The organism is Nonomuraea sp. NPDC051298 (assembly GCF_055586305.1).
Genome location: NZ_JBVJIM010000001.1, coordinates 114,069 through 170,111 on the forward strand (window position 1 = coordinate 114,069; position 56,043 = coordinate 170,111).

At 71.5% G+C, this 56,043-nt stretch carries 50 protein-coding genes and 4 tRNA genes (1 of these 54 cut by a window edge); 34 read left to right on the top strand and 20 right to left on the bottom strand.

Annotated features, from left to right (window positions below; translation table 11 throughout):
- Positions 1-31 carry the 5' end (the start) of an acyl-CoA desaturase gene (locus ACZ6S0_RS00485; protein WP_465912388.1) on the bottom strand. The gene continues 926 nt to the left of window position 1, outside the view, so 31 of the gene's 957 nt are visible here — the first part of the coding sequence; it begins with the start codon at positions 29-31; its stop codon lies beyond the left edge, outside the window.
- 189 nt (positions 32-220) lie between these two features.
- Here ACZ6S0_RS00485 and ACZ6S0_RS00490 point away from each other — a divergent pair, with 189 nt between their 5' ends.
- The 5 genes from ACZ6S0_RS00490 (at position 221) to ACZ6S0_RS00510 (ending at position 6,499) form a co-directional block, all read left to right on the top strand.
- Entirely contained in the window at positions 221-1,510 is a 1,290-nt protein-coding gene (locus tag ACZ6S0_RS00490) for a cytochrome P450 (protein ID WP_465912390.1), read from the top strand.
- A gap of 3 nt (positions 1,511-1,513) precedes the next feature.
- Entirely contained in the window at positions 1,514-3,100 is a 1,587-nt protein-coding gene (locus ACZ6S0_RS00495) for a peroxidase family protein (protein ID WP_465912392.1), read from the top strand.
- Positions 3,097-5,232, top strand: a complete 2,136-nt coding sequence (locus tag ACZ6S0_RS00500; protein WP_465912393.1) for a hypothetical protein — start codon at positions 3,097-3,099, stop codon at positions 5,230-5,232. The genes ACZ6S0_RS00495 and ACZ6S0_RS00500 overlap by 4 nt, the downstream gene beginning before the upstream one ends.
- Positions 5,233-5,241: 9 nt before the next feature.
- Positions 5,242-5,484 (top strand): hypothetical protein, encoded by a 243-nt coding sequence (locus tag ACZ6S0_RS00505; RefSeq protein ID WP_465912395.1) that lies wholly within the window; start codon positions 5,242-5,244, stop codon positions 5,482-5,484.
- Between the two features lie 292 nt (positions 5,485-5,776).
- The gene (locus ACZ6S0_RS00510) at positions 5,777-6,499 is read left to right on the top strand and encodes a PIG-L deacetylase family protein (protein ID WP_465912397.1); all 723 of its coding nucleotides are present in this window, start codon (positions 5,777-5,779) and stop codon (positions 6,497-6,499) included.
- Between the two features lie 142 nt (positions 6,500-6,641).
- Here the strand turns inward: ACZ6S0_RS00510 and thrS are convergent, their stop codons facing one another.
- The 3 genes from thrS to ACZ6S0_RS00525 all read right to left on the bottom strand — a co-directional run bounded on the left by thrS (position 6,642) and on the right by ACZ6S0_RS00525 (position 10,207).
- Complete coding sequence (thrS, locus tag ACZ6S0_RS00515; RefSeq protein ID WP_465912399.1) at positions 6,642-8,606, bottom strand: threonine--tRNA ligase; 1,965 nt, start codon at positions 8,604-8,606, stop codon at positions 6,642-6,644.
- Positions 8,607-8,671: 65 nt separating this feature from the next.
- Entirely contained in the window at positions 8,672-9,277 is a 606-nt protein-coding gene (locus tag ACZ6S0_RS00520; protein ID WP_465912401.1) for a glycoside hydrolase family 25 protein, read from the bottom strand.
- 30 nt (positions 9,278-9,307) lie between these two features.
- Complete coding sequence (locus ACZ6S0_RS00525) at positions 9,308-10,207, bottom strand: TIGR03564 family F420-dependent LLM class oxidoreductase (protein ID WP_465912403.1); 900 nt, start codon at positions 10,205-10,207, stop codon at positions 9,308-9,310.
- Positions 10,208-10,305: 98 nt separating this feature from the next.
- Here ACZ6S0_RS00525 and pgm point away from each other — a divergent pair, with 98 nt between their 5' ends.
- Positions 10,306-11,940: a phosphoglucomutase (alpha-D-glucose-1,6-bisphosphate-dependent) gene (gene pgm, locus ACZ6S0_RS00530; RefSeq protein WP_465912405.1), complete on the top strand. Its 1,635-nt coding sequence runs from the start codon at positions 10,306-10,308 to the stop codon at positions 11,938-11,940.
- A gap of 48 nt (positions 11,941-11,988) precedes the next feature.
- Here the strand turns inward: pgm and ACZ6S0_RS00535 are convergent, their stop codons facing one another.
- Entirely contained in the window at positions 11,989-12,681 is a 693-nt protein-coding gene (locus tag ACZ6S0_RS00535) for a DUF2786 domain-containing protein (protein WP_465912407.1), read from the bottom strand.
- Between the two features lie 14 nt (positions 12,682-12,695).
- Positions 12,696-13,937, bottom strand: coding sequence for a hypothetical protein (locus tag ACZ6S0_RS00540; RefSeq protein ID WP_465912409.1), 1,242 nt, complete (start codon positions 13,935-13,937; stop codon positions 12,696-12,698).
- A gap of 624 nt (positions 13,938-14,561) precedes the next feature.
- Between ACZ6S0_RS00540 and ACZ6S0_RS00545 the strand changes: the two genes are divergently transcribed.
- From ACZ6S0_RS00545 to ACZ6S0_RS00555, 3 genes are read left to right on the top strand one after another with little or no spacing between them, the layout of a single operon-like run.
- Positions 14,562-15,743 (top strand): cytochrome P450, encoded by a 1,182-nt coding sequence (locus ACZ6S0_RS00545; protein ID WP_465912411.1) that lies wholly within the window; start codon positions 14,562-14,564, stop codon positions 15,741-15,743.
- Between the two features lie 24 nt (positions 15,744-15,767).
- A complete protein-coding gene (locus tag ACZ6S0_RS00550; protein ID WP_465913356.1) occupies positions 15,768-16,514 on the top strand; it encodes an HAD family hydrolase in 747 nt (248 codons plus the stop codon).
- A complete protein-coding gene (locus ACZ6S0_RS00555; RefSeq protein WP_465912413.1) occupies positions 16,511-16,774 on the top strand; it encodes a DUF4031 domain-containing protein in 264 nt (87 codons plus the stop codon). The genes ACZ6S0_RS00550 and ACZ6S0_RS00555 overlap by 4 nt, the downstream gene beginning before the upstream one ends.
- Here the strand turns inward: ACZ6S0_RS00555 and ACZ6S0_RS00560 are convergent.
- Positions 16,727-17,368: an HD domain-containing protein gene (locus tag ACZ6S0_RS00560; protein WP_465912415.1), complete on the bottom strand. Its 642-nt coding sequence runs from the start codon at positions 17,366-17,368 to the stop codon at positions 16,727-16,729. The two genes, ACZ6S0_RS00555 and ACZ6S0_RS00560, sit on opposite strands and share 48 nt — an antisense overlap.
- Positions 17,369-17,435: 67 nt before the next feature.
- Complete coding sequence (locus ACZ6S0_RS00565; RefSeq protein WP_465912417.1) at positions 17,436-18,626, bottom strand: ROK family transcriptional regulator; 1,191 nt, start codon at positions 18,624-18,626, stop codon at positions 17,436-17,438.
- Positions 18,627-18,847: 221 nt separating this feature from the next.
- Here ACZ6S0_RS00565 and ACZ6S0_RS00570 point away from each other — a divergent pair, with 221 nt between their 5' ends.
- The 6 genes from ACZ6S0_RS00570 to ACZ6S0_RS00595 all read left to right on the top strand — a co-directional run bounded on the left by ACZ6S0_RS00570 (position 18,848) and on the right by ACZ6S0_RS00595 (position 25,819).
- The gene (locus ACZ6S0_RS00570; protein ID WP_465912419.1) at positions 18,848-20,062 is read left to right on the top strand and encodes a sugar ABC transporter substrate-binding protein; all 1,215 of its coding nucleotides are present in this window, start codon (positions 18,848-18,850) and stop codon (positions 20,060-20,062) included.
- 1 nt (position 20,063) lies between these two features.
- Positions 20,064-21,023 carry a carbohydrate ABC transporter permease gene (locus ACZ6S0_RS00575; protein ID WP_465912421.1) on the top strand — a complete coding sequence of 320 codons (960 nt, stop codon included), beginning with the start codon at positions 20,064-20,066 and terminating at the stop codon, positions 21,021-21,023.
- On the top strand, positions 21,020-21,862 hold the full coding sequence (locus tag ACZ6S0_RS00580; protein ID WP_465912423.1) for a carbohydrate ABC transporter permease: 843 nt from the start codon (positions 21,020-21,022) through the stop codon (positions 21,860-21,862). The genes ACZ6S0_RS00575 and ACZ6S0_RS00580 overlap by 4 nt, the downstream gene beginning before the upstream one ends.
- A gap of 11 nt (positions 21,863-21,873) precedes the next feature.
- On the top strand, positions 21,874-23,850 hold the full coding sequence (locus tag ACZ6S0_RS00585) for a beta-galactosidase (protein WP_465912425.1): 1,977 nt from the start codon (positions 21,874-21,876) through the stop codon (positions 23,848-23,850).
- Positions 23,851-23,963: 113 nt separating this feature from the next.
- A complete protein-coding gene (locus ACZ6S0_RS00590) occupies positions 23,964-24,383 on the top strand; it encodes a hypothetical protein (RefSeq protein ID WP_344875379.1) in 420 nt (139 codons plus the stop codon).
- 185 nt (positions 24,384-24,568) lie between these two features.
- Positions 24,569-25,819 (top strand): hypothetical protein, encoded by a 1,251-nt coding sequence (locus ACZ6S0_RS00595; RefSeq protein ID WP_465912428.1) that lies wholly within the window; start codon positions 24,569-24,571, stop codon positions 25,817-25,819.
- Between the two features lie 17 nt (positions 25,820-25,836).
- Here ACZ6S0_RS00595 and ACZ6S0_RS00600 read toward each other — a convergent pair whose 3' ends face one another.
- The gene (locus tag ACZ6S0_RS00600; RefSeq protein ID WP_344875375.1) at positions 25,837-26,409 is read right to left on the bottom strand and encodes an RNA polymerase sigma factor; all 573 of its coding nucleotides are present in this window, start codon (positions 26,407-26,409) and stop codon (positions 25,837-25,839) included.
- Positions 26,410-26,588: 179 nt separating this feature from the next.
- Between ACZ6S0_RS00600 and ACZ6S0_RS00605 the strand changes: the two genes are divergently transcribed.
- From ACZ6S0_RS00605 to ACZ6S0_RS00615, 3 genes are read left to right on the top strand one after another with little or no spacing between them, the layout of a single operon-like run.
- Entirely contained in the window at positions 26,589-27,299 is a 711-nt protein-coding gene (locus ACZ6S0_RS00605; protein ID WP_465912431.1) for a Crp/Fnr family transcriptional regulator, read from the top strand.
- Positions 27,300-27,322: 23 nt separating this feature from the next.
- Complete coding sequence (locus ACZ6S0_RS00610; RefSeq protein WP_465912433.1) at positions 27,323-28,609, top strand: oxygenase MpaB family protein; 1,287 nt, start codon at positions 27,323-27,325, stop codon at positions 28,607-28,609.
- Entirely contained in the window at positions 28,606-31,824 is a 3,219-nt protein-coding gene (locus ACZ6S0_RS00615; RefSeq protein ID WP_465912435.1) for an ATP-binding protein, read from the top strand. The genes ACZ6S0_RS00610 and ACZ6S0_RS00615 overlap by 4 nt, the downstream gene beginning before the upstream one ends.
- Positions 31,825-31,894: 70 nt before the next feature.
- Here the strand turns inward: ACZ6S0_RS00615 and ACZ6S0_RS00620 are convergent, their stop codons facing one another.
- Together ACZ6S0_RS00620 and ACZ6S0_RS00625 are read right to left on the bottom strand one after the other, a co-directional pair.
- Complete coding sequence (locus ACZ6S0_RS00620) at positions 31,895-32,641, bottom strand: SDR family NAD(P)-dependent oxidoreductase (RefSeq protein WP_465912436.1); 747 nt, start codon at positions 32,639-32,641, stop codon at positions 31,895-31,897.
- A 169-nt stretch (positions 32,642-32,810) separates the two neighbouring features.
- Positions 32,811-33,887 (bottom strand): aldo/keto reductase, encoded by a 1,077-nt coding sequence (locus tag ACZ6S0_RS00625; protein ID WP_465912438.1) that lies wholly within the window; start codon positions 33,885-33,887, stop codon positions 32,811-32,813.
- A gap of 186 nt (positions 33,888-34,073) precedes the next feature.
- Between ACZ6S0_RS00625 and ACZ6S0_RS00630 the strand changes: the two genes are divergently transcribed.
- A complete protein-coding gene (locus ACZ6S0_RS00630; RefSeq protein ID WP_465912440.1) occupies positions 34,074-35,015 on the top strand; it encodes a DUF4352 domain-containing protein in 942 nt (313 codons plus the stop codon).
- A gap of 28 nt (positions 35,016-35,043) precedes the next feature.
- Positions 35,044-35,979, top strand: coding sequence for a LysR family transcriptional regulator (locus ACZ6S0_RS00635; protein ID WP_465912443.1), 936 nt, complete (start codon positions 35,044-35,046; stop codon positions 35,977-35,979).
- Between the two features lie 44 nt (positions 35,980-36,023).
- Here ACZ6S0_RS00635 and ACZ6S0_RS00640 read toward each other — a convergent pair whose 3' ends face one another.
- Together ACZ6S0_RS00640 and ACZ6S0_RS00645 are read right to left on the bottom strand one after the other, a co-directional pair.
- Positions 36,024-36,713 carry a sulfotransferase family protein gene (locus ACZ6S0_RS00640; RefSeq protein ID WP_465912445.1) on the bottom strand — a complete coding sequence of 230 codons (690 nt, stop codon included), beginning with the start codon at positions 36,711-36,713 and terminating at the stop codon, positions 36,024-36,026.
- Positions 36,714-37,717: 1,004 nt separating this feature from the next.
- A tRNA-Val gene (locus tag ACZ6S0_RS00645) sits at positions 37,718-37,792 on the bottom strand.
- Positions 37,793-38,240: 448 nt separating this feature from the next.
- Between ACZ6S0_RS00645 and ACZ6S0_RS00650 the strand changes: the two genes are divergently transcribed.
- Complete coding sequence (locus tag ACZ6S0_RS00650) at positions 38,241-38,657, top strand: SsgA family sporulation/cell division regulator (protein WP_103958541.1); 417 nt, start codon at positions 38,241-38,243, stop codon at positions 38,655-38,657.
- A 402-nt stretch (positions 38,658-39,059) separates the two neighbouring features.
- Here the strand turns inward: ACZ6S0_RS00650 and ACZ6S0_RS00655 are convergent, their stop codons facing one another.
- The gene (locus ACZ6S0_RS00655) at positions 39,060-39,680 is read right to left on the bottom strand and encodes a DUF305 domain-containing protein (RefSeq protein WP_465912448.1); all 621 of its coding nucleotides are present in this window, start codon (positions 39,678-39,680) and stop codon (positions 39,060-39,062) included.
- An 80-nt stretch (positions 39,681-39,760) separates the two neighbouring features.
- On the opposite strand from ACZ6S0_RS00655, the gene ACZ6S0_RS00660 reads away from it, so the two are divergent.
- Positions 39,761-41,137 carry an LVIVD repeat-containing protein gene (locus ACZ6S0_RS00660; RefSeq protein ID WP_465912450.1) on the top strand — a complete coding sequence of 459 codons (1,377 nt, stop codon included), beginning with the start codon at positions 39,761-39,763 and terminating at the stop codon, positions 41,135-41,137.
- A 342-nt stretch (positions 41,138-41,479) separates the two neighbouring features.
- Here ACZ6S0_RS00660 and ACZ6S0_RS00665 read toward each other — a convergent pair whose 3' ends face one another.
- Genes ACZ6S0_RS00665 through ACZ6S0_RS00675 form a run of 3 tightly spaced genes read right to left on the bottom strand, consistent with a single transcriptional unit; the run spans position 41,480 to position 44,220 of the window.
- A complete protein-coding gene (locus ACZ6S0_RS00665; protein WP_465912452.1) occupies positions 41,480-42,310 on the bottom strand; it encodes an aminotransferase class IV in 831 nt (276 codons plus the stop codon).
- A complete protein-coding gene (locus ACZ6S0_RS00670) occupies positions 42,311-43,336 on the bottom strand; it encodes a chorismate-binding protein (RefSeq protein ID WP_465912454.1) in 1,026 nt (341 codons plus the stop codon). It abuts the gene before it with no gap.
- Positions 43,303-44,220, bottom strand: a complete 918-nt coding sequence (locus tag ACZ6S0_RS00675; protein ID WP_465912456.1) for a LysR family transcriptional regulator — start codon at positions 44,218-44,220, stop codon at positions 43,303-43,305. Before ACZ6S0_RS00675 ends, ACZ6S0_RS00670 begins: the two co-directional genes overlap by 34 nt.
- A gap of 58 nt (positions 44,221-44,278) precedes the next feature.
- Here ACZ6S0_RS00675 and ACZ6S0_RS00680 point away from each other — a divergent pair, with 58 nt between their 5' ends.
- Complete coding sequence (locus ACZ6S0_RS00680; RefSeq protein WP_465912458.1) at positions 44,279-45,463, top strand: Rid family hydrolase; 1,185 nt, start codon at positions 44,279-44,281, stop codon at positions 45,461-45,463.
- Positions 45,464-45,478: 15 nt separating this feature from the next.
- Here the strand turns inward: ACZ6S0_RS00680 and hutH are convergent, their stop codons facing one another.
- From hutH to ACZ6S0_RS00695, 3 genes are all read right to left on the bottom strand, one after another.
- Positions 45,479-47,029: a histidine ammonia-lyase gene (gene hutH, locus ACZ6S0_RS00685; RefSeq protein ID WP_465912460.1), complete on the bottom strand. Its 1,551-nt coding sequence runs from the start codon at positions 47,027-47,029 to the stop codon at positions 45,479-45,481.
- 16 nt (positions 47,030-47,045) lie between these two features.
- On the bottom strand, positions 47,046-47,753 hold the full coding sequence (locus tag ACZ6S0_RS00690) for an ArsR/SmtB family transcription factor (protein WP_465912462.1): 708 nt from the start codon (positions 47,751-47,753) through the stop codon (positions 47,046-47,048).
- A 78-nt stretch (positions 47,754-47,831) separates the two neighbouring features.
- Positions 47,832-48,383: a hemerythrin domain-containing protein gene (locus tag ACZ6S0_RS00695; protein ID WP_465912464.1), complete on the bottom strand. Its 552-nt coding sequence runs from the start codon at positions 48,381-48,383 to the stop codon at positions 47,832-47,834.
- A 111-nt stretch (positions 48,384-48,494) separates the two neighbouring features.
- Here ACZ6S0_RS00695 and ACZ6S0_RS00700 point away from each other — a divergent pair, with 111 nt between their 5' ends.
- From ACZ6S0_RS00700 to ACZ6S0_RS00750, 11 genes are all read left to right on the top strand, one after another.
- Complete coding sequence (locus ACZ6S0_RS00700; RefSeq protein ID WP_465912466.1) at positions 48,495-49,691, top strand: hypothetical protein; 1,197 nt, start codon at positions 48,495-48,497, stop codon at positions 49,689-49,691.
- Between the two features lie 85 nt (positions 49,692-49,776).
- A tRNA-Gly gene (locus ACZ6S0_RS00705) sits at positions 49,777-49,848 on the top strand.
- A 15-nt stretch (positions 49,849-49,863) separates the two neighbouring features.
- Positions 49,864-49,934: transfer RNA gene (locus tag ACZ6S0_RS00710), tRNA-Cys, on the top strand.
- 6 nt (positions 49,935-49,940) lie between these two features.
- Positions 49,941-50,015, top strand: a tRNA-Val gene (locus ACZ6S0_RS00715).
- Positions 50,016-50,449: 434 nt separating this feature from the next.
- Entirely contained in the window at positions 50,450-50,962 is a 513-nt protein-coding gene (locus ACZ6S0_RS00720) for a DUF6879 family protein (protein WP_465912468.1), read from the top strand.
- The gene (locus ACZ6S0_RS00725) at positions 50,959-51,819 is read left to right on the top strand and encodes a helix-turn-helix domain-containing protein (RefSeq protein WP_465912470.1); all 861 of its coding nucleotides are present in this window, start codon (positions 50,959-50,961) and stop codon (positions 51,817-51,819) included. The genes ACZ6S0_RS00720 and ACZ6S0_RS00725 overlap by 4 nt, the downstream gene beginning before the upstream one ends.
- Positions 51,820-51,853: 34 nt before the next feature.
- The gene (locus tag ACZ6S0_RS00730) at positions 51,854-52,315 is read left to right on the top strand and encodes a hypothetical protein (RefSeq protein WP_465912472.1); all 462 of its coding nucleotides are present in this window, start codon (positions 51,854-51,856) and stop codon (positions 52,313-52,315) included.
- Positions 52,315-52,458 carry a hypothetical protein gene (locus tag ACZ6S0_RS00735; protein WP_465912474.1) on the top strand — a complete coding sequence of 48 codons (144 nt, stop codon included), beginning with the start codon at positions 52,315-52,317 and terminating at the stop codon, positions 52,456-52,458. The genes ACZ6S0_RS00730 and ACZ6S0_RS00735 overlap by 1 nt, the downstream gene beginning before the upstream one ends.
- A 379-nt stretch (positions 52,459-52,837) precedes the next feature.
- Positions 52,838-53,728, top strand: a complete 891-nt coding sequence (sigJ, locus tag ACZ6S0_RS00740) for an RNA polymerase sigma factor SigJ (protein ID WP_465913358.1) — start codon at positions 52,838-52,840, stop codon at positions 53,726-53,728.
- A 92-nt stretch (positions 53,729-53,820) separates the two neighbouring features.
- Positions 53,821-54,789, top strand: coding sequence for an NADP-dependent oxidoreductase (locus tag ACZ6S0_RS00745; RefSeq protein ID WP_465912476.1), 969 nt, complete (start codon positions 53,821-53,823; stop codon positions 54,787-54,789).
- Positions 54,790-55,079: 290 nt separating this feature from the next.
- The gene (locus ACZ6S0_RS00750) at positions 55,080-56,033 is read left to right on the top strand and encodes an alpha/beta hydrolase (protein WP_465912478.1); all 954 of its coding nucleotides are present in this window, start codon (positions 55,080-55,082) and stop codon (positions 56,031-56,033) included.
- The last annotated feature ends 10 nt before the right edge of the window (positions 56,034-56,043 follow it).

Genomic DNA, 56,043 nt, shown 5'->3' on the forward strand with positions numbered 1-56,043 from the left:
GCCGGCTGGGTGACGTCACGCTTCCCCCCATGAGCGGTACGGACTGATCAGGCTTTTCATTGAACGGCGGGGCCCCTGTACTCGGGCAATGACCTGACGGTGACGATTCAATTACCTTAAGGAGTCACAAGACTGCGCTCCGTAGTCATGAGAAGGCGGTCCGTGCCTTCGTAGATTGTGTGTGCACGAGGTGATCATCATGGGGTGGGGAAGGGCCGGCATGGGTTCTGTCGATCAGGCGACCGCGGGTGGCCTGCTGCGGAGGTACGACGAGGCGCTCGCCCGCGACCCGATGGCGGCGCTCGGCCTGATCAGGCAGTGGATGCGCGACGACTGGCGGAGCCTGTTCGCCGAGCTGCGCGAGCACCGTCCGATCTTCGTCACCCCCGCGTTCACGGTCGTGACCCGCTTCGCCGACGTGCTGGAAGTGCTCTCCCACGAGGAGGTCTTCTCGGTCCGCGCCTTCGGCCCGCGCCTCGACGCCGCCCTGGGCGCCCCCTTCATGCTGGGCAGGGACGCGACCCCGATGAACTGGCGGGAGAAGGGCCTGATGCGGGTCATGCTCGAGCCGGGCGACGCCGGCCGCGTACGCGAGCTGACCGGGCGCCTGGCCGACGACCTGCTCGACGCGGCCGAGCCCCGGGGGCGCATCGACGCGATCGACGAGCTGTTCCGCCCGGTCGCACTCGGCGTGTGCGCCGGCTACTTCGGCGTCCCCGGCCCTGATCAGCAGACCCTGTCGCGCTGGACGCGGGCCATCGTCGCCGACGGCTTCGCCAACTACCTCGCCGATCCGCGGATCCAGGCCGCGTCCGTCGAGGCGGGCGCGGAGCTGGTCGCGTACCTGCGTGGGCGGCTGGCCGCGCTGCGCGCGCGGGACGAGCTGCCCGACGACGTCTTCGGCCGGCTCGTCGGCTCCCGCCTGCCCGACGGTGTCGGCATGACCGACGACCGGGTCCTGATCAACATGGCCGGGCTCGCGCTGGGCTTCGTGGAGAGCGCGCCCGGGGCCATGGCCGAGGCGGTCGAGCAGCTCCTCCTGCGCCCACAAGTGCTCGCGCGGGCGCTGGAGGCAGCCGGCGACGCCGAGCGCTTCGAGCAGTACGTCTGGGAGGCGTTGCGGTTCAACCCGTTCTTCAAGCTGATCCCCCGGATCTGCGAGCAGGACCACGTCCTCGCCGCCGGCACCCCGCGCGCCGCGCTCATTCCCGCGGGCACGTTCGTGCTCACGGCGCCCGCCTCGGCCATGTTCGACGCGGACGTGGTGCCCGAGCCCGAGGAGTTCAGGCTCGACCGGCCGCGCCACCATCGGCTGTTCTTCGGCTCGGGTCATCACGCCTGTCTCGGCATGCACGTGGCCGGGCCGGTGATCGGAGAGGCCGTACGCCGCCTGCTGCTGCGCCCCGGCGTGCGCCTGCTCCCGCCGCCCGAGGGCGAGATCGAATACAGCCTCGGAATCTTCCCCGCCAGGTTCGCGCTCGGGCTCGGCACCGGCGAACGGGAGGGCTGAGCGATGGCCGCGAGACGATCGAGCGCCCGTACCGTCGCCACGGACGGCCTGTCCAACCGGCTCAGGTTCCTGGCCCTGACCCGTGGCCGGCCGTTCTGGAGGCTCCTGCAGGCCAGCCGGCCGCTGCGGCGCCGGGTCAACGCCTCGCTGATCGATCAGGCGGTCCGCGAGATGCCGCCGCGCCCCGAGCCGTTGAGCACCATGGCCGGCTACACCTCGTGGGCCTCGCTGACCGACCGCACCTACAGTGGCAGGCACCTGCCGCCGGTCGAGGTCGCCGACGACCGGCGTCCCAGCCCAGAGAGTGCCGCCGAGCTGTTCACCCGGGCCGAGAACATGATCCCGTGCCCGCGTTCGACAGTGCTGTTCGCGTACTTCGCCCAGTGGTTCACCGACGGCTTCCTGCGCGGCGACGTCAACGTGCCGCGCGACCCGCGCAAGAACACCTCCAACCACCACATCGACCTGAACCCGGTGTACGGCCTCGACGAGGCGGCGACCGCCGCGCTGCGCAGTTTCGACGGCGGGCTGCTCAAGAGCCAGATCATCAACGACGGCGAGTTCCCGCCCCACCTGTGCGAGCGCGGCAAGATCAAGCCGGAGTTCGCCGCGCTGCGGGTCATCCGCTTCGACGAGCTGACCGACACGCAGCGCGACACGCTGTTCGCCACCGGCAGCGACCGGGGCAACGGCCAGATCGGCTTCACCATGCTGACCGTGCTGTTCCTGCGCGAGCACAACAGGGTGGCCCGGCTGCTGGCCCGGCACTACCCGGGCTGGGACGACGAGCGGCTGTTCCAGACGGCCAGGAACATCCTCATCGTGCTGCTGATCAAGCTGGTGGCCGAGGAGTACATCAACCACATCACCCCTTACCACTTCCGCTTCACCCTGGACCCGCGGCTGTCGGCGATGCTGGCCCACGCGCCCTGGCAGCGGGAGAACTGGGCCTCCGTGGAGTTCAACCTCGTCTACCGCTGGCACAGCCTGATCCCGTCGCTGCTGTCGGTGGGCGGGCACGACCTGCCGCTGGCGCAGACCCTGATGAACCCCTCACTGATCCCCGGCCCCGGCCTCGGGCGGGTCTTCGAGGACGCCTCCCGCCAGCGGGCCGGCCGCATCGGGCTGTTCAACACCGATCCCCTGCTGCTGCCGATCGACATGCGCAGCATCGCCGACTCGCGGGTGCTGGGGCTGGCGCCGTACAACAGCTATCGCGAGCACTGCCGCTTCCCGCGCGTGCACGCCTTCGAGCAGATCTCCGGCGACCGGCGGGTCACCGACGCGCTGCGCGCGCTCTACCGGAACGTCGACGACCTCGACCTGTACGTCGGGCTCTTCGCCGAGGAACCCGGTTCCCCCCGCGCCATCCTCCCCCCGCTGCTGACCAAGATCATCGCTATTGACGCCTTCTCCCAGGCGCTGACCAACCCGCTGCTGGCTCCGCGGGTCTTCAACGCCGCCACCTTCTCCCCGCAGGGCGTACGGATCATCGCGGCCACGCGCTCGCTGTCGGACATCGTGCGCCGCAACACCCCTGAGGACCCGGGACCGCGCCTGGTCACCATGTCCTGGCGGGAAGGGCTGTGAGCGGGACGGACGATCAGGACCCCGAGCCGCTGCGCGCCGCGGCCCGCGAGTTGGTCGACATCGCGATCGCCATTCACGACGCGGCGGCTCACGCCACGGCCGCGCTCACCGACGGCGCACTGCTGCGCGCCCTGCCACACGGCCGCTCGGCGGCCGGCCCCGCCTACCGCGCGCTGCTGCGGGCCACCACGAACGCCCGGGGGCTCGGGCACGCGTTCACCGGCGGCCGGCTGGCCACGCTGGCCGCCAAGGCCGGGACCATGATGGGGGCCGAGAGCCTGGCCGTCCGCGTGCTGGCCACCTCGCTGCGGCTGCGCGTGGCCGCCGTCGCGATCGGCCATCCGGAGCTGACCGCGGACCCGATGCTCGCCCGGCTCATCGCCGCGGCCGCGACCGACCGCGATCTGGAGGCCGTCCGCGCCCTGCGCGCCCTGCTCAAGGACCGCGGCGCGGTGCACGCGCTCAGCCAGCTCGCCCCGGTCCTCGGCGAGGTGCTCGCGCTGCGCGCGCTGCTGGACGAGAACCCCCTCAACGACGCCACCGCCTGGCTCATCGCGACGGGCAAGGGCTACGCCACCGCCGACCCGATCACCGGCATCAGCAACAGGGCCGTCGCCGCGCTCGACTCCGGCGAGGGCGCCGCGCGCCGGATCGAGCTGACCGTGGCCGAATCGGAGCGGCTGAGCAGGCGGGGATCGCTGCTCGGCTTCCTGGGCGACCTCGCCACGATCGGCACCGACGGGCGGATCCTCATCCAGAGCCTCCAGGGGCCCGACGGGGTGATCCGTCACGTCGTCCAGGCGCCGGGCATGCGTGCGGGACGCCCCGACCTCGACTCCCCTCAGGACCTGCTCGGCGCGTTCAGCAGCGCCATCCTGGCCAGCAGTCCCTACAGCCGCGCACTGGTCAAGGCCATCGCCGACTACGGGCTGCCGCAGGGTGCCGAGGTGGCGCTGATCGGGCACAGCGCGGGCGGTGCGGCGATCATGAACCTGGCGCAGGATCCGGCGTTCTGCGCTCGCTACACGCTCACCCACGTCGTCGCCGTGGGCTCGCCCATCGACTTCAAGCGGACCGCCGACCCACGCACCTGGGTGGCCAGCATCACGAACCAGCACGACCTCATCCCCACCCTCGACGGGCAGGGCACGGGCACCGTCTTCGAGCTGCATCCCGACTGGTACGTGGTCGACTACACCGACCCCACCCACCTGTTTCCGCTGTGCCACAGCATCGAGCACTACGTGGCCAACCTGTCCGACGATCTGCCCGAGGCCCGCGATCACATCGACGAGCGGCTCGCGGCCTTCCGCGGACCGGTCGTGCGCTCCCAGGCGTACCGGCTGTCCGACCGTCCATCCGGCCCGGAGGGGTTCCCCTTCCTGACGGTGCCGACCCACCCGGTCGACGGTCCCGGCGGAGCGGTCGAACTGCCGATCAGATGCCACCACGGCAACGCGCTCACGGCGTACTTCGCCGCCGACCCCGAGGCGGCCGTCCGGCTGCTGGAGGGGACGGGGCTCGGGCCCGCCGTGCGCGTGAAGGGCCGGGCCCTGGTCGCCGTGCACGCCGCCTGGAACCGGCACACCAGCGTGGGCGCGTACCGGGAGGTGCAGGCCGGCGTCGTCGTGCCCGGTCCGTCGCAACCGCACCCGCTGTCCGTCTGGCCCGATCTGCTGCGCCCGGCGGACCGGCGCCGCTCCGGGAGCCTCCTGGTCGGCTCCGCGGTGGACTCCCCCCTCGTCCACGCCCTCGCCCCGCGACTGTGGGGCGGCCAGACGGTCCTGACGCCACTGAACGTCCTGCTCAGCCACCGGTCCGTACACGTCAGCGCCGACCAGGTCCTCACCCTGCGCGGCCGGCTCGGCCCAGGACTGCCCGTGCGCGATCCCGACCTCGTCGGCTACACGAGCGAGATGGGTGTCGCGCTGCGCTCCTGCGTACGGACCCGCGGCCAGGCCCGGCTGCACCTCACGCCCCTCATGCGGCTCACCGTCGAGCAGCGCTCGCACCATCCGCTGGCCGATCGGCTCCGGGAACTGGGGCTCGACGGTGCCCGCCCGCTGCTCTGCCTGTCGGCCGGCACCCGCCAGACCCGCCGGGACAACGCCGTCCCTGTGCCGCTCGCCTGAAAGGGAGCCATGTCAGCCGACCTCACGGCGATCAGTCTCCACGCCGAAATCCTGCACGCGGACGCCTGCGCGCTCGCCGCCTGCGCCGAACGCCTGCGCGCCGTCGAGGCGGCCCTGGGGGAGAACGGCGCGGCGCCGACCTGGCTGCGGGCGTCGGTGGAGTATCACGTCGGCGCCTGCGCGGCGGCCGCCGCGGACCTGGAGACGGCCGCCCGCCGCCTGCGCCGCTACGCTGACCAGGCAAACCCTTGATCGGGTGAGAACGGGGCGTGAGTCCCTGGCCATCGTCCGGGGCGCGTCCGCGCACAGCAGCGCGGCCGACGCCGACAGGCCGCCCGCCACGGAGGCCGCCATGCGGCGGCGCAGCACGGCCCGCTCCTCCTCGCTCGGAGCCGCGGCAGGCCCCACTGCGAACGCCGCGCGGGCAGGTGCAGGCGCATCGTGGCGCAGGCCCGCCCCAACGCGCTCTTGACGGCGGCCGGGCTACGCCTCTCCCTCTCGACGCCCTCTTCCACTCCTGGCCGCGCCTGCCAGGATGATGGCCATGAGAGACCAGCTTGAGCCCATGCCGGAGGACTGGCAGCGCGCCCTGGCCATCGTGGCCCACCCCGACGACCTCGAGTACGGCTGCGCGGCGGCGGTGGCCACCTGGACCGACGCCGGGCGTGAGGTCGCCTACGCGATCGTCACCAGCGGCGAGGCGGGCATCGACACGCTGACACCCGCCCAGTCCGGGCCGGTGCGCGAGCAGGAGGAGCGGGCCAGCGCCGCCGTGGTCGGCGTGACGAACGTGGAGTTCCTCGGCCACCCCGACGGAGTGATCGAGTACGGCACCGCGCTACGCGAGGACCTGGCCGCCGCCATCCGCAGGCACCGCCCCGAACTCGTCGTCACGTTGAACTTCGACGACACCTGGGCGGGCACGCACTGGAACACCCCCGACCACCGAGCCGTGGGCAGGGCGGTGCTGGACGCCGTCGGCGACGCCGGGAACCGGTGGATCTTCCCTGACACCGACGCCGAACCCTGGAACGGCGTGCGCTGGGTCGCCGTCACCGGGGTCGACTCCCCCACCCACGCGGTGGACGTCACCGACGGCCTGGAGCGGGGCGTGCGATCGCTCATGGAGCACCGGGCCTACATCGAGGCCCTGACCGACGAGGACCCGGAGGCGTACGCCAGGGGCCTGATCGAGGGCTACGCCCGGGACGAGGCCAAGCGCTTCGGCGGCCGCCCGGCGGTCACCTTCCGACTGTATCCCCGCTGAATCCCCGATCCCCGTCGAACTCCCGATCCCTTTCGAACCCCTTCCGCGCGGGACGCCCCGGGACAACCCGCCCGCGCGGGAGGTCCGGCCGAGATGATCGGCCGGGCTCCCGCGATCCGCGCCTACGGGGTCGCGGGCGGGATCAGACCTGCACGCGGTGCTCGACGGCGCTGACGATCTCGGCGATGGCGTCCTCGATCGGCACGCCGTTCTTCTGCTCCCCGCTCCGGTAGCGGAACGACACGGCGCCGTTGGCGATGTCGTCGTCACCGGCCAGCAGCATGAACGGCACCTTGGCCTTCTGCGCGTTGCGGATCTTCTTCTGCATGCGGTCGTCGGCCAGGTCGACCTCGACGCGGATGCCGCCCTCCCGCAGCCGCTTGGCCACGTCCTGCAGATAGGGGGCGTGCGCCTCGGCGATGGGGATGCCGACCACCTGCACCGGCGCGAGCCAGGGCGGGAAGGCGCCCGCGTAGTGCTCGGTGAGCACGCCGAGGAACCGCTCGACCGAGCCGAACAGCGCCCGGTGGATCATGACCGGCGTCTGCCGCGAGCCGTCGGCCGCCTGGTATTCGAGGCCGAACCGCTTGGGCTGGTTGAGGTCGAGCTGGATGGTGGAGAGCTGCCAGGTGCGGCCGATGGCGTCTTTCGCCTGCACCGAGATCTTCGGCCCGTAGAAGGCCGCGCCGCCCGGGTCGTCGACGAGTTCGAGCCCCGACTCGATGGCCACCTGGCGCAGCGCCGCGGTGGCTTCGTCCCACTCCGCCGGGTCGCCGATGAACTTCTCCGACTCGTCGCGGGTGGACAGCTCGAGGTAGAAGTCGGGCAGGCCGAAGTCGCGCAGCACGCTGAGCACGAACCTCAGCAGCGACTTGATCTCGTCGGCCATCTGCTCGCGGGTGGTGTAGATGTGCGCGTCGTCCTGCGTCATGCCGCGCACCCGGGTCAGGCCGTGGACCACGCCCGACTTCTCGTAGCGGTAGACCGAGCCGAACTCGCACAGCCGCAGCGGCAGCTCGCGGTAGGAGCGCCCGCGCGCCCGGAAGATCAGGTTGTGCATCGGGCAGTTCATCGGCTTGACGCGGTATTCGACGCCCTCCAGCTCGAAGGCCGGGAACATGTCGTCGGCATACCACGGCAGGTGGCCGGAGGTCTCGAACAGCGAGGACTTGGTGATGTGCGGGGTGTTGACGAACTCGTAGCCCGCCTCGGCCTGCCGCCTGCGCATGTAGTCTTCCATCTCCTTGCGGATGATCCCGCCTTTGGGATGGAAGATCGGCAGGCCGCTGCCCAGCTCGGGTGGGAAGCTGAACAGGTCGAGCTCGGCGCCGAGCCTGCGGTGGTCGCGCTTCTCGGCCTCCTCAAGCAGCTTGAGGTATTCGTCCTGCTTGTCGCGCGACTCCCACGCGGTGCCGTAGATGCGCTGGAGCTGCGGGTTCTTCTCGCTGCCCCGCCAGTAGGCGCCGCCGGAGCGCATGAGCTTGAAGGCCGGGATGAACCGGGTGGAGGGCACGTGCGGGCCGCGGCACAGGTCTTTCCAGCACAGCTCGCCGCTCTTGGGGTCGAGGTTGTCGTAGATGGTGAGCTGCCCGGCCCCCACCTCGACCGACTCCTCCGCGTCCGCGCCGCCCTTGAGGCCGATCAGCTCCAGCTTGTACGGCTCCGCCGCCAGCTCCGCCCGCGCCTCCTCGTCGGTGACGGGACGCCGGGAGAAGAGCTGCCCCTGCTTGACGATCTCGCGCATGCGCTTCTCGACGCGCTTGAGATCGTCGGGGTTGAACGCCTGCTCGACGTCGAAGTCGTAGTAGAAGCCGTTCTGCACCGGCGGCCCGATGCCCAGCTTGGCCTCGGGGAACAGCTCCTGCACCGCCTGCGCCATGACGTGGGCCGTGGAGTGGCGCACGATCGCCCGGCCCTCTTCGCTGGAGATCTCGATCGGCTCGACGACGTCGCCCTCGGCCAGCGGATGGGCCAGGTCACGCGGCTCACCGCCGACCCGGGCGGCGACGACGGTGCGGTCGTCGGCCCCGAGCGCCTCCCCGGCCGTCGTGCCGGCCGCGACCACACGCTCGGCTCCGGCGAGGGTGATGCGTAGCTCGGCTGACACGGTGACTCCCTGTGGATCGCGCTCGATGCCCGGCACCGAGGCAAGGTCGATGGTGAACACCGATGCTATCGCGGGTCAAACCCCAGGCTTGTCAGCTCCTGTCTGCTCCCGTGGAAGACGTTGCGGTCGACGGGGCTGCTGGCGTATTGGTGGATGGTCCAGTCGTTCCAGGGCCTGGGCACGGGCGGCCGGCCGCGGGGGCTCGCGGGGCTGGCCAGCCAGAGCGGATAATCGCCCAGTCCGGCGCAGTGTCCGCCGCGCGCGAACGCCTGAAAGGTGTAGATGAAGGGCCGCAGGCCGGTGTACCGCTCGACGAAGGAGCACCAGCGGCGCGCGAAGCGGGCGACCCGTTCCGGGCGCGCGCGGTCGTTGGTCTCCAGGTCGAGCGCGATCAGGTCGCCCCGGCGCAGGCCGCCGGCCGACCCGATCACGCCGAGGAAGTGGCGTGCCTGCTCGATGGGGTCGCCCTTGGGCCGGGCGAAGTGGTACGCACCGCAGACCATCCAGCTCTCGCGCATGCCGTTCCAGTTACGCGCGAACCACTTGTCGGTGTAGTCGCCGCCCTCGCTCGCCTTGGCGAAGGCGAAGACCACTCCGTTCTCCGCGTGGCGGTCCCAGTTGACGGCGCCCTGCCAGTTGGACACATCGATGCCATGTAGCACGCGTCTCACCCTGTCGGAGTCTATGGAGACGTCTCCTGATCAGCCGTTCGCCGCGCCGATCAGCAGGTTCCGCGTGCGTTCCCGGTTCGCGAACGGCGAGCCCACGAAGTCGGTCACCCCCGCCCGCCTCAGCTCGTCGAGCTTGGCCAGCACCGTGTCCTCGTCGCCGACGACGGCCACGTCGCCCGGCCCGGCCGCGCCCTCCCTGTCGAGCATCGCCCGGTACGACGGCAGCGTCCCGTACATCGAGAAGATCTCGTTGGCCCGCGCGACGGCGGCGGCCGGGTCGTCGGTGACGCTGATCGGCAGCGCGCAGACGATCCTGGGCGACTCGCGGCCCGCCTGCGCGGCGGCGGCCGTGATGGTGGGCGCGACGTGCCGGGCCACGGTCTGCGGGCCGGTCATCCACAGGACGGTTCCGTCGGCCACGGTGCCCGCCAGCTTGAGCATGCGCGGGCCGAGCGCGGCCACCAGCACGGGGAAGCCCGCGCCCGGCGTGGTCAGGCGCAGGTCGGCCTTGAGCGTCTCGCCCTCGTAGGCGACGCGCTCGCCCCTGGAGAGCGGGATCAGGATGTCGAGGTACTCCTTCATGTGCCGTCCCGGCCGCTCGAAGCTGTAGCCGAACATGTTCTCGATGACGATCTGGTGCGACAGGCCGATGCCCAGGGCGAACCGGCCGCCGAGCGCGGCGTTGGCGGTCATGGCCTGCTGGGCGAGCGCGCCCGGGTGACGCGGGTACGTCGGTACGACGGCGGTGCCCAGCTCGATGGCCGGCGCCTGAGCCCCCGCCGCGGCCAGGGCGGTGATGGCGTCCAGGCCGAAGATGTGGGAGAGCCAGGCGGAGTCGAACCCGTCGTCCGCCGCCCGCGCGATCTGGTCGCGCAGGTCGCCGATGGGGTCGGGGCCTTGGGGCTCGCTCAGGAAGTATCCGTAGCGCATGAGAACAGAACTCCGTTCTGGTGACTGACGCGAATGTATCTCCTCACGCCTCCGCTCGGTCATCCGCCGGGCCGTGCCCGATTTGTAAAGTGGCCTCCATGACCCACGAACGCGCGGGACAGCCCGCCCAGCCCGCCGATCTGCCCGATGTCGCCAGGCTCGTGACGTCCTACTACGCCCTGCGTCCCGACGCGGGAGAGGTGGGGCAGCGGGTGTCGTTCGGCACGTCGGGGCACCGGGGGTCGTCGCTGAAGACGGCCTTCAATGAGGACCACATCCTGGCCACGAGCCAGGCCATCTGCGAATACCGGCAGTCGCAGGGCACCGACGGGCCGCTGTTCCTGGGCATCGACACGCACGCGCTGTCGGAGCCCGCGCGGGTCTCGGCGCTGGAGGTGTTCGCGGCCAACGAGGTCGAGGTGCTCGTCGACGCGCGCGACGGCTACACGCCCACGCCCGCCGTCTCGCACGCCATCCTGCGCCACAACCGGGGCCGCACGACCGCGCTGGCCGACGGCGTCGTGGTCACGCCGTCACACAACCCGCCGGGCGACGGCGGGTTCAAGTACAACCCGCCGCACGGCGGTCCCGCCGACACCGACGCCACCACGTGGATCCAGGACCGCGCCAACCGGCTGCTGCAGGACGGGCTCAAGAGCGTGCGGCGGGTGCCGTACACGACGGCGCTGGGGCGGGCGGGGCGCTACGACTTCCTGTCCGCGTACGCCGACGACCTGCCGTCGGTGGTCGACCTCGACGCGATCAGGTCGGCAGGGGTGCGGATCGGGGCCGACCCGCTGGGCGGGGCGAGCGTGGCCTACTGGGGGGAGATCGCCGAGCGGCACGGGCTGGCGCTGACCGTGGTCAACCCGCTGGTCGATCCGACGTGGCGGTTCATGACGCTCGACTGGGACGGCAAGATCCGGATGGACTGCTCGTCGCCGTACGCGATGGCCTCGCTCATCGCCAACCGCGACCGCTACGACGTCGCGACCGGCAACGACGCCGACGCCGACCGCCACGGCATCGTCACGCCCGACGGCGGCCTGATGAACCCCAACCACTATCTCGCCGTGGCCGCCTCCTACCTCTACGCCCACCGCGACGGCTGGCCCGCCGACGCCGGGCTGGGCAAGACGATGGTCAGCAGCGCCATCATCGACCGCGTGGCCGAGTCGGCGGGCCGGCGGCTCTACGAGGTGCCGGTGGGCTTCAAGTGGTTCGTGCCCGGCCTGCTCGACGGGTCGCTGGGGTTCGGGGGCGAGGAGAGCGCGGGGGCGTCGTTCCTGCGGCGTGACGGCTCGGTGTGGTCCACCGACAAGGACGGCCTCATCCTGGCCCTGCTGGCCGCCGAGATCCTGGCCGTCACCGGCGAGTCGCCGAGCGCCCGCTACCGGGCGCTGGTCGAGCGGTTCGGCGAGCCGGCGTACGCGCGCGTGGACGCGCCGGCCACCCGCGAGGAGAAGGCCGTGCTCGGGAGGCTGTCGGCCGAGCAGGTGACGGCCGACTCGCTGGCGGGCGAGCCGATCACCTCGGTGCGGACGTCGGCGCCCGGCAACGGGGCCGCGCTGGGCGGGGTGAAGGTCTCCACGCGCAGCGCCTGGTTCGCGGCCCGGCCGTCGGGCACCGAGGACGTCTACAAGATCTACGCCGAGTCCTTCAAGGGCCCCGACCACCTGGCCGAGGTGCAGGAGGAGGCCCGTTCCCTGGTCTCGGCCGCCCTGGGGGCCTGAGCGCGGGCGTCGCGACGTCCTATCGCCGGATCGGCCGCGGGGAAAGGGTCATCGGCCCAGTTCGCGGGCCGTGGCGGTGCTCATCCCCGTGCGTCCGAGGTCGGCCCTGCGGCCCGCGGCGACGCCGTCGCGGTAGCCGGTGCCGCTGGTCGTGGGCACGCTCATGCGGATGTCCGGGTAGCGGGCGGCCACGGCCCGCTCGACCTCGGCGCGGCGGTCGGCCAGGACGAGCGCGGAGCCCGTACCGGCCGACTCGGCCTCGGCGCGGGACTCGGCCGCGCACAGCAGCCGGTACACCTCGTCGGTGAACCCCAGCAGCCACGACCTCCGGTACGCCCGCACGGCCCGCACATCCCCTGGCACCCGCACCCTGGACAGCCCCGTGGCCATCTGCAGCAGCAGCGACGTGGCCATCAGGTCGGCCCGCTCCAGGTCGGCCGCGAAGCCGAACACGTGCACGCGCTGCCCGCCGTCGCCCCGGCCGATCAGCAGCGGCCGGCAGCGCACGGCCTGCGCGACCAGGCTCACCAGGCGGGCCTTCTCCCTGGCCCAGGGGGCGGGCAGGGACACGATGCGGTCACCGGGGAGCTGACGGGTGCCCGCGGGAGGCAGGGAGTCGATGCCGTGCCTGGCCATCAGCGCCGAGGCGGCGGCCATGAAGGTGGCCCGCTCGTGCTCGTTGTCGGTGCGTTCGGCCTTGGCCAGCAGTTTCCTGACGCGTTCGAGCGTGCGCTCCCGCACCTGTCCCCGGCCCCCTACAGCTTGGTGGTCAGCACCCGCCCGTCGTCGGCGATCGCGGGGAAGGCGCCGGTGTCGACGATGCCGTGCTGCTGGTACAGCGCCTCGATGAGGGCGTGCGCCTGCGGCTCCAGCTTCCACAGGGCACGATACTCGCGCGCCGTGGCCAGCGGGATGCCGATCTCCTGGGCGATGTCCACCGTACGGGGCACGATGCCCTTGGCGATCTGCCGGAGCCAGAACTCGCGGGCGGCCCGCATGCGCGCGGCCCGTTCGGCGGTGCTGACCACCTGCGGGGTGGCGTCGAGCACCTCGATGTCCTCGTCCTCGTCGTTCACGAGTTCGGCCAGCGCGCGCGGCAGCGCGGGGCGGGCGGGCACCGGGTGGTGGTCGGCCTCGGGCTCCCAGGGGACGCGGGGGTCGGCGTCGATGAGCGCGGTGGTGTTGTACAGGGCGGCGATCTGGGCCAGCAGCGCTTCCTGGCGCTGCTGGTCCACGGCCAGGCCCGTGTGCTCGACGGCCTGGTCCATGGCCTTGTCGAGCTTGGCCAGCGCGGCGCGCATCTTGCGCTCCGAGCCGCCGCCCTCGCGCAGCGCCTTGGCGCGCTTGGCGGCCAGCGCGACGCGGGTCAGCCTGCGGTGCGCGTCGACCTCGCTGGCGGTACGGTCGCTGACCTCGGCCAGCCCCATCCTGACCATCAGCCGCTCGGGGGTCAGCCGCCAGTTGATGCGGCCGGTGCCGCGGATGCGGTGGCGTTCGATGGCCATGCCGCGCTCCCACAGCCAGGCGGCCACCAGCGGGGCCGCGAGCCTGAACAGCGCCTCGGGCAGGCTGTGCGCGTCCATGCTCGACAGGACGGCGGTCAGGGCGGTCAGGGCCCAGACGGCGATGCCGTCGATGCCGCCCGAGTAGTTCTCGCGCATGTTGCGGCGGGCGCGTACGGCAGAGGTGATGATCGCGACCTCGATGAACGCGAACAGCAGTAACCTGAGCGGCCCGTCGAGGCCCAGCACGTCTCCGGAGAAGCGCCACATGCCCTGCGCGGACACGCCGGTGGCGATGGAGGCGGCCACGATGGTCAGGACGTCCTCGACGGGACGGGGGGCGACGTAGGTGCTCCATAGCCAGGAGACCACGCGCCAGGCGACCCTGAGCACCAGGAACGCCAGCACCAGCCCGGCCAGGCTCAGCAGCGCGATGATGGCGGAGACGAGCGGCTGCTCCGTTACGAAGGCTGTAATTTCCTCAAATGTCGGCATCTGTCACTATCCGTGAGGCTCAAACTCCGGCTCTATGCGACGAGATCATCGCAGAATGTCGCCATCTTGTACGCCAAACGACGTCTCCCGCCCCATTTTGCCCATGTTTCACCGCTGTTCGATACTCCTCACGGAGGGTGCGCGGGGCGCGGCGCTGGGTGCCCTGCGGTCACAGGGGGTTCTCCTGCGGGCTCCGGCCCGTCCCGGGCCCCCGGATGAAGGGGTGAGGGCGGCGGGAAGGATGGGGGATGCCGTCTTGGTGACAGGGGTGATTCGGGGTGGCCGGGGGGCGAACGGCGGGCGCACAATGGGACCCGAGGAGAGGCCATGCCCGCACCGCCCGTACGCGACCGCGCCGAGCCCCCGCCCGGAGAGGCGACCAGGGCGTTGGCGGGCACGTGAGTGGGCCGAGGTCCCCCGTCGCGACCGGCGACCGCCGGGCCGTGGCCGCCCGGACCAGGGCTGTCGCGGAGGCCCGGTCGTACCCCGTCCGGCCAGGAGGAGGACGAGGGTGAGAGGTAAATTCGTCCTTTCGGAGGGCAACATACACCCTTCCGGATGGCACCATCTGTGCAGGGATTTATCCCAACATAGTGCGATGTATCCCCAGCAGGACGGATATCGATGTCAGAGATAGAAGAGTTCCCGCTCGTCCAGTTCATGCGTGACGGGTTCGACCCCGTGGGCGAACTGGCACGCATCCGGGCCGAGCACCCGGTCTTCCCGATGGAGATCCCCGGCGGCCAGACCGTCTACCTCGTCACCCGCTGGGAGGACGTACGCGGTGTGCTCGGCGACCACGAGCGCTTCAGCAACGACTTCGCGGGCGTGATCGGGCTGGGCTCCAACCAGGAGGACCCGGGTGGTCTGGGCTTCCGCGACCCGCCCGAGCACACGCGGCTGCGCAAGTACCTCACGCCCGAGTTCACCATGCGCCGCCTGCGCAGGCTGGAGCCGCGCATCGAGGCCATGGTCGCCGAGCACCTCGACCGCATCGAGGCCAAGGGCGCCGAGGGCCTGCCGGTGGACCTGGTGGAGGAGTTCGCGATACCGATCCCGTCGCTGGTCGTGTGCGAGCTGCTCGGCGTCCCGTACGAGGAGCGCGCCGCGTTCGTCAAGATCGGCAAGGACCGCTTCGACCTCAGCGCCGGGCCCGAGGCGTCGCTGCAGGCCATCAACGACGCGATGACGTACCTGGTGGACCTGGTGGCCAGGGAGCGGCAGAACCCCGGTGAGGGGCTGCTCGGGCAGTTGCTGATCGAGCACGGCGACGAGCTGGACGACCGCACGCTCGCCAGCATGGCCGACGGCCTGCTGACCGGCGGCCACGACACCAGCACCAGCATGCTCGCGCTCGGCACCCTGTGGCTGCTGCGCAACCCCGAGCAGGCCGCCAAGGTCCGCGAGGTCGACGGCTACATCGTGGACGTGGTCGAGGAGCTGCTGCGCTACATGACGGTCGTGCAGGTCGCCTTCCCGCGCTTCGCCCGCGACGACCTCAAGCTGCACGGGGTGCAGATCAAGAAGGGCGAGATGGTGCTGTGCTCGCTGACCGGGGCCAACCGCGACCCGGCGCTGGGCGAGAACATGGACCAGGTGGTGCCCGGCCGGGAGACGGCGGGCTCGCACATGGCCTTCGGCCACGGCATCCACCGCTGCATCGGCGCCCCGCTGGCGCAGATGGAGATGCGCATCGCCTTCCCCGCGCTGCTGCGCCGCTTCCCCGGCCTGCGCGTCGCCGGAGAGGTGCCGTTCAGGGAACTCGCCATCGTCTACGGCGTCAAAGAGCTACCCGTCGCCTGGTAGAGCGGTTACGTTCACCCTGTGAACGTGCACGTCATCGACCTGACCGCGATCAGCGCCGTCGTCTTCGACACCGACGGCGTGGTCACCGACACCGCTCAGGGGCACGCGGCCGCCTGGAAGCACGTCTTCGACGCGTTCCTGCGCGGCCGCTCGGCGCCGTTCGACATCCGCGACGACTACCTGCGCCACGTGGACGGACGGCCGCGCCTCGACGGCATCCGCACCTTCCTGGCCGCGCGCGGCATCACCGTGCCGGAGGGCTCTCCCGACGACGAGCCCGGCGCCCCGACCGTGCACGGGCTCGGCCTGGCCAAGGACCGTTCCTTCATGGCCCAGGTGGACAAGTACGGCGTGGCCGCCTTCCCCGCCACGGTGGCGCTGCTGCACGAGCTGCGCAGGCGGGGCGCGCGTACGGCGGCGGTCTCGGCCAGCCTGCACGGCCGCAGGCTGGTGGGCTCCGCGGGGGTGGCGCACCTGTTCGACGAGCTGGTCGACGGCAACGACGCCGCGCTGCTCAACCTGCCGGGCACGCCGGACCCCGCGCTGTTCCTGGAGGCGGCGCGGCGGCTGGATCTGCCCGCGCCCAAGGTCGCGGTGGTGGCGTCGGCGCTGCCCGCGATCGAGGCGGGCAGGAAGGGCGGGTTCGGCGTCGTGGTCGCGGTCGGCGGCAGAGGACCGGGCGACGAGCCGAGTGACGGGCCGGGTGAGGTCGTGGTGTCCGATCTGGGGGAGATCGAGGTGCGCGGGCGGGTTCTACCCTTGAGGGCGTGAGCGTACTGATCGATCCGCCCGACTGGCCGGGGCCGCGCGGCCTCATGTGGTCGCATCTCGTCAGCGACAGTTCGCTGGAGGAGTTGCACGCCTTCGCCGTGCGGCTGGGGGTGCCGCGGCGGGCGTTCGACCGGGATCACTACGACGTGCCGGAGACCGTGCACGCGCGGGCGGTGGCGCTGGGCGCGGAGGCGGTCAGCTCGCGCGAGCTGCTACGGCGTCTCGTCGGGGCCGGGCTGCGCCGCCGCAAGCGCCGTTAGCTCGGCCAGCTCGGCGGTCATGTTCGCGCGGGCGCGCTCCTCCCACAGCTCGCGGGCCGGCTCGCTCTGATACAGGCGGGGCGTGGCCAGCAGGCGGCGCAGCACCTCCGCGCGGCCCAGGGCGAACAGGACGTCGGGCACGTGGGCGTACTCCTCGCGGACGGCCCGCGCGTAGGCGTCGTACCCGGGGCCGCCGAGGACGGACAGGTCGGCGTCGCACAGCACGGCCCCGTCGCGGTCGCCGGGCCGCAGCGTGTCGTGGGCGGCCGTGAGGCGTACCAGGCGGGCGACCTCCGCGATCCGGCCCGCGGGCACGCCGCAGCGGGGCAGGCGCGACTGGGCGAGCTGGGCGCTGCGCTCCTCGTCCCAGCCCGGCCTGCCGTCGTAGACGGCGTCGTGGAACCAGGCCGCCAGGCGTACCGCCGTCGCGTCCGCGGCCTGCCCGGCCAGCCGGTCCACGGCGGACAGGACGGCGGCGAGGTGGGTGAGCGTGTGGTAGCGGCGGTGCGGCTCCGACCAGCGGGCGATCAGCTCGGCGCGGGTGGCGAGGGACGCGGCTGAGCCGCCCGCCAGTGCCGTCCAGTCGTCGATCATCGTTCCACCGTAGCGGCGGCGCTCGGAACGAAGGGCGGCGACCTTGTGTCGAGGCTTGATCTGACTCCTAGGCGATGGGAGGGACGGACTCGGGAGACACGGTGCCGCCGAACAACGGCTCGATCACGAGCGTCGCCGCGCCCAGCGCCACCGCGTCCGGGCCGAGGCGGCCCAGCACCACCGTCTCCGGGTGGAACGGCTGCGCCTGCGTGTTGGCGGCGGTGGCCGCGCGGATGTCGTCCAGCAGCCGCCCGCCCAGCATCAGGCCCGCCCAGCCGCCGATCACGATCCGCTCGGGGTTGAACAGGTGCACCAGGCTCGACAGGCCCACCCCGAGCAGCTCCACGCTCTCGCCGATCACCGGCGAGTCCTCCTCCAGCAGCCTGGCCAGTGCGGCCTCCTCGTCGGCGGAGTCGGCCACGACCCCGGCCCGGTCGAGGATCGCCTCGGCCCCCAGGTACGCCTCCAGGCACCCGCGGGCCCCGCACCGGCAGGTCCGCCCTCCGGCCACGATCTTCAGGTGGCCGACCTCGCCCGCGGCCTTGCCCGCGCCACGGTAGATCGAGCCGCCGGTCACCACCGTGCCGCCCACGCCCGAGCCCACCAGCAGGATGATCGCCTCGCTGGTGCCCCGGCCCGAGCCGAACCACAGCTCGGCCTGGCCCATCGTCTTGGCCCCGTTGTCCACGTGGAGGGGCAGCGGGGTGCCGGCCCGCAGCAGCGCGCCCAGCGGCACCGCCTCCCAGCCGAACGTCTTGGCCCGCACCAGCGCGTCCGCGCCCGGCTCGACGATGCCCGGCACGCCGACGCCCACGCCCAGCACCCGACCGGCCGGCACCTCGCCCTCGGCGATGACCGCGTCGACGCCGGCCAGGATGTGGCGGGCGACCAGCTCGGGGTCGTGCTTGGCCGAGCGGACCGCGTAGTGCGCCCTGGCGCGTACGTTCATCTCCAGGTCGAACAGCTCGACCTTGACCTGGGTCTCGCCGACGTCCACGCCCACCGCGTAGCCGTAGGCCGGGTTGACCTTGAGCAGCACCCTGGGCCGGCCGCCGTCGGAGTCGACCTGGCCCGCCTCGACGATGACGTCGTCGGCCAGCAGGTCGCCGGTCATGGTGCTGACCGTGGCCGCGCTCAGGCCGGTCTCGGCCGACAGCTCGTTGCGGCTGGCGGGGCCGCCGAAGTACAGCGCGCGCAGCAGCATCGCCTGGTTGCCCCGGCGAAGGTCGCGTACGGTCCTGCGCCCTGACGTGCCCATCCTCGTCCCTGTCCTCTCAGAAATCCGCCGCCATGGTAGTTCACGGCTGGTTCACGCCTCGAAGGGCGGGCCCGCGAGGCGGCGGCCCCGCGTGCCCGACACGCGCCGGTGACGCTGCGACGGGCGCGTGTACCGGGCGTTACCGAAGCGTTTCCGCTCGGCCCCTGACTTTGTTCGAAGCTTAGATTATGGTCTGCCCATCCCCCCGATGAGGAGATGACATGAGCCGAGGACTTGTGCGGGGCGCCCTCGTGGCGGTGCTCGCGAGCGGGCTGGCCGCGTGCGGCGCCAGTGGCGGCACCAGTGGCGGCGACTCCAAGGAGCTGACCTTCTGGATGTACCAGGACCGCACCCCGCAGGCGGGCCAGGTCGTCGAGAAGATCCGCCAGGACTTCGAGAAGGCCAACCCCGGTGTCACCGTCAAGCTCGTCAAGATCCCGAAGGACGACTACAACACCAAGCTCGGCAGCGCCGTGGCCGGCAAGAGCGCCCCCGACGCGGGCATACTCGACCAGCCCCTCGTGTCCAAGTACGCACTCGACGGCACGATCAAGGAGGTCCCCGCCGGCCTGATCGACGAGGCCGACTACTACAAGGGCGCGCTCGACACCAACCGCGCCGGCGGCAAGCTCTACGGCCTGCCCCAGGACCAGACGACCGTCGCCCTCTTCTACAACAAGAAGCTCGTGCCCACGCCGCCCAAGACCTGGGACGAGCTGAAGCAGGTCGCCGCCCAGGTGCACGCCGCCGACGCGAACGTGGCCGGCATGAACGTGCCCAAGGGCGACGGGTACGGCGCGTGGATGTTCCCCGGGATCGTGCACGGCGCGGGCGGGGAGATGGTGGACGACGCGGGCAAGAAGGTGCTGTTCGACCAGCAGCCGGCCGTGGAGGCCCTGCAACTGTGGGTGGACCTGCAGAAGTCGTCGCCCCGCGAGATCACCGACTCGGACAAGCCCTTCGAGAACGGCCTGGCCGCCATGACGATCTCCGGCCCGTGGGACGTGCCGACCATCCGCGAGCAGTTCCCCGACCTGGACTTCGGCGTGGCGCCGCTGCCGTACAAGAGCGAGCCGGCCGGGAACATCGGCGGCGAGGACTCCGTCGTCTTCTCCACCAGCAAGAACCCCGACCTGGCGTGGAAGTGGCTGGCGTTCCTGGCGGGCGCGGAGCACAACGGCGCGGTCGCGGACGCGTTCGGCGGCTTCCCCGTGCACCTCGAGGCGCAGGTGGTCGCGGGCGGGCCGGAGCAGGCGGCGTTCCTGGAGCAGCTCAAGGTGGCGCACGCGCGGCCGGCGGTGCCGCAGTGGATCCAGGTCAACGACGAGGTCATCGCCCCGGCGATCGAGTCGGCGCTGACCGGCAAGGTCACCGCCCAGCAGGCGCTGACGGACGCGGCGGCCAGGACGCGGGCGCTGCTCGGCTGGACTGGCTGACGTGGCGGCACCCGTGCTGGAGCGGGTGACGGCGGGGCGCGGCGGGCGAGCCGGACGCGGCGCGGGCGCCCGCCGCCGCGACCACCTGATCGGCTGGCTGCTGGTCGCCCCCGCGCTGGCCTACTTCGTGGTCTTCCTGCTGTATCCGGCCCTGTCCGCGCTCTACTACAGCTTCACCGACTGGAACCTGCGCACCGACGCGGCCTGGGTGGGCCTGGCCAACTACACCGACCTGCTCTTCGACGACGTCAAGTACCCGCACTTCTGGAAGTCGGTGCGGGTCACGCTGCAGTACACGATCGTCGCCGTGCCGCTGACGCTGGTCGCGGCGTTGGCGCAGGCGCTGCTGCTGAACGCGGTCAGGCGCGGCGCGAACGTGTTCAGGCTGCTGCTGTTCCTGCCGGTCGTCACGGCGGAGGCGGCGGTCGGGGCGATCTGGCGCTGGCTCTACGACCCCCAGTACGGCCTGATCAACACGGTGCTCGGCCTGTTCGGCATCCCCGGGCAGAACTGGCTCAACACCCCCGAGCTGGTCATCCCGGCGCTGGCGTTCATCGCGGCCTGGCAGTGCGGCATCTCGATGATCATCTACCTGGCGGGGCTGAAGGGCATCCCCGGCGCCGTCCAGGAAGCGGCGATCATCGACGGGGCCGGACCGTGGCAGCGGTTCTGGCGGGTGACGTTCCCGATGCTCCGGCCGACCACGTTCTACCTGCTGGTGACCGGGGTGATCGCGGCGCTGCAGGTGTTCGGCCTGGTGTACGTGATCTTCTCGGGCAACGGGCGGAGCGTGACCGGCGGGCCCGAGCAGTCGGGGCTGACGTACGTGCTGCACCTCTACCTGTTCGCCTTCCGCTACGACGCGATGGGGGCGGCCTGCGCGATGTCGTTCATCCTGCTGGTCTTCATCGTGATCGTGACCGCGCTGCAGTTCAGGTTCGTCAAGCAGGAGGCGGCATGACCGGGGCCCGCAAGGCGTCGATCTACGTGGCCCTGGTGCTGCTGGCGGCGGTGTCGGTGGTGCCGTTCCTGTGGATGCTGGCCACCTCGTTCAAGCACGGCCAGGACATCTACACCAAGGTGCCCAGCCTGCTGCCGCTGGACAAGCGGACCGGCGAGTGGGCGGCCACGCTCGGCAACTACGACTACGTGCTGGGCGTCGGCGGGCTCGGGAACGCCTTCGTCAACAGCGTCTGGGTGTGCGCGGTGCTGGTGCCGGCCAAGCTGCTGATCGACGCGCTGGCCGCGTACGCGTTCGCGCGCATCCCGTTCCCCGGCCGCGACAAGCTCTTCGTGATCATGCTGGGCGGCATGATGGTGCCCGCGATCACGCTGCTCGTGCCGCGCATCCACGTCACGCAGTCGCTCGGCATGTTCGACTCGGGGTGGGGGCTGATCGTCCCGAACCTCGCCTCGGTGCTCGACATCTTCCTGCTGCGGCAGTTCTTCCTGTCGATCCCGCGCGAGCTGGAGGAGGCCGCGCTGATCGACGGGGCGGGGCGGATGCAGATCTTCTGGCGGATCGTGCTGCCGCTGTCGAAGCCGGTGCTGGCGGTCGTGACCATCACCAGCTTCCTGTTCCACTGGAACGACCTCGTGTGGCCGCTGCTGGTGACCAACGACCCCGAGCTGTACACCCTGCCGCTGGCCCTGCAGCAGCTCGTGGCGAGCCCCGACGGCGGGCGCGCGTACTACATCATGGCGGGCGCCACGCTCGCCGTCCTGCCGGTGATCGCCGTGGTGCTGCTCTTCCAGCGCCGCATCCTGCAGGGCATCGCATTCACCGGACTGAAGGGTTAGGGAGGAACAGCGTGGTCATCGAGGTCCGCGACGGGGTCGCCGTCGTCGACGGCGTGCCGCGGGTGCTCGTCACCGCCGACTATCCGTACTACCGCGACGATCCGGCCGTGTGGGCCGACCGGCTGCGGGCCGTACGGGACGAGCTGGGGATCGAGGTGATCACCTGCTACCTGCCGTGGCGGCACCACCAGCCGGAGGCGGGCACGGCTCCCGACTTCACCGGCCTGACCCGTCCGTCCAGGAACGTCACCGGCTTCCTGGAGCTGTGCCGCGAGCTGGGGCTGGGGGTGGTCGCCAAGCCGGGGCCGTTCATCCACGCCGAGGTGAACTACGGCGGGCTGCCCGACTGGGTGTGCCCCGATGCCGACCCGGCGATCGAGCCGCTGCTCGACTCCGCCGGCACGCCGTCGCGCTGGGCGGACGCCGCCGCCCCCGAGGGACGCGCGCTGCCCGCGCCGCTCGGCCCGGTGTTCCTGGCGCGGGCCACCCAGTGGCTGTCGGCCGTGGGCAAGGAGGTGCTGGCCGGCGCGGAGGCGGTGGTCGCGCTGCAGATCGCGAACGAGGGCATCTACACCAGCGGGGCGCTGCCGCTGACGGCCTACGACTACAGCCCGTCGGGGCTGGCGTTCTTCCGTGACCGGCTGCGGTCCTGGTACGGCACGACGCAGGCGTACAACGCCGTCCACGGCACCGCGTACGCCGGGTGGGCGGACGTCGGGCCCTCGGACGCCGGCCTGCTCGCCCAGGCCGACTGGGGGCGCTTCCACGCCGAGTACCTGGCCGAGGTCTACCGCGTCTGGGCGCGGGCCGTCGGGTCCGAGCTGCCGGTGTTCGTCAACCTCAACCCGCCGACCGTGCCCGAGCTGGACGACTGGCTGGCCCGGGTCCGGCCGGAGCTGTGGGGCGGCATCTCCTACGGCTTCACCAACTGGATGGGCGTCGTGTCGGCCGACCGCGACGCGCACGCCCGCTACGTGATCGCGGCCAAGCGCGCGCCCGGCCCGAACCTGGAGGAGAACTGGGGCTTCTCCGAGCTGTACGACCCCGCCTACATCGACGGGGCCACCAGCTTCCACCAGTCGCTGCTGGCCCTGGCCGCGGGGGCGAGCGGGTTCAACGTCTACACCGGGGTGGCCGCCGCCGGCTGGGGGCCCGAGCTGGACGCGGGGCACGAGGGGCCGTACCCGGACAGCGCGCCCATCGACGCGGACGGCGCCGCCACCGGGAAGGCGCCGGTGGTGCGGGCGCTGGCGGACTACTTCGCCGCCCACGGGGCCGAGTTCCTGGAGTGCGTACCCGTGCGGCGGGACGCCTTCGGGCTCTACCTGCCCTACGCCGGGATCGCGGCGCTGTCGGGCTCTCCTGCGGGCTCTCCGGCTGGGCCCGCGGGGCCGCAGTGCGGGCGGGCGCTGCGCGCCTTCCACGAGCGGATGCGGGTCAGGGGCCTGGACTACGGGCTGGTGGACCTGGAAAACGTCTCGGCGGAGGAGCTGGCCGGGTACCGGACGGTCACGGTGCCCGGCGGGCCGTTCATGCACCGGCGCGTGCAGGAGCTGCTGGCCGCCTACACGGCGGCGGGCGGGCGGGTGCTGGTGGACGGTCCCGTGCCCACGCTCGACGAGCGGCTGGCCCCCTGTGCCCTGATCGCCCCCGCCGATCCCCCGGCGGACGCGGGCGAGGGTCTCGTCCTGTACGGGGAGGCCGACGCGTACCTGCGCAGCCATCCCACCCGGGACGTGCACCACCTCGTCATGCTCGTCCGTACCGGCAACGAGGGCCCGGTGGGCCTGCGCACCCCGTACGGGACGGCCGAGGTCGTCGCCGCGGAGGGCGGCGGCGCGGTGCTGCGCCTGGCCGGCGGCGAGCTGGGCGACCTGGTGGTCAGGGGGCTCAACACCTATCTGGACTGCGCCGTGGAGGCGTCCGTCCGCCTGAACGGCGTGCGCGTCGGCGCTCCCGGCCCCGGCGACCTCATCAGAATCCGCTGACGAAGCCCCCGATTTATCACCGGATTATCGACAGAAAGGACGCGTATTTCACCACCGGTGTCATCGCTCTGGTCGTTCACACGGGGACCCGTCCCGGCGGAGAGGAGATCGCGATGGCAACCGGAGAATTCCAGGTGATGAAAGTGCCGGCCGAGCAGTTGGCCGGCATTCTTCACGGCCAGGTGGTCGATCCCGGAGCCCAGCCCACGAACGTCGTCCATCGTCATGAGGGCTGGACCGTGGACGTGAGCTGGGAGGTCACCGGCGAGCTGATCGACTGGCTGGCCGGCCGCTGGCAGTTGGAGATCATCGCCGATCTGCTGGGCGGTGGCGAGTCGAGGCATCCCTCGCCTCCTGTGGAGATGACGTTCACTCCTGGGTCCGGCAGATATACGGCCTCTATCCCCATGCGCGGCCAGCTTTCTCCCGGCACTTATGACCTGGTGGTCAACCTCACCACGACGACGGCCGCCGGCTCCGCGGGGGCGCTCGGCGGATTCGTCGTGATCAGCAGGATCATGGTCAAGGACTGACGGGCGCCGCCCCGGGACCGACGCCCGGGGCGGCCCGCTGCAAGCCCGTCGCAAGTGACGCAATCTACGCTCCTGGCCTGGCGGTCACGGGGCAAACCGGCCGCCGGGCCGTATCTGACGCCGCTGGAGGCGCTCTTATTTCCGTGAGCACGCCTCGAGGCGACGGGACGCGAACGGGAGACTGCATGTCCGACACTCCGATGACCGCCGATGACGTGCTGCGCATCGCGGCCTACAAGGACCGGAGCGCGGCACTCGAGGCGATGGTCATCGCCTACAGCTACCACCGCGTGGCCGGCGACCTCGCAGAGCACCTGGGCCGCGAGGCGAACAACTGGTACTGCTACGCCACCTGGACCTCGAAGGCCGTCGGCGAGAGCCTCGACCTCGGTCCCGACTCCCCCTTCATCGAGGACTTCAGCCGCCGGCTGGGCGTGCCGCAGCGGTTCAAGCGGCTGTTCAGGGCCGCGCTGCTCACCCTGCTCGGGCCGAGCTACCAGCTCGGGCTGGCGCTGGCCAACCGCGCCATCTTCCTGGAGACGGCCAGCCTGGCGGTCAACCTGTGGAACGACACGCCCGACCGCTACCTCCGGGTCAGCCCGGAGTCGCAGGTGACGCCGACGCCGCCGGAGTTCCTGACCGGGCTGCTGTCGCCGGCCGACCCGCGCTATCTCAGGGACGCCGCGCAGCTCCTGGTCGAGGCGGCCGGGACCGAGGACCCCGACGAGCGGGCCGAGCTGATGCTGGGCGCGAACATCGCGCTGTCGGCGTACGAGCAGGCCCGCGCGCAGGCGGCCCTGGAGCTGGTGCTCTACCGGCCGGTGCGCTGGCTGACCCGGGTGTCGTGGCGCTCGCTGCGCTCGCTGGTCACGCGCAGGCGCTTCGCCCGCTTCCGCCTGTACTCCGCCACGCACGCGGACCAGCCCTGGCTGACCCGCAAGCTGGAGGACCTGTGGTCCTCCCTCTACACCCGCCACCTGTTCTCGGTGCGCACGCCGCTCAGCGACATCAAGGTGGGCAGGCCGCTGACCGCGCCGGCGGGCGTGGACCCGGCCCAGGTGTGGGCGCCGATCAGGAACGAACGGGTCCGCAGGCTGGCCGAGGAGTTCATCACCGAGGACCAGGCGGCCTCGACGGCCGGGGTGACCGACTGGGTGTCCTATCCCGACCGGATGCGCTTCATCGTCAGCTATTTCCGCGTCTACCAGCGGGTGGACGCGCTCTACCAGGTGCCCTTCGACAAGGAGCTCGCCGAGGGGCTGGCCGAGGAGATGCGGCGCGGGCTCGTTCCCGACGCCGTCGGCCACCTGCCGTCGCTGCGCGGGCGGCGGTACTACGCGTACCCGGCCGAGACCGATCCCGACGTGCACGAGATGGCGCACTTCGACTTCGAGCCGTTCCTGGAGGCGATCCCGCTTGACCCGGACACCAAGTAGACCGGACCCGAAGAAGATCAGTCGAGGAAGTCACGCGTGATCTCGCGGGCCTGGAGAAGCCCGCGCAGCTTCGCGAAACAGCGGGCTCGGGTGGGCCCGATGCTCCCTACCGGCCTGCCCAGCCTGCGCGCCACGTCCACGTAGTGGGGCTCGGAGGTTTCCGTGAGCGCTCTGAACAGGACCCGTTGCGCCACCGGCAGCTCCTCGACCAGCTCTTCGAGGGTGCCGGCCAGCCAGATCCTGGCCAGTTCCCTGTCCACGTCGTCGGTGCTGCCCAGCGAGTCGAGGTCGGGTGTGCAGATCTCCCTCGTCCGCCTGTTGAGCTTGAGGCACTCGCGGAAGGCGATGGTGGCCAGCCAGCCCGCCATGCGCTGGCCGTCCTCGACGCTTCTCAGGTTCTGCCAGGCCAGCAGCCAGGTCGTCTGGAGCACGTCCTGGGCGTCCTCGTGGCTGAGCCGGAACCTGCGGATGCGGGCCCGCAGCATCGGGCTGAACTCCTCGACCAGCCGCTCCCACGCCACGGCGTCGCCGTCCTGCGCGGCGGACACCAGGGCGGCGGTGCCGAGGCGTTCGATGGTCTCCACATGCATGTCCTTCTCCCCGCCGGCCCGGACACTCGGGGGGTCATTTCCGGCCGGCCCTCTCACGGTGCGCCGAATGATCCAAAAAGACTGTTCCGGGCGTGACAGTCGGAGTGTGGCCCTCGTCACATTTCGGAGATCGATTACCACCTGCTGTCCGCCGGAGCAATGCGGCCTACAGTTCTTGCATGAACGCGCGCGGCGGACCTCCCCACGACGTCGACCGGGTCGCCGCCGTGCTGGCGGAGATCTCGCTGTTCCGCGTGCTCGGCGAGAGCGGCATCCAGAGCACGGCACGCGCCGGGCTGGCGCGCAGATACCGGTCCGGGCAGATCATCTTCCATCAGGGGGACCCGGGAGAGTCGCTGTACGTGCTGCTGGACGGCCTGGTGAAAGTGGTGTTCACCACCGAGCACGGCGACGAGATCGTCCTCAACATGCTGGGCAGGGGCGACACCTTCGGCGAGATGGCGCTGCTCGACGGCTCCCCGCGCTCGGCCTCGATCGTGACCGTGCGGCCCGCCTGGGTGTTCGCGCTGCCCAGGGCGCGGCTGCTGGATCTGATGCGGGAGCACCCGGGGCTGGCCGACGAGTTCCTGCGCCTGCTCGGCCGGATGGTGCGCAGGCTCACCGACCAGGCGGCCGACCTGGCCTTCCTCGACCTGCGCGGGCGGCTGGCCAAGCTGCTGCTGCAGTTGGCCGACAAGCACGGGCAGAGCGACGGCGTGGTCGACCTGCCCGGGCTGACCCAGTCCGACCTCGCCGCGCTCATCGGCGCGTCGCGACCGGCGGTCAACCGGGCGCTGCAGTCACTGGTGGCGCGGCGTCTCATCGCCGTCAAAGGCCGGACCATCACGCTTCTCGACCTCGCTGCCCTGCGGAAACGGGGCGGCCTCTGACCGAATCTGGAGTGACGGGGTAGATGAACGATCATGACGAGCGCTGGCCGGAGGAGCGGTTCCGGCAGTTGCGGCAGCAGGCCGATCCCGACGTCGACAAGGTGGTGGCCGAGTACGTCCAGGCCCAGCCCGACGGGAAGGGCCCGCTCGACCTGGTGAAAGCCGTGATCGCGGAGCTGGGGGAGGCCAAGCGGGAGGCGCGGGCGCCCTCGGGCAGGCCACCGGCCTCGGAGATCTTCGACGCGATCGACTTCGCGAAAGAGCTGCCCGACTGGGGCGACGACAAGGAGCTGCTGGCCAGGGGCCAGGCCGTGTTCGCCGACTACGGGCTCTACCAGTCGGCCGCGCTGTTCTGCAAGTGCCTGCCGATGGCGTACGTCGAGGTGTCCAGCGCCAAGGTGCTGGCCGGCGTCTCCAACCTGGCCACGCACAGCCTCACCCGCCGGGTGGCCGAGACCGGGCAGATGCTGGTCGACGTGATGGGGCTGAAGGCCACCGACAGCCTGCGGCCCGGCGGTCCCGGGCACACCACGGCGATCGGGCTGCGCATCCTGCACTCGTGCGTACGCGCCCTGGTGCACGAGCGCTACGCCGACAGGTGGGACACCGGCCGGCACGGGCCGCCGGTCAACCAGGAGCTGCTGCTGGCCACGATCTTCGACTTCTCCGTGGTCACCTGGGAGGCCATGGAGACCATGGGCGTGGTGCTGACCGAGGAGCAGCGGACCGCCCACCTGTACACGTGGAGCGTCTTCGGCCACCTCATGGGCGTGGACGCCTGCCGCGACGGCCCCCTGACGCTGGCCGACGTGCGGCCGGTCAGCGAGCGCCTGGGCCGCCTGTACGAGTCCAGCGACGAGGGCCGCCGCCTCATGGCCAGGCTGCTGGCGGAGATGGAGGAGTTCATGCACCTGGGCTGGCGCAAGCTGCCGCGCAGCCTGGTGCACTGGGTCTTCCGCGACGCCGCGTACGGGGCCGACCGGGTGCCCGAGCTGCTCGGCGTGCCCAGGCCGGCCTGGTGGTTCACCGCGATCTTCGCGGCGGCCCGCACGGCCCACCGGCACTCGTGGCTGGCGGGGCCGGTGGACGGTGTGGTTCGCTGGCTCATGCGCAGGGCCGGGCGGCACATCGTGGTCGCCCTGATCGACCGCCACTCCGACGGGCAGGCGGCGTTCAGGATCCCCGAGGAGCTGGCCCGCGCCTGGCGGATCAAGCAGTCGAGGACAGCGGTGAGGACGCGCGAGATCCGCAGGACCGTACGCGACACGCTACGAGCGCCCGCGCAGGGGCGGAAAGGGCCGCGCCAGTGACCGCCCCGCAGCAACCCCCCCATCAACCGGGCACGCTCACCACGGCGACCATCCTGTTCACCGACGTGGTGAGCTCGACCGCCCTGCGGATCAGGCTCGGCGAGGAGCGCGCCAACGTCGTCTTCCGCCGCCTCTACCAGCTCCTGCACTCGGTGGTGACGGCCAGCGGGTCCTCGTTCACCAAGAGCCTGGGCGACGGGCTGATGGCCGTGTTCGACTCGGCCACCGCCGGGCTCGACGCCATCATCGCGGTGCAGCAGGCGGTGGCCGACGAGAACGAGCGGGCCATGGAGAAGATCTCCATCCGGTCCGCGCTCGCCGCCGGCGACGTGTGCTGGGGCCACGACGACGTGAGCGGCCTGCCGACCGTGGAGGCGGCGCGGCTGGTCGCGGTGGCCGAGGGCGGGCAGGTGCTCTGCACCGACCTGGTGCGGCGGCTCGCGCAGGGGCGCAGCCGGCACGAGTTCAAGGACCTCGGGCGGCTGCCGGGCAAGGGGTTGCGCGAGCCGCTGCACACGTACGAGCTGCACTGGCAGAGCGCCGCCCACCACCTCGGCGGCGGGCTCGCGCCGTGGCTGGACGACGGGCACGCGCCGACGTTCGTGGGCCGGGAGGAGGAGCTGCGCGCGCTCGACGGGGAGCTGGCGGCGGCCGAGTTCGGCAGCGGGCTGGTGATCCTGGAGGGCGAGCCGGGGGTGGGCAAGACCCGGCTGGCCTCCGAGGTGGCCAGGCGGGCGCTCAAGCGGCAGTTCACGGTGCTGGCGGGGCGGTGCACGGATCCGGCGCGCAAGGCGTACGAGCCGATCGCCGGCGCCGTCGAGCGGCTGGCCCGCACCTCGCCCGCGCTGCTCCTGCGGGCCGGGATCGACCAGCAGTGCGGCCAGCTCGTACGCCTGGCGCCGTCGCTGGCCGCGCCCCCGCTGTCGCTGGAGGTGCCCCCGGCCACCGAGCCCGTCTCCGAGCGCTACCACCTGATGGCCGCGGCCCGCACGCTGATCGAGCGGCTGGCCACCGTACGGCCCGTGCTGCTGGTCATCGACGACCTGCAGTGGGCCACGCTGGAGTCGCTGCAGATGCTCGGCGCGCTCATGTGGGACGCCGACGCGCTGCCGTTGCTGGTGCTGGCCATGTCGCGGCCGGTGCCGGTCGAGTCGGCCATGCCCGAGCTGCACAAGCTCACCGCCGGGGCGCGGGTCGTCCCCGTGCCCTCGTTCGGGCCGGACGAGGTCTCCCGCGCGCTGGCGCACGCGCGGTCGAGCGGCGACCCCGAGGTGCTGCACCGGATCACCGGCGGCAACGCGTTCCTCATCACCGAGGTGATCAGAGAGCTGGCCGCGGGCAAGGACCTCGACGCGCTGGCCGTCCCCGACTCCGTCACCCGGATGGTCATGGCCCGGCTCGCACAGCTCCACCCCGACGCCAGAGACCTGGTCAGCCTGCTGGCCGTGGGCGAGCGCATGGAGTCGGCCGAGCTGCGGCGCGGCCTCGGGCTCGACGAGCCCCGGTTCGTGGCCGCGGTGGAGGAGGCCATGGGCACCGGTCTGGTGACCATGCTCGCCAACGGGTCCTGCCAGTTCTCCCACGAGCTGACCAGGAACGCCCTCCGCAGCACGTTCTCGGCCCCGCGGACCGCGCTGCTGCACGGGCGGGTGGCCGACGCCCTGTGCCAGGCCGACCCGCACGCGATGCGGTCGCGCCCGTACGTGGTGGCCGCCCACCTGCTGGCCGCCGCCGAGCACGGCCGCGACCCGGCCCGGGTGAGCGCGGCGGCCGACGCGGCCGTGCACGCGGCCCAGCACGCGCTGGCCGGGCTGGCCCACCGCGAGGCGGTCACCTGGTACCAGCGGGCGCTCGGCCTGCTGGCGGACTTCCCCGGCGCGACCCTGGAACGGCGCGCGGAGCTGCTGGTGGAGTGCGGCAGGGCGATGTGGCTGGCCGGGCACCCCGAGGCCAGGCGCACCCTGCTCGACGCGGCCGACCTGGCCAAGGAGTGCGGACGCCACGACCTGATCGTCACCGCGGCCCTCGGCGGCGACCACGGCTCCAGCGTCTCGGCCGCGCCCGACCTCGAACGCATCACGCTGCTCACCGAGGCCCGCAAGGTGGTCGACTCGACCGACGTCAGCACCAGGGCGCTGCTGGCCGCCCAGCTCGCCTCCGAGCTGATCTGGGCGCCCGACGGCGAGCGGCGCTTCGCGCTGAGCGACGAGGCGGTGGCGCTGGCCAGGAAGGCCGGCGACCCGCGCACGCTGGCCGGTGTCCTGGGCATGCGCAGCCTGACCATCATCCCGGCCGACCCGTTGCACCAGCGCCACCGCGACGGCGACGAGATGCTGGAGGCCGCCCGGCAGACGGGCGACGACCTGGCGCTGTTCCACGCGTACGTGCAGCGCACTCCCCCCGTCCTCGACAGCGGCGACGCCGCCAAGGCGGCGATGCTGCTCGACCGGGCCGACGAGCTGGCGCGGCGGCTGGCACAGCCGCACCTGACCTGGCTGATCGGCTACTCCAAAGCCGGCCTGACCCTCATGCAGGGCGACCTGGCGCAGGCCGAGGCCGAGGCCGAGGCGGCGCTGCGGCTGGGCTCGGAGATCGGCCGCCGCCTGGAGGCCGTGGCCATCTACTCCGAGCAGATCGCCGAGATCCGGCGGCTCCAGGGGCGGCTGTGGGAGCTGCGCGAACGGCTGCGCCGCGCCGCGCGGGCGCCGCGGGTCGACCCGGTGCACGCGGTGCTGCGCTACCTGTGCGAGCTGGCCGACGAGGAGGCCCCCGCGCTGCTCGACCGCATCCTCGCCTACGGGGGCGCCGCGCCCCCGCGCAACATGGCGCACCGTCCCGCGCTCGACAACCTCGCCGTGGCCGCGGCCCGCCTGGGCCGGGCCGAGCTGGCCGGTCGCCTGTACGACTCGCTGGCCGCCGACGGCGAGACGTTCGGGCACGGCACGGTGGCCCACCACTGCGGCCACCACTACCTGGCCCACCTGTGCGTGGCCATGGGCGAGCCTGGGCGGGCGGCCGAGCACTTCGAGGCGGCGGCCGAGGTGCACGAGCGGCGCGGGGTGCCGCTCATGCTCGCCGAGTCGCTGCTCGACTGGGCCGACCTGCTCGACGCGGGCGAGGTCGGCGGCCCCAAGCCGGCGGACCTGCGCGAGTGGTGCCGGACGTTGCTGGCGGGCCGGGGCGCGCTGCTGCTGGAGCGTCGCCTGCCCGCCTGATCGGGACGTCGAGAATCCGCGGGCGGTCACGGGGTCAGCGCAGGTAGGAGGCGCCGGTGAGGTCGCGGGGTCAGCGCAGGTAGGAGGCGCCGTTGAGGTCGAGCACGGCGCCGCTGGCCCATTCGGCGGCCGGCGAGGCCAGGTACAGGACGGCCGCGGCGATCTCCTCCGCCCGCGCCACCCGCCCGAACGGGCTCTGCGCCCGGATCGCGTCGCCGCGCGGGGCCTTGAGGTGCTCGTTCGTCATGTCGGTCGCGACGAAGCCCGGCGCCACGGTGGCCACCGCGATGCCCTTCGGGGCCAGGGCGATGGCCAGCGACTGGCCCAGCGCGTTCAGTCCGGCCTTGCTGGCCCCGTAGGCGGGGCTGTCGGGCTCGCCACGGAATGCGCCACGGGAGGAGACGTTGAGTACGCGGCCCCCCGCGGGCATGTGCCGCAGCGCGCACCAGGTGACGTTGGCCGCGCCCACCAGGTTGACACCCAGCGAGCGCCGCCAGGCGTCCTGCCACTCCTCGTAGGACGTCTCGGAGATGGGGTGGTGCAGGAACACCCCGGCGTTGTTGACCAGGACGTCGATCCGCCCGCCCAGCGCCTCGGCCGCCGCGTCGACCATGAGCCTGACCTCCTCGGGGTCGGCCAGGTCGGCCCGCACGACGGCGTGCCCCTGCCCGGGGAGGTCGCCGAGCAGGCTCTCGGCGTCCTTGGCCGAGTCGCGGTGATGGATGGCGACCCGGTCTCCCTGGGCGGCGAACGCCGCCGCGACCGCCCGCCCGATCCCGCGCGACGCGCCGGTGACAAGAACTCCACGTCCGTTCATTCCTCGCACCTTAGGGGGCGGGGTGAGACCGGTGCCACCCCGCCCCCCTGTCCCGCCCCGGGCACTCGGACCCCGGCCCGCGGCGGGACGGCCGCCCTCGGGCGGCGGTCAGCAGGGCCGCCCTGGGACGGCGGTCGGAGGGGCCGTCAGGGCAGCGCTCAGAAGGCGGTCAGGAGGGCCACCAGGGGCTGCGCTCGCGCATCGCGGCCTGCGCGCGCGAGACGTCGCCCGCGTAGCGCTTGCCCGGGTACCACGGCATCGTGGCGATGGCGTCGAAGCCCTCGATGGTCTCCATGTGGCGGGCCATGAGGTCGCGGGTCGCGGCGTCGGGGAGGGTGCCGCGCATGGCCTGGACGTTCTCGGCCACGTGGGCGGGGTCGGAGGTGGCCGGGAGGGCGCAGGTGACGGCCGGGTTGGAGATCACCCACTTGAGGAAGTACTCCGACCAGGTGCCGATGCCGAGTTCGGTGGCGAAGCCGGGCAGCTTGTGTCCCCGTACGACGTGGTGCAGGCGGCCCTTCTCCAGCGGCATGTTGACCAGCACCGCCGTGCCGTTGTCCGCCGCGGCGCGGATGAGCCGCTCGTCGGCCGCGCGGGTGTGGATCGAGTAGTGCACCTGCACGAAGTCCAGCTCACCCCGCCGCACCCAGCTCTCCACCAGCGGGAAGTAGGCGGGCTCGTGATGGGTCACGCCGAGGTGGCGGATCCGGCCCTCCTTCTTCCAGGCGTGCAGCAGGGGGACGATCACGTCCACGTTGACCAGGCTGTGGCACTGCATCAGATCCACCGGCCGGTCGAGGGACATGCGCTGGACCGTACGCCGCAGGCTGTCGGCCGCGTGGCTGTCGTCCCAGAGGTGGTCACCGGTCGACCAGACCTTCCCCGCCAGGAACATGCGGCTGCCGATGCGCAGGTCGTCCGCGACCTCGCCCAGGTTCACCTCCGACCTGCCGTACAGGGGGGAGCAGTCGAACACCCTGCCGCCCGCCTGCCAGTACCGCCTGACCACCTCCTGGACACGTGCCCGGTCGGTGAGGGTGTCGAAGGTCATGAACGTGCCGAGCCCGATCGCGGGCAGGCGCTCCTTCGTTCCCGGCACCGTACGGGTGATCAGGTCGTCGTTGTCCACGGTGGTCTCCGCGGCGGCGGCCGGGCCCGCCACGCCTGCCGCGCCCGGCACCAGCGCGCCGAGCCCGCCCGCCACCACCACCTGCCGCCGCGTGGGCGACCACGAGAGATTCGTCATACGGGGATGCTGTCCCGCGGGACGCCGGCGAGGCCAGGTCCGGTTCGGACCGGTCACATACCGGGCGGGAATGTGAAGCGTTCCTGCCGAGGTCAAGAAGCCGGACGAGATCCCGGACAGGAGCAAGGTCAACCGGAGGCGCGGCTGGAACGTCTCCATTCTCCCGTCCCCTATCAGGAGTCACGCATGGGATATCCGCCCCAGCCGTCACCGCCGCACGACCCGTACGGTCACGGTCCCCAGCCGCCCGTGGCCCCGCCGTCGTCCCGCGACAACCGCGCCCTGATCGCGTTGCTGGCCGTCGGCGTGCCGCTGCTGCTCCTGGGCGGTGGCGCCGCCGTGGTGATGGTCCTGACGGAAACCGGTGACAACGGGAACGGCTCGCCGAACATGGTCATGCCCTCCAGGGAGCCGCTGTCCGGCCCGCTCGGTACGGACCCGGCCACGCAACCGCTCCCGGACACCGGCCTCCAGCCCCCGGCCGGACAACCCCAGGCCGGACAACCCCAGGCCGGACAACCCCAGGCCGGACAACCCCAGGCCGGACAGCCTCAGGCCGGACAACCCCAGGCCGGACAGCCTCAGGCCGGACAGCCGACGGTCTCGACCGCCGCAGGGCAACCCCCGGCCGGGCAGCCCACGTCCGGAGAGCCTGCCGCCGGGCAGCCTGCCTCCGGACAACCCCAGGGCACGGGCGGGCAGCCCCAATCCACCGCCACGGTCGGCGGCTCGCTCGCCCTCCAGGGCCTCGATCCCGGCCTGAAGCTGAACGTGACCGTGAACCGCCTGATCAACCCCGCCACCCCGGCCTCCGACTTCCTCAAGCCGAAGACGGGCGACAAGTTCGTCGCCGTGGAGGTGACGCTCGCCAACGTGGGCCAGGCCGTCTACGACGAGGCCCCCATGTTCGGCGCCCGGCTCATCGACGGCCAGAACCAGCAGTACAGTCCCAGCCTCTACCAGGTACGCGAGGGCCAGAGCTTCGGCGGGACGGCGACGATCAACGGCGGCGACTCCCGCAAGGGCGTGCTCGTGTTCGAGGTCCCGCAGGCCGCGACGCCCATCAAGTTCCAGTTCGCCCTCAATGCCGGGGTAGCCGCCCAGAAAGGCGAATGGACCCTCTCCTGAACGGCCGCGCCCGACATACCTTTCACGTATGCCAGTTGATCTGCGCCTGATGCGTTACGTGATCGCGGTGGCCGAGGCGGGCAGCTTCGAGGCCGCCGCCGAGCGCCTGCACATGACCCAGCCTCCGCTCAGCAGGCAGATCCGCGACCTGGAGCGGGAGCTGGGCGTGGACCTGTTCCACCGGCGCCCCACGCGGCTCACGGAGGCGGGACGGGTGTTCGTGGAGGAGGCGCGCGACGTGCTGGCGGGCGCCGAGCAGGCCGTCGAGCGCACCCGCCGCGCGGCCGGGGTCGACCACGGCGCGGTACGGGTCGGGTACACGGTGACGGCCGCGTTCGACGAGATGCCCAAGCTGTTCGCGGCGATGCGGGCCCGGCACCCCGGGATCCGGGTGGAGGCGCGCGAGGCGTGGGACGCCGAGCTGATCACCGCCGCCACGGACGGCGAGCTGGACGTGCTGCTGGGCAGGCACCTGGCCGTGCCCCCGACGTGGTTGTCGGCGGTGCTGCGCCGGGAGGAGTTCGTGGTGGTCGTGGGCGCCGGGCATCGGCTGGCCGGACGGGAACGGGTGAGCCTGCGCGAGTTCCGGGGCGAGACGCTGCGCTTCTTCCCCCGCCGGTTCGCGCCGCTCTATCACGACGAGGTGCTGGCCGGGCTGCGCGGCACGGGCGAGGAGTTCGACATCTGGGAGAACCCGCTGCCGGGCCTGCGCAACCTCAACCTCAGCCTGAGCGACAGCGGCTACATGCTGCTGCCGCGTTCGCTGGAGGGACGGCTCCCCGGCGGGATCTCCTGCCTGCCACTCACCGACCGCCTGCCGCCCGTCGAACTGCGCCTGTCCTGGGGACGCAATCCGTCTCCCGCCGCCACGGCCCTGGTCAGAACGGCCCGCAGGCTCGCCAGAAGGGAAGGCTGGACGACCGCACCGCCCGCCCAGGACCGCACCTCGGCGACCGACCCGTGAGCCCTCCCCCGATGCCCACGCGGGAATCACTGCCCGCGCAGAATTCAGTGCCCGCGCAGGATCAGGCGTGACATGTTGCGCGAGCGACTGTGGTGGAAGGCCGCCCGATCGTTGAGCCTCGGGTACGCCACCTCGGGCACCGGCACCCCCAGGAACGCGCACAGCGGCTCCCACCCGTCCCCTGGCTCGATCACCAGCAGCCGCTCGGCCGGGAGGGCCGCCCGCACCTCGGCGGAGTGCCGTTCGAAGACCTCGATGAGGTGGTCGCGCTCGTCGATGCGGCCGTCGAAGATCGGGTCGATGAAGGCGGCCTTGGCCATGCGCGGGTAGAGGGCGTAGTCGGGGGCCCGCCACTCCACCAGCCGCCGGATCACCCGTCGGCGCACCGGCAACCGCCCCCGCCCCTCCAGCGCGCTGCGGAAGATGGTCTGGCTGATGCTGTCGTACCAGTGGGCGGGGTCGCGGACGGTGAGGACGACCTTGGCCTCGGGATAGTGGGCGGCCAGCTCCCGCCAGTACGCGGAGGTGGGCCAGTCGACCGCCGACCGGAACCCGGCGAACAGCGTGTCCCAGTCGCGCGAGCGTCCCTCGGCGATCTCGAGCCACTGCCTGACCCGGTACGGCTCCTCCATGACCGACGCCATGTGGTAGCAGGGCCCGAAGCCCAGCAGTTCGAGCGCGACCTGCAGAGACCTCGTCCCCGTACGGCCGAACCCCGCGCCGATGACCTCCATCCGAACTCCCCCTTCCCGCACCACCCCTGAACGCGCACTGCCACCGGACGCGGTACGTTCTCCGGACGCGCGCCCCCTGACGCGCACTACCTCCGAACAGGCCCCTCCCCCGAACCGGCACCACCCTCACCCAGCACCCTCCCCCGAACTGGCACAACTTCATCCGGCACGCCTTCATCCGGTTCATCCGGCGCTGCCTCTTTCCCGGCGCGACCACCGTTCCCGCGCCGTCTCCAGCTCCACCCCGAAATCCGACGCGGCCCCGAAGTCCGACGCGGTCCCGGCAAGCATGCGCCGCCCCAAAGCCCGACACGCCCGGGAGGCCGACGCGGTCCCGGGAGGCCGACACGGTCCCGGGGATAAGCAGGCGCGGCCCCCGGAAGCAGGCGCGGTCCAGGGAGGCCGACACGGTCCCGGGAGGCCGACACGGTCCCGAAATCGGACACGGTCCCGAAATCGGACACGACCCTGGAGTCCGGCGCGGCCCCCGGAGTCCGGCGCGGCCCCAGGAAGACAGGCGATCCCAAGAAGGCTGCACGGTCCCGGGAGGGCGGCACGATCCCGGGAAGGCGGCACGGCGGACAGGGCGTTGGGTGATCGGCCGGAGGGTGGTGGGCGGTCGTGGTGAAATCCGGAACCGGCCCGAGAGGTATCAGCGCCTGTCAGGCGGGTAGGCGGGAGCGCATGCGGATCCAGGACCGGTTTTCACCGAGGACGAGCAGCGCGGCGACCCCGACGCCCGCCCGCCCACGCCGCGCCGCTCAGGCGGCCGTCAGCGGCTCACCCGCGAACCTCCCTCAGCCGCACCTCGCCCGGACGCGGGCACGACGTCACACCACACCACTTCACATTCACCCGAACCCGAACGCGGCCCCGAACCCGAACTCGGCCCCGCTCAGATCGTCCGAGCCCGACGTGACGCGCGCCCGGGGCATCACCCGCGTCACGGCGTACAAAGATCGAAAGGCCGCCCTCCATGTCTGGAGAAGCGGCCTCTGACCTGCTGGTGGGCGATACTGGGATCGAACCAGTGACCTCTTCGGTGTGAACGAAGCGCTCTCCCGCTGAGCTAATCGCCCGCCCTGTCGGCCCTTGCGGCTCCGACGGGGAAAACCATACCGCACTCCGGCACCTACGGCGAAACCATTAGCCGCTCCGACCCCCCGGGCGGCCCGGCTAGAGGGATTCGGGTGAAACGCGGCGGTTGCCCACCGGCACGGCGGGCGCGTGGCATACCATCGTCGTGTCCCGGAAGGCATCGGCCACGATCTTTTGACGAGAAACGTTCATGGACGGCGTGTCCGGGGCAGGCTCCACAGCACGCAAAACCCTTGCAAATAGGACCCGATTGATGCCGTTTAGCCTGCTAGATGCCTAAATGTCCGGCTGTGATGTGCGTTACAGAAGGCCGTAGGAGCGGAATCTTTCCTACAGGTTTCTTCGTTCCGCGTCATAGCTCAGGACGAAGTCCGTCAGAGCAGTGAAAGCCCCGAAGAGGGGACCTACGACGAAAAGGTTTGGCTGACGATGAACAGCACCACCGTCTCCGCCGAGCTTGGCCTTCGGCTTGTGGTCCCCGACCGTACAACCGTCCCCCTGCTCGCCGGACTGAGTTACACAGCCGACGACCCGTACGCCATCCGCATGGCCTTCCACGTAGGGAACGACGAGCCGGTCGAGTGGATCTTCGCCCGCGAGTTGCTGACCGTCGGCATCGTGCGCCGGGTCGGCGACGGCGACGTGCAGGTCTGGCCCGCACGCGCCGACGGCGAGCGCACCCTGCACATCAGTCTCACGTCGCCGTTCGGGCAGGCGCTCTTCGAGGTGCCGCTGGCCCCGCTCACCGAGTTCCTGCACCGCACGTACGAGAAGGTGCCGGCGGGACGCGAGACCGACTACATGGACCTCGACGCCGAGCTGACCAACATGCTCTGGCCGTCCTAGCGGCCCACCCGCGCAGCAGCCGTCCGGCGATCTCCCGAAGGAGAGCCGGACGTGATCATGCAAGGGGAGGTTCCGCCCCCGGAGCCTCCCGTTCGCCACAAGCGCACCCGCCCGGCGCCCGAGGCACCACCCCGGCCTGACGCCGGGCGCGAACGCGCCTCCTGCCCCCGAAGCGCACCGCACCGGTGCCGGGACGTCGCCAGTCGCACCCGGCGGTTACACCGGGCTCGGCGGACGCGCGGGACAGGATCGCCCGTAACACCGGGTCGGCGGACGCGACCGCCGACGGCACCGGGCTCGGTGCGCGCGCGGGGCAGGTGGGCCGGTGGCAGCGGGCGCGCACCGGCGGTGGGATTGAGAAGAACCTGGTGACGGGAGACTCAGGGATCCTGGACGCAAGGGTCAGGACGGGAGCGACTCCAGCACCTCGCGCATGCGGGCGATCTCGATGCTCTGCCCCGAGGACACGTCCTTGGCCAGCAGCCGCATGCGGTGATCGCGTCCACCGGTCAGCTCCTCCCCCGCCATCTTCACCGCCCCTTCGTGGTGCCTGGTCATGAGCTGCAGGAACAGGCGGTCGAAGGCACCCCCTCGCGCCGCGCGCAGCGCGTTCAGCTCCTCCTGCGTGGCCATCCCGTACGCCGCCGCCCCCTCATGGGCGTGCCCGTCCGGGACCTGGCGTCCCAGCCCTTCCAGCCACGCGGTCATGGCCTTGACCTCCGGGGTCTGCGCGGCGGCGATCTGGCGGGCTAAGGCGCGGACGGCCGAGGTGGTCGTACGGGCCTCCACCAGGGACGTCATCTCCAGGGCCTGCCGATGGTGCGGAATCATGCGTTCGGCGAACCGGACGTCCGCGGCCACCGCGGAGCCGGGAGTCTGCCCGACCCGTTCCCCGGGCGTCGCCGTACGGGCGGGCTCGCCCGGACCGCCCGGTACGATGACCGGCGCACCCGTACCGACCGGGGACGACCCCTCGGGCGCGACGGGTTGTTGGGAACAGCCAACAAGCGCAAATGTCGCCATAACTGTGATGATTGCCGTACGCGACCCATAACCTGCTGACATAGCTTCCATAGTGGGCTACGAGACAAAGGGGATGCGCGTTGATCTCTGCCAAGTTGCGCGGAGCGTTGCTGTGTTCGGTGCTGCTGCTGGCGTCCGCCTGCGCCGCGGAGCCACCGGCCATCGGCGAGCAGACTCCCGCAGCCTCCCCGCAGGAGACCGGCGCACCCGGCGGCACGATCACCACGGGTGACGTGACGACGAGTTCGAACGTCAAGCACGTCGCCAACGTACCGCTCACCGCCCCGTTCGACGGCGCCGGCGACCTCGGCACCGACCTGGCCTTCCAGGGCGACTACGCCTATGTGGGCAACTTCGGCGGCTTCGGGATCTACGACATCAGCGACCCGGCCGCCCCTCGGATCGTCAGCCAGGTGTCCTGCCCCGCGCAGCAGAACGACGTGACCGTCTACGGCGACCTCCTGGTCCTGTCGATCGACGAGCCGCGCGGCGGCGCGGAGTGCGACTCCCCCGACGGCCGGGTGTGGGAGGGCCTGCGGATCTTCGACGTGAGCGACAAGGCGAGCCCCAGGTACGTCGGCGCCGTGCAGACCGACTGCGGCTCGCACACCCACACGATGGTCCCCGCCGGGGAGACCCTCTACGTCTACGTCTCCTCGCCGGGCCCGGAGCCGGACTCGCCGACCTGCGCGCCGCCGCACGAGCTGATCCAGGTCGTGGAGATCCCCATGGACTCCCCGGAGTCCGCCAAGATCGTGGCGAAGCCGAACATTTTCCCGGAACGCGAGAGCTCCGAATACTCCTCCGGCTGCCACGACATCACCGCCTACCCCGAGAAGAACCTGGCCGCGGCCGCCTGCTTCGGCGACGGCGTGCTGCTCGACATCTCCGACCCGGTCGCGCCCAAGGTGGTCCAGCAGCTCACCGACACCGAGAACTTCCAGATCTGGCACTCCGCGACGTTCAACAACGACGGGACGAAGGTCGTCTTCAGCGACGAGCTGGGCGGCGGCGGCCAGGCCACCTGCGACCGCAACACCCCGGGCACCAAGGGCGCGAACGCCGTCTACGACCTGATCGACGGCAAGCTGGAACGGCGCGGCTACTTCAAGATCCCCCGGGAGCAGCAGCCGGACGAGAACTGCGTGGCCCACAACGGCTCCCTGATCCCGGTGCCGGGCAAGGACGTCATGGTCCAGTCGTGGTACCAGGGCGGCGTGTCCATCTGGGACTTCACCGACTCGGCCGCCCCCAAGGAGATCGGCTTCTTCGAACGCGGCCCGTACGGGGGCGGCGGCATCGCCGGTTCCTGGTCGGCGTACTACTACAACGGCTACATCTACTCCAGCGACATGACCCGGGGCCTGGACGTCCTGCAGATCAACGACCCGCTCACGGACCCGGCCAAGCAGGTCGAGATGGACGACTTCAACGTCCAGACCCAGAAGTCCTACTGACCGGGACGGCAGCGCGTTCCATTCCCGGATGAAGCACGAAATACTCGGCGAACCACAACAGAAACAACAACCACAAGAGCATCGGGAAAGGCGAGTGAGCGGCTCGTCCGCACACTCCTCCGGGAAAGCGGGAAAGGCGCGTCGAGGCGGCCCGCGCCGATCACCGATCTCTCCCGTTTCCCATTCCGTAGATTCGGGTGATTCCGCGCGAGCAGCGTAAAACCCCGCTTTTCCCCCAACTCACCGTCGAACCCGGAAAATGCCCAGTGAATCAAGTACGCCTGGCGGGAGGGCGGCGGAGCTGCCCTCCCGCCGGTTCGGCGGCCTGAGCGAACGCGTCGCTCACGGGTTGAGGTCGGCGGCGGCACGCTCGGCGAAGACCCGCATGGCCTTGGCGGTGATCGGGCCGGGGGCGACGGGCAGCTCGGTGTCGTCGACCACGCCGATCGGCTGGATGTCGCGGGTGGTGGAGGTGAGGAACGCCTCCTCGGCCTCGTACAGGGCCTGGAGGGGCACGTCGACCTCCTCGCCGCCGCACCATTCGAGCACCAGCGCCCGGGTGACGCCGGCCAGGCAGCCCGCCTCCAGGGTGGGGGTGAGCAGGCGGCCGTCGCGGACGATGAAGATGTTGGAGCCGGTGCCCTCGCACAGGTTGCCGGCGAGGTTGCCGAAGATGGCCTCGCCGCCGCCGCGCCTCTTGGCGTGCAGGAGGGCCTTGGCGTTGTCGCCGTAGGAGGTGCTCTTGACGCCCGACAGGGCGCCGCGCTCGTTGCGGGGCCAGGGGACGACGGCGACGTTGGCGGTGCCGGGGAAGGGCTTCTGCTCGTCCACGATGACGACGGACGTGGTGCCCTGGTCGCCGCGGTCGGAGCCGAGCGGGCCTGGGCCGCTGGTGTAGGTGACGCGGATGCGGCCCAGCTCCCAGGCGGGGGCGGCGGCCAGGAGCCCGGCGATGCCGTCGGCGATGGCCTCGACGTCGGGCTCGGGCAGGTCCATGCGCTGGGCGGAGAGCGTGAGCCGGTCAAGGTGCCGGGTGAGCGCGAACGACTTCCCGTTCACGATCTTGATGGTCTCGAACACGCCGTCGCCGACCATCAGCCCGTGGTCGAACACCGAGACAGTGGCCTGCGCGGGGTCGAGCAGCTCCCCATTGACCCAGACAGGGATGTTCATTCAGACTCCTCCTGTGGATGCCAGCGCGATCAGCCTGGCTGCTTTGAGTTCGGTCTCGAGCCACTCGCCCTCGGGGTCGCTGCCCCAGGTGATGCCCGCGCCCGTGCCGAACCGGATCTCGCCGTCGCCGTGAGCCGGTGCCGAGATCCAGAACGTTCTGATGCCTACGGCCAGCGCCGCCCTGCCTCGGTCGGCGTCGACCCAGCCCACCGCTCCACAGTACGGGCCCCGGGGAGCTGGTTCGAGCTCATCGATGATCCGCAGTGCGGACGACTTGGGCGCGCCCGTGACAGATCCGGGCGGGAAAGTGGCCGCGAACAGCTCCGGCCAGCCCGCCCCCGGCGCGAGCCGGGCACGGACGGTGGAGACGAGGTGGACCAGCCCCGGGTGCTCCTCGACCCGGCACAACGACGGCACCTCGACCGTGCCGACCTCCGCGACCCGGCCGAGGTCGTTGCGCACGAGATCGACGATCATGACGTTCTCCGCGTAGTCCTTCTCCAGCAGGTCGTCCGCGGTCGCGCCGGTGCCCTTGATCGGCCGGCACTCCACGGCGTCGCCGTCACGCGACAGGAACAGCTCGGGCGAGGCCGTCACCACGCTCAGGCCGGGGACGCGGATCACGCCCGCGTAGGGCGCCGGGTTGCCCTCGGCCAGCCTGGCCGCCAGGGCGAGCGGGTCGGCGTCGGACGGCACGGGCGCGGTCAGGATCCGGCAGAGGTTGGCCTGGTAGACCTCTCCGCGCTCGATGTGGTCGCGGATGGCGCGCACGCCCCGCTCGTACGCGGCCCGGTCGAGGCTGCTGTGCCACTGGTCGGGGCGGGGGCCGCGCCACGGGGCCGTGGGAGCGGGCAGGGGCGCGCGGCGCACCCGGTCGAACCGGGCGCACGTGACCTTGCCCTCGTAGTCGACGACGACGGCCCACCAGCCCTCGCCGTCGAGCGCGGCCAGGTCGGAGGTCACGTCACGCAACCCGGTGGCGAGAACGCCGTTTAAATGGGCGAAACCGTCGTACACGTCTCCCATTGTCCCAGCATCTCGACCAGCTCCAGCGCGGCGGGCAGTGGCGTCTCGGGCAGAGCCGCGTACACCTTGCGTGCGGGGGCCGTGCCCCTGAGGGGTTTGAGCACCACGTCGCCCGGTACGGCGCGCGCCGCCAGCTCCGGCACCAGCGTCACCCCGAGCCCTGCGGCGACGAATCCAAACTTTCCCGACCATTCGGCCACGCGTAGCCCGCTGCGCGGGGTGAACCCGGCCGCCGCGCACGCCCGTACCAGCAGGGTCGGCTGGCCGCGCGGGGCGGCCTCGATCCAGGTCTCCCCGGCCAGGTCGCGCAGGTCCACGCCGGGTTCGGCGGCCAGCCGGTGCCCGGCGGGCAGGGCCACGAACAGCCGGTCGTCACGCAGCGGCACCGTACGCGCGCCCTCGTCGGGCAGCCCCGCCGGATAGTCGCTGATCACGGCCACGTCGAGGGCCCCGGCGCGCAGCCGCTCGACCAGGTGGCCGCTGAGCCCCTCGGTCAGCCGCAGCTCCACCCCCGGACGGCGGCCCGCGAACCGCTTGAGCGCCCCCGGCACCAGGTCGACGTTCGCCGTGGCGAACGAGCCCACGCGCAACGTCCCGCCCCGCCCGCCGTGGATGGCGGCCAGCTCCTCGCCCGCGCGTTCGAGCCGGTCGAGGACGGCGACGGCGTGCCGGTGCAGCGCCGCCCCCGCGGGCGTCAGGCGTACGCCGCGGGCCAGGCGCTCGAACAGCGGCCCGCCCGCGGCGCGTTCGAGCGCGGCGACGCGGCGGGAGACCGCCGACTGGGTGTAGCCGAGCAGCTCGGCGGCGGCGGTGAACGAGCCGCCGCGGGCGACCTCGTCGAAGAGCCGCAGCGCGCCGGTGTCCAAGGCATTCGCGTCAAGCATGGCTGGTATGCAATCTAGTCGGTGGTGGAATACCTCACTGTACGCTTCACTGGCGCGCATGAATCCGATTGCATTTCTGGGACAGGGACGCATGGGCGTCCCCATGGCCCGGCGGCTCGTGGCGGCCGGGCACGAGGTGACGACGTGGCGGCGGGCCGACGGCGTGCCGGTCGCGACCGCGGTGGAGGGCGCCGAGCTGGTCATCACCATGCTCAGCGACCCCGCGGCGGTGCGCGAGGTGCTGACGGCGGCGCTGCCGGGGCTGCGGCCGGGGGCGACGGTGGTGGAGATGTCCACGATCGGGCCGGAGGCGGTGCGCGAGCTGCGCGCGCTGCTGCCGCCCTCGGTGGCGCTGGTGGACGCGCCCGTGCTGGGCAGCGTGGGCCCGGCCGCCGACGGCACGCTGACCGTGCTGGCCGGGGGCGACGTGACGGGGTGCCGCGCGGTGCTGTCGGCGTTCGGACGGGTACGCGAACTCGGGCCGCTCGGCTCCGGCGCGGCCATGAAGATCGCCGTCATGAGCGCGCTCGTGCCCGCCCAGGTGCTGCTGGCGGAGACGTACGCGTACGCGGAGGCGCACGGCGTGGACCGCGACGCCCTGGCCGGCGCGCTCACGGACACCCCGCTGGGCCCGCTGGCCGAACGGCTGCGGACGCCCGGGCAGGGGACCCGGTACTCGCTCGCCCACGCCGCCAAGGACCTGGAGCTGGGCGCGTGGACGGGCGCCTCGATGGCCACCGCCGCCAGGGCCAGGCTGCAGGAGGCGAAGGCGGCCGGGCTGGGCGGGCGCGACGTGACGGCGATCACCGGGCACGTCGCCGCGCCGGTCGGCGGCGGGGCCGGACCTCGGGCCGTGCCGCTCAACCTCCCGGCGATCCCCGCCACGAACGGCGCCTACTCGCACGCCGTCCGCGTCGGCGACATGCTCTACGTCTCCGGCCAGGCCGCCTTCGACGAGCGGGGCGAGGTGGTCGGCGACTCCATGACCGTCCAGGCCGAGCACGTCTTCCAGGTCATCTCGCGCATCCTCGCCGACCAGGGGGCGACGTTCGAGGACGTGGCCTTCATCAGGACGTACCTGACGGACATGGAGGACCGGTTCGAGTACCGGGAGGTGCGCCGCAAGTACATCACCGGCACACCCCCGGCCAGCACGACCGTGGAGGTGTCGAAGCTGTTCATGCCGGGGCTGCGCCTGGAGGTGGACCTCATCGTCGCCCTGCCCGCCCGCCGACCTTCCTGACCCAGGACCGGGCGGTCAGGCCAGCGGCCCGGTGACCGACTCCGCCGCCGCCACCACGCCGCCCTCGGCCACCAGCCGGACGGCGGAGTCGATCTCCGGGGCCAGGTAACGGTCGGGGCCCGGCGCGGGCACGGTCTCGCGCAGCGCCCTGACCACGGCGGCCGTCGCGGGCGCGGGCTCCAGCGGGGCCCGCAGGTCGAGCGCGCGGGCGGCGGTGAGCACCTCGACGGCCAGCACCCGGGTCAGCCCGTCGACGGACCTGCGCAGCTTGCGCGCCGCCGACCAGCCCATCGAGACGTGGTCCTCCTGCATCGCCGAGCTGGGGATGGAGTCGACGCTCGCGGGCACGGCCAGCCGCTTCAGCTCGGAGACGATGGCCGCCTGGGTGTACTGGGCGATCATGTGGCCGGAGTCGACGCCGGGATCGTCGGCCAGGAACGCGGGCAGGCCGTGGTTGCGGGCCACGTCCAGGAACCGGTCCGTACGGCGTTCGGACATCGAGGCCAGGTCGGCGGCCACGACGGCGAGGAAGTCCAGCACGTACGCGAGGGGCGCGCCGTGGAAGTTGCCGTTGGACTCCACCCGGCCGTCGTCCAGCACCGCCGGGTTGTCGACGGCGCTGGCCAGCTCCCACCCCGCCACGGTGGCCGCGTGCGCGATCGTGTCGCGGACGGCCCCGGCCACCTGGGGGGCGCAGCGCAGGGAGTAGGCGTCCTGGACGCGGGTGCAGGCCGTGGGGTCGCGGTGGCTGGCCATGATGCCGGAATCGCGCAGGACCTTGGTCATGTTGGCGGCCGACCGCGCCTGGCCCGGATGCGGCCGCAGCGCCTGCAGCTCGGGGGCGAACACGCGGTCGGTGCCCAGCAGCGCCTCCACGCTCATCGCGGCGCTCACGTCGGCGGTCCTGACGAGCCTGGTCAGGTCGTGGATGGCCAGGATGAGCATGCCGAGCATGCCGTCGGTGCCGTTGATCAGGGCCAGGCCCTCTTTCGCGGCCAGCTCGACGGGATCGATCCTGGCCTGCTTGAGCGCCTCGGCGGCCGGGCGCACCGTGCCCGAGGCGTCTCGTACGACGCCTTCGCCCATGAGGGTGAGCGCCACGTGGGCCAGCGGCGCCAGGTCGCCGGAGCAGCCGAGGCTGCCGTACTCGTAGACGATCGGGGTGAGGCCGGAGCTGATCAGCGCGGCGAGGGTCTTGGCGGTGGTCGGCCTGATGCCGGTGTGGCCGGTGGCCAGGGTGTGCAGGCGCAGCAGCATGAGCGCGCGCACCACCTCGGTCTCCACCTCGGGGCCGCTGCCGGCCGCGTGCGAGCGCACCAGCGAGCGCTGGAGCTGGGCGCGCAGCGCCGGGTCGATGTGCCGGGTGGCCAGCGCGCCGAACCCCGTCGAGATGCCGTACGCGGGCACGGGGCTCTCGGCCAGTTCGTCCACCCGCTGACGGGCCGCCGAGATGGCGGCGACGGCGTCGTCGGTGAGCTGGACGGGGGCCCCGTGACGGGCCACCCTGATCACGTCGTCGAAGGTCAGCGGCTCTGGGCCGACGTTCACGACTCCGTTGTCGCGCATGGTGCGTCTCTCTCGCTCAGGTAACCGGCGTAACCGATGTTAGCCCCTTACCGGAGAAGAGGGCCGCCAGCCCCTCCCTCCCCTCCTCGGTCAGGACGACCGCCCTGGGCACGTTCCCCCGCCGGTACCATCCGCGCTCGAACAGCACCTCCGTGATCGCCGCCCCGAGCGCCCCGCCGAGATGCGGCCTGCGCTCGGTCCAGTCGAGGCATTCGGGGGCGAAGCGCCGCCGCGACCTCCGTACGCCCGCGACGTCCACGCCCAGGCCCGACAGCAGCCGCTCCCCCGCACCGGTCAGATCGTGGCCGTCGAGGTAGCCGCCCTCCCTGAGCCGGTCGAGCAGCCCCACCCCGGCCCGCCCGGCCAGGTGGTCGTAGCAGGTACGCGCCTCCTCCAGGAGCCTGGCCTGCCGCGACTGGCGCAGGGAACGCACGGGCGGGCGCGCGCTCACCCTGGCCAGCACCTCCAGCACCTCGGCCACCTCGTGACCGGCCAGGCGGTAGTAGCGGTGACGGCCCTGGCTCACGACGTCCACGAGCCGACCGTCCAGCAGCCTGGCCAGGTGGGCGCTCGCGGTGGGCGCGCTCACCCCGGCCATCCTGGCCAGCTCTCCCGCCGCCAGGGCCCGCCCGCCGAGCAGCGCGGTGAGGATCGCGGCCCGCGTGGGGTCGGCGATCAGCGCGGCGACGGGCGCGATGTCGGCGTCGCGGACGATGTACTCCATGTCTCCGACGGTAGTGCGGCGACGTTTCGGCGGCGGTCGAAGGGTCGGCGATCGCGGATCGGGTGTCGGCGTGAGGGGTCAGCCTTTGCCCAGCGCGGTCCTGATCAGGTCGCGGGCCCGGTCCATGAGCGCGATGGGCGTGCCCACGAGCACGTTCATGGCCACCGACTCCGTACCCGGGTGCGGGCGCGTCGGGGCCAGCGACTCGGCCGCCCGCACCGCCGCCGCCATGGCCCGCCGCTCGGCCGTGGAGGTGTGGGCGCGCAGCTTGGCGAACTCGTAGCGCTCCTCGCTGCGGGCGTGCGCGGTGACCGCCGTACGCAGCTCGGCCAGGCCCTCCCAGAAGCCCGGATGGTCCACGCCGGCCCTGTGCAGGCCGAGGAGCATGCGCTTGGCCTTGTTCTCCTCGGTCAGGCGGTCGGCCACCACGTCGTCGCCGTTGTCGAGCTTCCTGCGCGCGTAGGGGTGGACGATCTCCTCCTCGGCGGTCTCGTGCACGCACAACGCGCGCGTCAGCCGTTCGAACGCCTCTTCGACCTTGTCGGGAGCCGCCTGCTCCACTTCGTCGAACAGGTCCCTGATCCGGCCGTGCTGGGCCATGAGCAGCTCGATGACATCATGTTCTGCCACGTGAGCGCCCTACCCCCGCGGCGGTCCCGTACGCGCGCTCTTACCGAACGCGGGCCCTTCACGCACCGAACGCGGAGGTTGCCCGGCCGGGCCACGGGTACGCGCAGCGACATGGCCTTCGACCCACTCCTGGAGCGGGGAATCCCGCTGGACGAGCAGCTACGCGGCTGGCGGGAGCTGAACGTCACGCCGATCGACCCCGACCACGCCGACCCGTACACGCGATGCCGGATCATCGTCATGAACGGGATCGAGTCGGAGGCCGTGCAGTTCAGTCACCAGCTCGCCCGCCACTGCCCCGACCTGGAGATCAAGCAGCACCTGGCCCAGGTGCGCGCCGTCGAGGCCCAGCAGCAGAAGGCGGTCGGCTGGCTGCTGCCCGGCGCGGCCTCGGCGCTGGAGATCACCATCGCCCACGAGCAGACCGCCGTCGACCTGACCGCCTGGGTGGCCCGCACGGAGCCCGCGCCCCACCTGAAGCAGGCGTACGAGTTCGGCTTGCTAGAGCACGTCGACCACCTCTACCGCGTCGCCAACCTGTACGAGCTGACCGAGCACCGCGGGGCCGAGAAGATCGTCGACCACCTCACCGAGGTCATCCCCGGCCGCCCCACCTACCTCCAGCACCGCGACCCGGCGGACAACGTCCGCCTCCCCTACGACCGCGGCGTCACAGAACCGCTCTCACGGCTGCACGCGCTGACCATCACGGCGGTCGAGCAGCAGATCATGACCTACGCCATGAACCTCGGCCCCACCTTCATGGAGCCCGTCGCGCGCCGGTTCTACCAGGAGATCGCCCTGGTCGAGGAGGCGCACGTCACGCACTACGAGTCGCTGATGGATCCGTGCGAGAGCTGGTGGGAGATGCTGCTCAACCACGAGTACAACGAGTGCTACCTGTACCACTCGTTCATGGAGACCGAGCCGGACCCCGGGGTGAAGGGCCTCTGGGAGCTGCACCTCGCCATGGAGCTGGAGCACCTGAGGGTGGCCGCCGAGCTGTTCAAGCGGTTCGACGGACGCGACCCCGACCAGGTGCTCGCGCCCGCGCTGCCGCCGCCGGTGACGTTCGAGCCGAACACGTCCTACATTCGCGACCTGCTGGCCGCCCAGACCGACGTCACGACCCTGGGGACGGGGTACGTGCGGGAGGCGCACGAGCGGTTCGAGCGGGCGCAGCGAGCGATCATGGGCGGCGAGCGGGCGCCCTCCGAACGGGTCGTCGAGGACAACCGGGCGATCTCCGGACAGGACTACCGCCTGGAGACCGAGGGACCGCGCACCCGGGCGGGCATACGCGCGTGACCTGGGCGGGCGTAATTGAGTTTGGGGACTCAGCCAGGATTCGCTAGAGTTCTCTCGTCGCCCCGAGTTTGCGAACGAGGCGTACGCGGAAGTGGCTCAGTGGTAGAGCATCACCTTGCCAAGGTGAGGGTCGCGGGTTCGAATCCCGTCTTCCGCTCGGAGCTTCCGGCTCGGTGGCGTGGCCGAGAGGCGAGGCAGCGGCCTGCAAAGCCGTCCACACGGGTTCAAATCCCGTCGCCACCTCTGCAAGGACGATTAGCTCAGCGGGAGAGCGCTTCCCTGACACGGAAGAGGTCACTGGTTCAATCCCAGTATCGTCCACCAGGCTTCGTAGCAGACCAGGTCTGACCTGGTCAAATACAAGGCAAAGCCCCAGCTCACGGCCTAGTTCGTGAGTCTGGGGCTTCTTGTTGTTCGGCGTTGCTCAGGCTCATTCGTCGGCAGTGTGCTGACCTCGTGCTGGCCATCCTTCCTCCTGTGCTTATGCAGGGACGTGCATAGACCTTGACCTAGATCAGTTGCCTGCCTAGCGTCCAAGTCACGTTCACGCATCGACCTGGAGGTTCAACGCATGGATGACCTGAGGCTAACGAGAATCGCCGGCGGTGATCAGGACTGCAATCGGGATGATTGTCCAACCGTCTACCGAACCAACCGGGGAACGATCGCCGTGCAAGGCGATCACCTCGTAAGCCAGGCGACCCCGGCCGGAGAGGCGATTGTGGAGATCCCGGAGGAACTTCTACGGAAGGCGTTCCGTGCGCTTGGAGGGTGACGACTGGAAGGCGTTCTTTGACGCCTTCCAACACGACGCCTTCCGGCTGGAAACCCTCCCTGCCTACGGCGTTCCCGAAGAGGACACCGAGTTCCGCGAGTGGCAGAAAACAGGGCACTTGGACGTGCCCCCTGATGATCCGTGGTTCGTTCGTGTCCGGCGCTTCCGGGCGACGGGCCGCAGCGTCGCGCGCGTCCGTGTGCTGACCCGGCCTCTCACGGAGTATCAGCGGTTCCAATTCGCGTTCTACCCGCTCAGTCTTGCGGCTGGGGAGGACATCCGGATTCTCGATGTGACCGACACAGAGAATCCGGTATCGGATGTGCAGGACTTCTGGTTGTTCGATGACGCCCGAGTGGTGCTCATGCACTATCGGGAAGACGGAACCCAGGCTGGCCGGGAACTCTTGGAGAGGATAGACCCGGCCCCGTTCATCGAACGCAAGCGGCGGGCGCTCGCTCAGGCCGTGCCGCTCCCGGAGTACGTCAGCGTGTGAAGGTCGATCCACAGCAGGCCGGCGAAGACCGGCAACGCCTAGCGGAAGCGCTCCGCGACCTGCGAAGAGCAGCGGGCCTGTCCGGTGCAAGGCTGGCCCGACGCTGCAACATGAGCCAGTCCAAGGTGTCCCGCATCGAAAGCGGAAAGGCCCTCCCGTCCGTCGTGGACGTGGAGCGCATGCTCCAAGCGCTCAGGGTGGACCGGGCGACCGCCAACGGGCTTCTCGACCTAGCCAGGGTCGCCAACACAGAGTTCCGAGACATCCGGGCATCGGTACGCCGGGGACTTCACCACCGGCAGCGTGAGCTTGCGGCCCTGGAAGCGAACGCCACGCGGATGCGGTACTTCCTGCCGGCTCTCGTGACTGGCCTACTCCAGACGCCGGAATACATGAGGGCCGCAATGGACATGCCTGTGGAGCCCGCGCAAGGCGACACGTCACGGGCTATCGCCCTCAAGTTGGAGAGACAGGTCGTTCTACAGAACCAGGCCAAGCGCTTCGAGTTCCTGCTCACCGAGCAAGCCATACGGTGGCAACTCTGTCCCGCCCCGGTCATGGCCCTACAGGTTGACCGGCTTATCTCGCTCTCGCGGTTCCCAAATGTGAAGGTAGCCGTCTTGCCCTATGGACGTGATGTGGCCGTGGGGCCGATGAACACCTTCACGGTGTATGACGACTCTTTGGCCACCGTGGAGACGTTCACCGGCCAGATCGTTTTGCGCGACCCGAAGGACATCGCGCACTACCAGACACTGTTCTCCTACTTTGGAGATCACGCTCTCTGGGATGACCACGCGCGGGCGCTGTTGGCAGAGATCTCGACTGGGTTCATGCGACTACGTGAATCGCCGTAGATAACCCCCGATCTGGGCTTCTACCGTCGAGGGCATGGCGGGCACACACACCACAGATTCGGACGCTGACCTGCTCTGTCAGCCGATCTCGGAGGAGGCGGCGACAGCCCAGAACGCTGCCCTCAACCGCGTCATCACACACCTGACGGCACGCGGTATCCACGCGCAATTGATCAAGCGTCGTGCCGGCCGATGCGAAATCAAGCCCTACGGCAGCACCGAAACGCTCTGGCATCCGCCGCAGCTCATCATCTTCGCCAACGCCGGATGGAAGGTCGCGACGGTATCCGTCGGGGAACGCTCCGGTAGCTACATGATCGAGCTGCCGAGCGTCGGGGCAGACAACGAGCCGCAGCCCACCAGGGTGGAAGTCGTCCCAGCAGCCCAGCCACAACGCGTGGGCCTGCTGGTCGCACAGAACGCGGGGGTGAACAGCATGGCCGCCGGGAACCTCGACGAACTGGCCGAAAGGCTCTCCAAGCAACGGAGGGCGTAGTGGGCACCAGCAAGACGGCCCGCCCCGCAGCCGTCCACGTTCCCGAACTCGTCTGGATCGTCCGTGACAAGCGGACCCAGTACGGCATGCTCGGGTGCATCAAGGCGTTCTCCATCCACGACCAAGGCGACTGCGTTCCCTAGACGAGCCCCGCGCGCCCGGTTCCTGCCACCTTTCGCGGCCCACATCCAACCGCTAGAAGGTGCAGTTTGGTCGACGGCTCTTCCGAATTGACCCAGTCGACACCAAACCCCCGACAAATTAGGGCTTTTGCTCCGAATCGGCAGACTCCCAGTATCGTCCACCACCTCCCTTTCTCAGGGAGATCCGGGCCCCGGCTCACGGCATACGCGCCGAGAGTCCGGGGCTTCTTGGCGTCCCGAGGCGCCACGCTCAGCCAACCCGTCTGCCGGGGCCGTTCCCGGCGGTGCCTGCGGACGGACCGGTGGCCGCGCGGCGCACAGTGCACGACGAATCCGCGTGGCTACTGTGGATCCGCACGCCGGAGGAGGTCACGTGGGTATGGGCAACGGGCGGCCGTCCGGGCCGTCTGAGCGGGAGGACGTGCTCGGGGCCGAGTGGGGAACGCATCGGCCCGCGGTCTTCGGGGTGGCCTACCGGCTGCTGGGGAGTGTGGCCGATGCCGAGGACGTGGCCCAGGACGTGTGGCTGCGGGCGGCCGGAGCGGATCTGCGGGACGTCGGTGATCTGCGGGCCTGGCTGGTCACGGTGGCCGCGCGCCGGTCGTACGACCTCCTCAGGAGCGCCCGCTTCCGCCGCGAGAGCTACGTCGGGCCGTGGTTGCCTGAACCGCTGTTGACGGGGCCGGACGCGTCGGAGCCGGTCCTGGTCGACGGGTCCGTCGGTTCGGCGATGCTGCTGATCATGGAGGAGCTGAGCCCGCCCGAGCGGGTGGCCTTCGTCCTGCACGATGTCTTCGGTCTCGGGTTCGACCGGATCGCCGAGGTGCTGGCCGTCTCCGTGCCGGGTGCCCGGCAGCTCGCCTCACGGGCGCGGCGGCGGGTGGCCGAGGCGAAGCAGTCCACGCCGCAGGCGCCGAGGGCGGAGCGTGAACAGGTGCTCGCGATCTTCCGGGCCGCGTACGAGGCCGGGGACCTGGCCGGCCTGGTCAGGCTCCTGCACCCGGACGCCGTCTACGTCACCGACGGCGGCGGCAGGGCCGCGGCGGCGCGCAAGCTCATCCACGGTGGCGAGCGCGTGGCCGAGGTGATGGTACGCGTGGGGCGCCAGTGGCGTCCGGACCGGATCGACCTCGTCGAGGTCGGCGGCGAGCCGGCTCTCGTCTTCCACCGGGCGGGCCGGGTCTACTCCGTGGACACGGTGCAGATCACCGACGGTCTCATCACCACGTACCGCCGGGTCATCAACCCGGACAAACTTTCTCACGTCTGAGCCGTCACGTCCCGAGGGGTCACCTCGTCTCCCTGATGAGAACGCGAACGGGACGGGTGCGTCCGCCGAAGTCCCACCAGGTAAGGACTGTCATGCAAGCCATCACTGTTCAGGACCGTGACGCCGGTCTCGCCGGGCTGTCCCTGTCGGACGTGCCCTACCCGCACGCGGCCGAGAACGACGTCATCGTGCGGGTGCACGCCGCGGGCTTCACCCCCGGAGAGCTGGACTGGCCGGGCACCTGGACCGATCGCGCGGGCCGCGACCGGACGCCGAGCGTGGTCGGGCACGAGCTGTCGGGTGTCGTCGAAGAGCTGGGGTTCGGCACCACCGGCCTGAGCGTCGGCCAGCGGGTGTTCGGCCTCACCGACTGGGCCCGCGACGGCACGCTCGCCGAGTACACCGCGGTGGAGGCCCGCAACCTCGCGCCGTTGCCGGCGGACGTCGACCACACGGTGGCCGCCGCGCTGCCCATCTCCGGGCTGACCGCCTGGCAGGGCCTGTTCGACCACGGCCGCCTCACCACGGGCCAGAGCGTCCTGGTCCACGGCGCCGGCGGCGGCGTCGGCTCGATCGCGGTGCAGCTCGCCCGCGAGGCCGGCGCCCGGGTCATCGGCACCGGCCGGTCCGGCGACCGGGACAGGGTGCTCGCACTCGGCGTCGACGCCTTTCTCGACCTGGAGACCGAGAGGCTGGAGGACGCCGGCGCGGTCGATGTCGTGTTCGACGTGATCGGCGGGGACATCCTCGACCGCTCGGCCGCCCTGGTACGCGCCGGCGGCACACTCGTCACCATCGCCGAGCCGCCCAGGATCCGCCCCACCGACGGGCGGGCCGTCTTCTTCGTGGTCGAACCCGACCGCGCCCGCCTCACCGACCTCGCCACCCGGCTGAGGGACGGACGGCTCAAGCCGATCGTCGGCGCCGTGCGGCCACTCGCCGAAGCACCCATCGCGTTCGCCCCCGCCACGCGCGTCCACGGTAAGACGATCATCCGCGTCACCGAAGACGGGCTCGAGGCCCACGACGCCCGCCCCGATCGCGAATCGAAGCAACGATGACCACCACGCGACGCGTCGACATCGGCAGGCGGCACCCGGCCGCCTACCGGCCCTCGTCGCCCTGCCGGCGGAGGCGGAACAGGCCGCCGCCGCGGCCGTGCTCACGCCGGACCAGGTCTCGGCAGTCGCCTGGCTGGTGACCGTGATGAACGTCTTCAACCGCGTCGCGATCACCAGCCGGTACCCCGTCGGCGGCTGACCCCGACGGCCCACGAACCCCGCGCAGCGAGCGCACCAGCCGGACGGCGATCGCCCGCCGGCCACCGCCACCACCCTCGAGGAGTGCCGCCATGTCCGAGACCGCCGCCCGCCCGGTGCTGGAGCCCGCCGCCGAGGCCACCGCGAACCCGCCGTACCTGTTCGACCTGGGTCCGATCGAAGGCCGCAAGGCCGTCAACGAGGTCCAGTCCGGCGAGATCAGCAAGCCGGACATCGCCGCGGAGTGGGTGACCGTCCCCGGCGGCCCCACCGGATCGGTCAGGGCCCGCATCGTCCGCCCTGCCGACGCCCAGGGCGTGCTGCCGGTGATCGTCTACCTCCACGGCGCCGGATGGGTCTTCGGCAACGCCCACACCCACGACCGGCTGGTCCGCGAACTGGCCGTCGGCGCCCGGGCCGCCGTCGTCTTCCCCGAGTACGACCTGTCCCCCGAAGCCCGCTACCCGGTCGCCATCGAGCAGAACTACGCCGTCACCCGGTGGATCGTCACCGACGGCGCCGCCGAGAACCTGGATGCCGCCCGCATCGCCGTGGCCGGCGACTCCGTCGGCGGCAACATGACCGCCGCGCTGACCCTGATGGCCAAGGAGCGCGGCGACGTCCCCCTGGTGCAACAGGTCCTCTTCTACCCGGTCACCGACGCCGCCTTCGACACCGGCTCCTACCACGAGTTCGCCACCGGCTACTTCCTGCGGCGCGACGCCATGCGGTGGTTCTGGGACCAGTACACGACCGACGAGAGCGAGCGGGCCCAGATCACCGCCTCCCCGCTGCGCGCCACCACCGAGCAGCTCGCGGGTCTGCCCCCGGCCCTGGTCATCACCGCCGAGGCCGACGTCCTGCGCGACGAGGGCGAAGCCTACGCGGGCAAGCTCCGCGAGGCCGGCGTCCCGGTCACCGCCGTCCGCTACCAGGGCATCATCCACGACTTCGTGATGCTCAACGCCCTGCGCGGCACCCACGCCGCCGAGGCCGCCATCACCCAGGCCGTCACCACGCTGCGCCGCGCTCTGGGCACCGGCTGAACAGGCGGCG

Coding starts and splice junctions, on each gene's coding strand:
- ACZ6S0_RS00595 (WP_465912428.1), top strand. CDS start 24,569: ATGTCCGACACTCCGATGACCGCCGATGACGTGCTGCGCATCGCGGCC.
- ACZ6S0_RS00525 (WP_465912403.1), bottom strand. CDS start 10,207: ATGCGCTACGGATACTTCCTGAGCGAGCCCCAAGGCCCCGACCCCATC.
- ACZ6S0_RS00565 (WP_465912417.1), bottom strand. CDS start 18,626: ATGGGCACGTCAGGGCGCAGGACCGTACGCGACCTTCGCCGGGGCAAC.
- ACZ6S0_RS00665 (WP_465912452.1), bottom strand. CDS start 42,310: ATGAACATCCCTGTCTGGGTCAATGGGGAGCTGCTCGACCCCGCGCAG.
- ACZ6S0_RS00620 (WP_465912436.1), bottom strand. CDS start 32,641: ATGAACGGACGTGGAGTTCTTGTCACCGGCGCGTCGCGCGGGATCGGG.
- ACZ6S0_RS00600 (WP_344875375.1), bottom strand. CDS start 26,409: ATGCATGTGGAGACCATCGAACGCCTCGGCACCGCCGCCCTGGTGTCC.
- ACZ6S0_RS00560 (WP_465912415.1), bottom strand. CDS start 17,368: ATGATCGACGACTGGACGGCACTGGCGGGCGGCTCAGCCGCGTCCCTC.
- ACZ6S0_RS00730 (WP_465912472.1), top strand. CDS start 51,854: ATGGCGGGCACACACACCACAGATTCGGACGCTGACCTGCTCTGTCAG.
- ACZ6S0_RS00675 (WP_465912456.1), bottom strand. CDS start 44,220: ATGCTTGACGCGAATGCCTTGGACACCGGCGCGCTGCGGCTCTTCGAC.
- ACZ6S0_RS00700 (WP_465912466.1), top strand. CDS start 48,495: ATGGCCTTCGACCCACTCCTGGAGCGGGGAATCCCGCTGGACGAGCAG.
- ACZ6S0_RS00655 (WP_465912448.1), bottom strand. CDS start 39,680: ATGGCGACATTTGCGCTTGTTGGCTGTTCCCAACAACCCGTCGCGCCC.
- ACZ6S0_RS00650 (WP_103958541.1), top strand. CDS start 38,241: ATGAACAGCACCACCGTCTCCGCCGAGCTTGGCCTTCGGCTTGTGGTC.
- ACZ6S0_RS00605 (WP_465912431.1), top strand. CDS start 26,589: ATGAACGCGCGCGGCGGACCTCCCCACGACGTCGACCGGGTCGCCGCC.
- ACZ6S0_RS00510 (WP_465912397.1), top strand. CDS start 5,777: ATGAGAGACCAGCTTGAGCCCATGCCGGAGGACTGGCAGCGCGCCCTG.
- ACZ6S0_RS00690 (WP_465912462.1), bottom strand. CDS start 47,753: ATGGAGTACATCGTCCGCGACGCCGACATCGCGCCCGTCGCCGCGCTG.
- ACZ6S0_RS00505 (WP_465912395.1), top strand. CDS start 5,242: ATGTCAGCCGACCTCACGGCGATCAGTCTCCACGCCGAAATCCTGCAC.
- ACZ6S0_RS00490 (WP_465912390.1), top strand. CDS start 221: ATGGGTTCTGTCGATCAGGCGACCGCGGGTGGCCTGCTGCGGAGGTAC.
- ACZ6S0_RS00635 (WP_465912443.1), top strand. CDS start 35,044: ATGCCAGTTGATCTGCGCCTGATGCGTTACGTGATCGCGGTGGCCGAG.
- ACZ6S0_RS00745 (WP_465912476.1), top strand. CDS start 53,821: ATGCAAGCCATCACTGTTCAGGACCGTGACGCCGGTCTCGCCGGGCTG.
- ACZ6S0_RS00540 (WP_465912409.1), bottom strand. CDS start 13,937: ATGCCGACATTTGAGGAAATTACAGCCTTCGTAACGGAGCAGCCGCTC.
- ACZ6S0_RS00495 (WP_465912392.1), top strand. CDS start 1,514: ATGGCCGCGAGACGATCGAGCGCCCGTACCGTCGCCACGGACGGCCTG.
- ACZ6S0_RS00545 (WP_465912411.1), top strand. CDS start 14,562: ATGTCAGAGATAGAAGAGTTCCCGCTCGTCCAGTTCATGCGTGACGGG.
- ACZ6S0_RS00625 (WP_465912438.1), bottom strand. CDS start 33,887: ATGACGAATCTCTCGTGGTCGCCCACGCGGCGGCAGGTGGTGGTGGCG.
- ACZ6S0_RS00680 (WP_465912458.1), top strand. CDS start 44,279: ATGAATCCGATTGCATTTCTGGGACAGGGACGCATGGGCGTCCCCATG.
- sigJ (WP_465913358.1), top strand. CDS start 52,838: ATGGGCAACGGGCGGCCGTCCGGGCCGTCTGAGCGGGAGGACGTGCTC.
- ACZ6S0_RS00610 (WP_465912433.1), top strand. CDS start 27,323: ATGAACGATCATGACGAGCGCTGGCCGGAGGAGCGGTTCCGGCAGTTG.
- hutH (WP_465912460.1), bottom strand. CDS start 47,029: ATGCGCGACAACGGAGTCGTGAACGTCGGCCCAGAGCCGCTGACCTTC.
- ACZ6S0_RS00630 (WP_465912440.1), top strand. CDS start 34,074: ATGGGATATCCGCCCCAGCCGTCACCGCCGCACGACCCGTACGGTCAC.
- pgm (WP_465912405.1), top strand. CDS start 10,306: ATGACCCACGAACGCGCGGGACAGCCCGCCCAGCCCGCCGATCTGCCC.
- ACZ6S0_RS00580 (WP_465912423.1), top strand. CDS start 21,020: ATGACCGGGGCCCGCAAGGCGTCGATCTACGTGGCCCTGGTGCTGCTG.
- ACZ6S0_RS00590 (WP_344875379.1), top strand. CDS start 23,964: ATGGCAACCGGAGAATTCCAGGTGATGAAAGTGCCGGCCGAGCAGTTG.
- ACZ6S0_RS00570 (WP_465912419.1), top strand. CDS start 18,848: ATGAGCCGAGGACTTGTGCGGGGCGCCCTCGTGGCGGTGCTCGCGAGC.
- ACZ6S0_RS00640 (WP_465912445.1), bottom strand. CDS start 36,713: ATGGAGGTCATCGGCGCGGGGTTCGGCCGTACGGGGACGAGGTCTCTG.
- ACZ6S0_RS00750 (WP_465912478.1), top strand. CDS start 55,080: ATGTCCGAGACCGCCGCCCGCCCGGTGCTGGAGCCCGCCGCCGAGGCC.
- ACZ6S0_RS00670 (WP_465912454.1), bottom strand. CDS start 43,336: ATGGGAGACGTGTACGACGGTTTCGCCCATTTAAACGGCGTTCTCGCC.